The organism is Leptolyngbya sp. FACHB-541, assembly GCF_014695875.1.
In the GTDB taxonomy this organism is placed as follows: domain Bacteria; phylum Cyanobacteriota; class Cyanobacteriia; order Elainellales; family Elainellaceae; genus JAAUTN01.
In genome coordinates, this window is record NZ_JACJPC010000110.1 from 346,028 (window position 1) to 403,698 (window position 57,671).

At 50.9% G+C, this 57,671-nt stretch carries 46 protein-coding genes and 1 pseudogene (2 of these 47 running past the window's edge); 25 read left to right on the forward strand and 22 right to left on the reverse strand.

The genetic code is table 11. The features are described 5' to 3' along the window. Positions 1 to 464, reverse strand: a pseudogene (locus tag H6G00_RS36800) (NACHT domain-containing NTPase); it reaches 1,855 nt to the left of the window's first position. A gap of 428 nt (positions 465 to 892) precedes the next feature. Between H6G00_RS36800 and H6G00_RS24080 the strand changes: the two are divergent. After that, complete coding sequence (locus H6G00_RS24080; protein WP_190798668.1) at positions 893 to 1,348, forward strand: metallophosphoesterase family protein; 456 nt, start codon at positions 893 to 895, stop codon at positions 1,346 to 1,348. 25 nt (positions 1,349 to 1,373) lie between these two features. Further along, the gene (locus H6G00_RS24085) at positions 1,374 to 1,637 is read left to right on the forward strand and encodes a hypothetical protein (RefSeq protein ID WP_190798669.1); all 264 of its coding nucleotides are present in this window, start codon (positions 1,374 to 1,376) and stop codon (positions 1,635 to 1,637) included. 39 nt (positions 1,638 to 1,676) lie between these two features. On the opposite strand, the gene H6G00_RS24090 is transcribed toward H6G00_RS24085, so the two are convergent. Next, positions 1,677 to 3,773 carry a CHASE4 domain-containing protein gene (locus H6G00_RS24090; RefSeq protein WP_190798670.1) on the reverse strand — a complete coding sequence of 699 codons (2,097 nt, stop codon included), beginning with the start codon at positions 3,771 to 3,773 and terminating at the stop codon, positions 1,677 to 1,679. A 276-nt stretch (positions 3,774 to 4,049) separates the two neighbouring features. Further along, entirely contained in the window at positions 4,050 to 4,697 is a 648-nt protein-coding gene (locus tag H6G00_RS24095; RefSeq protein WP_190798671.1) for a hypothetical protein, read from the reverse strand. 106 nt (positions 4,698 to 4,803) lie between these two features. On the opposite strand from H6G00_RS24095, the gene H6G00_RS24100 reads away from it, so the two are divergent. Beyond that, the gene (locus H6G00_RS24100; RefSeq protein ID WP_190798672.1) at positions 4,804 to 6,414 is read left to right on the forward strand and encodes a WG repeat-containing protein; all 1,611 of its coding nucleotides are present in this window, start codon (positions 4,804 to 4,806) and stop codon (positions 6,412 to 6,414) included. Positions 6,415 to 6,538: 124 nt separating this feature from the next. Here the strand turns inward: H6G00_RS24100 and ilvA are convergent, their stop codons facing one another. Next, positions 6,539 to 8,047 (reverse strand): threonine ammonia-lyase, biosynthetic, encoded by a 1,509-nt coding sequence (gene ilvA / locus H6G00_RS24105; protein ID WP_190798673.1) that lies wholly within the window; start codon positions 8,045 to 8,047, stop codon positions 6,539 to 6,541. Between the two features lie 119 nt (positions 8,048 to 8,166). Here ilvA and H6G00_RS24110 point away from each other — a divergent pair, with 119 nt between their 5' ends. Both H6G00_RS24110 and H6G00_RS24115 read left to right on the forward strand, forming a co-directional pair. Further along, the gene (locus H6G00_RS24110) at positions 8,167 to 8,802 is read left to right on the forward strand and encodes a Uma2 family endonuclease (RefSeq protein ID WP_190798674.1); all 636 of its coding nucleotides are present in this window, start codon (positions 8,167 to 8,169) and stop codon (positions 8,800 to 8,802) included. A 214-nt stretch (positions 8,803 to 9,016) separates the two neighbouring features. Continuing rightward, a complete protein-coding gene (locus H6G00_RS24115; protein ID WP_190798675.1) occupies positions 9,017 to 9,946 on the forward strand; it encodes a prohibitin family protein in 930 nt (309 codons plus the stop codon). Here H6G00_RS24115 and H6G00_RS24120 read toward each other — a convergent pair. The 4 genes from H6G00_RS24120 to H6G00_RS24135 all read right to left on the reverse strand — a co-directional run bounded on the left by H6G00_RS24120 (position 9,943) and on the right by H6G00_RS24135 (position 14,549). Further along, on the reverse strand, positions 9,943 to 10,791 hold the full coding sequence (locus H6G00_RS24120; protein WP_190798676.1) for a peptidase: 849 nt from the start codon (positions 10,789 to 10,791) through the stop codon (positions 9,943 to 9,945). The two genes, H6G00_RS24115 and H6G00_RS24120, sit on opposite strands and share 4 nt — an antisense overlap. Then, positions 10,770 to 11,009 carry a preprotein translocase subunit SecG gene (gene secG / locus H6G00_RS24125; protein WP_190641501.1) on the reverse strand — a complete coding sequence of 80 codons (240 nt, stop codon included), beginning with the start codon at positions 11,007 to 11,009 and terminating at the stop codon, positions 10,770 to 10,772. The genes H6G00_RS24120 and secG overlap by 22 nt, the downstream gene beginning before the upstream one ends. Before the next feature lie 103 nt (positions 11,010 to 11,112). Continuing rightward, positions 11,113 to 12,711 carry a 2,3-bisphosphoglycerate-independent phosphoglycerate mutase gene (gene gpmI, locus H6G00_RS24130; protein ID WP_190798677.1) on the reverse strand — a complete coding sequence of 533 codons (1,599 nt, stop codon included), beginning with the start codon at positions 12,709 to 12,711 and terminating at the stop codon, positions 11,113 to 11,115. Positions 12,712 to 12,842: 131 nt separating this feature from the next. Then, positions 12,843 to 14,549: an ABC-F family ATP-binding cassette domain-containing protein gene (locus H6G00_RS24135; protein ID WP_190798678.1), complete on the reverse strand. Its 1,707-nt coding sequence runs from the start codon at positions 14,547 to 14,549 to the stop codon at positions 12,843 to 12,845. Between the two features lie 262 nt (positions 14,550 to 14,811). Here H6G00_RS24135 and H6G00_RS24140 point away from each other — a divergent pair, with 262 nt between their 5' ends. Continuing rightward, a complete protein-coding gene (locus H6G00_RS24140) occupies positions 14,812 to 17,511 on the forward strand; it encodes an EAL domain-containing protein (protein ID WP_190798679.1) in 2,700 nt (899 codons plus the stop codon). On the opposite strand, the gene H6G00_RS24145 is transcribed toward H6G00_RS24140, so the two are convergent. The 3 genes from H6G00_RS24145 to H6G00_RS24155 all read right to left on the reverse strand — a co-directional run bounded on the left by H6G00_RS24145 (position 17,508) and on the right by H6G00_RS24155 (position 19,949). After that, on the reverse strand, positions 17,508 to 18,701 hold the full coding sequence (locus H6G00_RS24145) for an ABC transporter permease (RefSeq protein ID WP_190798680.1): 1,194 nt from the start codon (positions 18,699 to 18,701) through the stop codon (positions 17,508 to 17,510). The two genes, H6G00_RS24140 and H6G00_RS24145, sit on opposite strands and share 4 nt — an antisense overlap. Before the next feature lie 37 nt (positions 18,702 to 18,738). Continuing rightward, positions 18,739 to 19,692 carry an isoaspartyl peptidase/L-asparaginase gene (locus tag H6G00_RS24150; protein WP_190798681.1) on the reverse strand — a complete coding sequence of 318 codons (954 nt, stop codon included), beginning with the start codon at positions 19,690 to 19,692 and terminating at the stop codon, positions 18,739 to 18,741. Positions 19,693 to 19,796: 104 nt separating this feature from the next. Further along, entirely contained in the window at positions 19,797 to 19,949 is a 153-nt protein-coding gene (locus tag H6G00_RS24155) for a DUF2256 domain-containing protein (RefSeq protein WP_190641495.1), read from the reverse strand. 87 nt (positions 19,950 to 20,036) lie between these two features. On the opposite strand from H6G00_RS24155, the gene H6G00_RS24160 reads away from it, so the two are divergent. Further along, positions 20,037 to 20,804: an RNA methyltransferase gene (locus tag H6G00_RS24160; RefSeq protein WP_190798682.1), complete on the forward strand. Its 768-nt coding sequence runs from the start codon at positions 20,037 to 20,039 to the stop codon at positions 20,802 to 20,804. Positions 20,805 to 20,909: 105 nt separating this feature from the next. Here H6G00_RS24160 and H6G00_RS24165 read toward each other — a convergent pair whose 3' ends face one another. Beyond that, complete coding sequence (locus tag H6G00_RS24165) at positions 20,910 to 21,863, reverse strand: NAD(P)-dependent oxidoreductase (protein WP_190798683.1); 954 nt, start codon at positions 21,861 to 21,863, stop codon at positions 20,910 to 20,912. A gap of 156 nt (positions 21,864 to 22,019) precedes the next feature. Beyond that, on the reverse strand, positions 22,020 to 23,084 hold the full coding sequence (hemE, locus tag H6G00_RS24170; RefSeq protein WP_190641491.1) for a uroporphyrinogen decarboxylase: 1,065 nt from the start codon (positions 23,082 to 23,084) through the stop codon (positions 22,020 to 22,022). Between the two features lie 308 nt (positions 23,085 to 23,392). Between hemE and H6G00_RS24175 the strand changes: the two genes are divergently transcribed. Next, positions 23,393 to 23,917, forward strand: coding sequence for a phycobiliprotein lyase (locus H6G00_RS24175; RefSeq protein WP_190641490.1), 525 nt, complete (start codon positions 23,393 to 23,395; stop codon positions 23,915 to 23,917). Between the two features lie 51 nt (positions 23,918 to 23,968). Here the strand turns inward: H6G00_RS24175 and H6G00_RS24180 are convergent, their stop codons facing one another. The 3 genes from H6G00_RS24180 to H6G00_RS24190 form a co-directional block, all read right to left on the reverse strand. Then, entirely contained in the window at positions 23,969 to 24,949 is a 981-nt protein-coding gene (locus tag H6G00_RS24180; protein ID WP_190641489.1) for a hypothetical protein, read from the reverse strand. 83 nt (positions 24,950 to 25,032) lie between these two features. Beyond that, positions 25,033 to 28,191 carry a DUF3769 domain-containing protein gene (locus tag H6G00_RS24185; protein ID WP_190798684.1) on the reverse strand — a complete coding sequence of 1,053 codons (3,159 nt, stop codon included), beginning with the start codon at positions 28,189 to 28,191 and terminating at the stop codon, positions 25,033 to 25,035. A 100-nt stretch (positions 28,192 to 28,291) separates the two neighbouring features. Next, positions 28,292 to 28,408 (reverse strand): photosystem II reaction center protein I, encoded by a 117-nt coding sequence (locus H6G00_RS24190; RefSeq protein WP_190641487.1) that lies wholly within the window; start codon positions 28,406 to 28,408, stop codon positions 28,292 to 28,294. A 281-nt stretch (positions 28,409 to 28,689) separates the two neighbouring features. Between H6G00_RS24190 and H6G00_RS24195 the strand changes: the two genes are divergently transcribed. Then, positions 28,690 to 29,472 (forward strand): Uma2 family endonuclease, encoded by a 783-nt coding sequence (locus tag H6G00_RS24195; RefSeq protein WP_190798685.1) that lies wholly within the window; start codon positions 28,690 to 28,692, stop codon positions 29,470 to 29,472. Positions 29,473 to 29,519: 47 nt separating this feature from the next. Here the strand turns inward: H6G00_RS24195 and H6G00_RS24200 are convergent, their stop codons facing one another. Further along, a complete protein-coding gene (locus H6G00_RS24200) occupies positions 29,520 to 31,196 on the reverse strand; it encodes a hypothetical protein (protein WP_190798686.1) in 1,677 nt (558 codons plus the stop codon). Positions 31,197 to 31,222: 26 nt separating this feature from the next. Between H6G00_RS24200 and H6G00_RS24205 the strand changes: the two genes are divergently transcribed. From H6G00_RS24205 to H6G00_RS24260, 12 genes are all read left to right on the forward strand, one after another. Further along, positions 31,223 to 34,570, forward strand: coding sequence for an alpha-mannosidase (locus H6G00_RS24205; protein WP_242042456.1), 3,348 nt, complete (start codon positions 31,223 to 31,225; stop codon positions 34,568 to 34,570). A 216-nt stretch (positions 34,571 to 34,786) separates the two neighbouring features. Then, positions 34,787 to 36,898, forward strand: a complete 2,112-nt coding sequence (locus H6G00_RS24210) for a serine/threonine-protein kinase (RefSeq protein WP_190798687.1) — start codon at positions 34,787 to 34,789, stop codon at positions 36,896 to 36,898. A gap of 63 nt (positions 36,899 to 36,961) precedes the next feature. Continuing rightward, a complete protein-coding gene (locus H6G00_RS24215) occupies positions 36,962 to 38,227 on the forward strand; it encodes a tetratricopeptide repeat protein (protein WP_190798688.1) in 1,266 nt (421 codons plus the stop codon). 425 nt (positions 38,228 to 38,652) lie between these two features. After that, entirely contained in the window at positions 38,653 to 39,030 is a 378-nt protein-coding gene (locus H6G00_RS24220) for a hypothetical protein (protein ID WP_190798689.1), read from the forward strand. A 188-nt stretch (positions 39,031 to 39,218) separates the two neighbouring features. Next, entirely contained in the window at positions 39,219 to 40,262 is a 1,044-nt protein-coding gene (locus H6G00_RS24225; RefSeq protein ID WP_190798690.1) for a WG repeat-containing protein, read from the forward strand. Between the two features lie 155 nt (positions 40,263 to 40,417). Further along, positions 40,418 to 40,678: a glutaredoxin 3 gene (gene grxC / locus H6G00_RS24230; RefSeq protein WP_190681909.1), complete on the forward strand. Its 261-nt coding sequence runs from the start codon at positions 40,418 to 40,420 to the stop codon at positions 40,676 to 40,678. A gap of 68 nt (positions 40,679 to 40,746) precedes the next feature. Beyond that, positions 40,747 to 41,721 (forward strand): glutathione synthase, encoded by a 975-nt coding sequence (gshB, locus tag H6G00_RS24235; protein WP_190798691.1) that lies wholly within the window; start codon positions 40,747 to 40,749, stop codon positions 41,719 to 41,721. A 124-nt stretch (positions 41,722 to 41,845) separates the two neighbouring features. After that, positions 41,846 to 42,961, forward strand: coding sequence for an ABC transporter substrate-binding protein (locus H6G00_RS24240; protein ID WP_190641478.1), 1,116 nt, complete (start codon positions 41,846 to 41,848; stop codon positions 42,959 to 42,961). A gap of 50 nt (positions 42,962 to 43,011) precedes the next feature. Further along, on the forward strand, positions 43,012 to 43,812 hold the full coding sequence (locus H6G00_RS24245) for an ABC transporter ATP-binding protein (protein ID WP_190641477.1): 801 nt from the start codon (positions 43,012 to 43,014) through the stop codon (positions 43,810 to 43,812). Between the two features lie 250 nt (positions 43,813 to 44,062). Continuing rightward, positions 44,063 to 44,872, forward strand: coding sequence for an ABC transporter permease (locus tag H6G00_RS24250; protein ID WP_190641548.1), 810 nt, complete (start codon positions 44,063 to 44,065; stop codon positions 44,870 to 44,872). A 13-nt stretch (positions 44,873 to 44,885) separates the two neighbouring features. Next, positions 44,886 to 46,274 carry a cytosine deaminase gene (locus H6G00_RS24255; RefSeq protein ID WP_190798692.1) on the forward strand — a complete coding sequence of 463 codons (1,389 nt, stop codon included), beginning with the start codon at positions 44,886 to 44,888 and terminating at the stop codon, positions 46,272 to 46,274. A 46-nt stretch (positions 46,275 to 46,320) separates the two neighbouring features. Further along, positions 46,321 to 47,682 (forward strand): FAD-binding oxidoreductase, encoded by a 1,362-nt coding sequence (locus tag H6G00_RS24260; RefSeq protein WP_190798693.1) that lies wholly within the window; start codon positions 46,321 to 46,323, stop codon positions 47,680 to 47,682. Between the two features lie 12 nt (positions 47,683 to 47,694). Here H6G00_RS24260 and H6G00_RS24265 read toward each other — a convergent pair whose 3' ends face one another. After that, complete coding sequence (locus H6G00_RS24265) at positions 47,695 to 48,282, reverse strand: YraN family protein (RefSeq protein ID WP_347278218.1); 588 nt, start codon at positions 48,280 to 48,282, stop codon at positions 47,695 to 47,697. A gap of 139 nt (positions 48,283 to 48,421) precedes the next feature. Between H6G00_RS24265 and H6G00_RS24270 the strand changes: the two genes are divergently transcribed. Beyond that, complete coding sequence (locus H6G00_RS24270; RefSeq protein WP_190681895.1) at positions 48,422 to 48,961, forward strand: pentapeptide repeat-containing protein; 540 nt, start codon at positions 48,422 to 48,424, stop codon at positions 48,959 to 48,961. A 372-nt stretch (positions 48,962 to 49,333) separates the two neighbouring features. On the opposite strand, the gene dnaG is transcribed toward H6G00_RS24270, so the two are convergent. Beyond that, on the reverse strand, positions 49,334 to 51,271 hold the full coding sequence (gene dnaG, locus H6G00_RS24275; protein WP_190798695.1) for a DNA primase: 1,938 nt from the start codon (positions 51,269 to 51,271) through the stop codon (positions 49,334 to 49,336). A gap of 182 nt (positions 51,272 to 51,453) precedes the next feature. Between dnaG and H6G00_RS24280 the strand changes: the two genes are divergently transcribed. Then, a complete protein-coding gene (locus H6G00_RS24280; RefSeq protein WP_190641471.1) occupies positions 51,454 to 52,809 on the forward strand; it encodes an N-acetylmuramoyl-L-alanine amidase in 1,356 nt (451 codons plus the stop codon). A 107-nt stretch (positions 52,810 to 52,916) separates the two neighbouring features. Here H6G00_RS24280 and H6G00_RS24285 read toward each other — a convergent pair whose 3' ends face one another. From H6G00_RS24285 to murC, 3 genes are all read right to left on the reverse strand, one after another. Next, on the reverse strand, positions 52,917 to 53,261 hold the full coding sequence (locus tag H6G00_RS24285) for a YbaB/EbfC family nucleoid-associated protein (RefSeq protein WP_190641470.1): 345 nt from the start codon (positions 53,259 to 53,261) through the stop codon (positions 52,917 to 52,919). Positions 53,262 to 53,370: 109 nt separating this feature from the next. Beyond that, the gene (gene murB, locus H6G00_RS24290; protein ID WP_190798696.1) at positions 53,371 to 54,432 is read right to left on the reverse strand and encodes a UDP-N-acetylmuramate dehydrogenase; all 1,062 of its coding nucleotides are present in this window, start codon (positions 54,430 to 54,432) and stop codon (positions 53,371 to 53,373) included. A 118-nt stretch (positions 54,433 to 54,550) separates the two neighbouring features. Next, entirely contained in the window at positions 54,551 to 56,110 is a 1,560-nt protein-coding gene (gene murC / locus H6G00_RS24295; protein ID WP_190798697.1) for a UDP-N-acetylmuramate--L-alanine ligase, read from the reverse strand. 223 nt (positions 56,111 to 56,333) lie between these two features. On the opposite strand from murC, the gene nadD reads away from it, so the two are divergent. Next, positions 56,334 to 57,053, forward strand: coding sequence for a nicotinate (nicotinamide) nucleotide adenylyltransferase (gene nadD / locus H6G00_RS24300; protein WP_347278219.1), 720 nt, complete (start codon positions 56,334 to 56,336; stop codon positions 57,051 to 57,053). A 179-nt stretch (positions 57,054 to 57,232) separates the two neighbouring features. Continuing rightward, on the forward strand, positions 57,233 to 57,671 hold the 5' portion of the coding sequence (locus H6G00_RS24305; RefSeq protein ID WP_190641466.1) for a type I glyceraldehyde-3-phosphate dehydrogenase. It continues 575 nt past the right edge of the window; 439 of the gene's 1,014 nt are visible here — the first part of the coding sequence; the start codon lies at positions 57,233 to 57,235; its stop codon lies beyond the right edge, outside the window.

Below are 57,671 nucleotides of genomic sequence, written 5' to 3' on the forward strand. Positions count from 1 at the left end.
GTGGGCTTCAAGTTTTGCAAATCAGCAATTTCAAACCACTGTTGACTGGCAATTTCCTCCAAAATATTCACATCTACATAGATGTCATCCAGGCTAACTGGATGGCTAATGTCGAGCAACTGCAAGATTCCACATTGGTTTTGAATGGTATCTCGATGTTGCGATCGCACCTGTTGCGCCAACCGATCAATATCTAGCGGAACAGTCTCACCTACCTCTCCGGGTTCTGGAAAATCCACAGGCGGATTTTCCGAAATTTCTCGCCAATCTAAGTCAAGGATCGAGCAGATGGATAGAAAAACCTGGCGATCAACAGGTTGCCCCGTAAAAAATCGCCAGATCGGTTGGCGGGTCTTTAGGTTGACCTCCCCTGCCAAATTTTCCTGAGTCCACCCTTTGAGGGCAAAGGCTCGTTTAGCCTGTTGAATGTCAGAAGGGGATACTCGGAGCGATCGCTTGACCATAAAATAAATAGCTCATATCTTAGGCTGAGAAATTTAAACTTTTATAAAAAATAGGCATTTCACGGGTTCTTTTATGTTACCTGCCTTTCAAGGTAGTGAAATAATACATATCCTAAAGACACTGCGTTAATTCTCATCCGGTTGAAATCAAATCAAACATTTCGGCTGCAAAAAATAATCCCTGTTTTTCTAGAAAACTCTCTCAAAGTTCTTTTTTGCTCCTCGCTTCAGTATTTTCGCTTGATTTGGCTTTTACATCATCAGGAGGTAGGCTAACGTCAAATTTCAATTTTGTAACGAATTAAAACATGGCGATCGCAATCTTATACCCCTAATTTTTTTGCCAAATAGATCTGAGAACTACACTAGAGAAAGGAAATCCCGATAAATCACGATCAGGAAGCAATTTTGAACACTCTGAGGAAGACATGCAGGTTGGCGTAATCTCTGACACACACGGGCTGTTGCGCCCTGAAGCAGTAGCGGCTCTGGCAAATTCTGAGCTAATTCTTCATGCGGGGGATATTGGTAACCTGGAAGTTTTGGCAGAGTTGGAAGCGATCGCCCCTGTAGTTGCAGTGCGTGGCAACAATGATACGGATGAATGGGCAAAGGCGATCAGCGATCGCCAAACTCTCAAAATTGAAGATATATCCGTTCACATTCTGCATATTGGGCGAGAATTCAATCTGTTTGGAACCACCGGTGTGCAGGTTGTGATTAGCGGACATTCCCACAAGCCGTCGATTGTAGAAAACAATGGAATTCTTTTTCTCAACCCAGGAAGTGCCGGGCCACGACGATTTAAGTTACCGATCTCAGTGGCTCACCTGCGCGTAGAGGGAAAAGCTGTCCACGCAGAAATTGTGGAACTGGCCGTATAAAGTGAGTTTTTGAGTGACTGATTCAATGTCCGACCTCTCTCCCCAAAGTGTTGCTGAGCAGCTTCTGGCTGATTTTCGCCAAGAGCAACAACTGGTGAATCTCATCATCCAAGGATGCATTGAACATCGTTGGGCAGTTGGAGAAGCAGAAAAAGAGATATCCAAAGCAATGATTTACAATGCCTTCGAAACCTATGCGGTTGAGCGAGGGATTTCCCTAGAGCAAGCAGAACAATTCTGTGAACAGCATCTAGATGAGTTGATTCAACGAGTGCAATCAGCCCTTTGATTTGTTTGGAAATTTAGGAGCGCCCCAGCAACTTAATTTTCAATTGTGCTCCTCATTCAAAACCTCCTGTTGAATTGGCAACTCGATGATAAATTCAGCTCCTTGCCCCGGTGTGGAAATACACTGTAAGTTTCCTCCATGCCTTTCGGTGATAATCCGATAGCTAATTGATAGTCCTAACCCGGTTCCCTTACCGACCGATTTAGTCGTGAAGAAGGGGTCAAACAATTGCCGTTGAGTGATTTCGGAAATACCTGACCCATTGTCTGCAATCCGAATAGCAATCCGTTGAGAATTGAGCCTCTGGGTTCTGATCCAAATTGTTGCTGATAGCTCCGGATGTAACTGAAAGTGCTGCTGATATTCCTCTAGTGCATCAATTGCATTGCTCAAAATATTCATAAAGACTTGATTAATTTGTCCAGCATCACACTCCACTAAAGGCAGCTCACCATAATCTTTGATGATAGTAATGCCAGCAAATCCTGACTTTGCTTTGAGTCGGCTTTGCAGAATTAGCAGCGTACTTTCAAGTCCCTCATGTAGGTCAGATGGTTTGAAAGTTGCGCCATCAATGCGAGAAAAATTTCGCAATGCCAGAACGATCTCTTGGATGCGATCGACTCCAACCTGCATAGAGGACAGCAGCTTGGGCAGGTCATCTATCAAGAAATCCAGGTCGATTGAGTTAGCTTCTGCCTGAATTTCGGGTGCAGGGCAGCAATAGTGTTGTTGATAGCGCTCCAGCAACCCCAGTAAATCATGAATGTAACTGTTGGCATAAGTGAGATTGCCCGCAATGAAAGTTAGGGGATTATTAATTTCATGGGCAACGCCTGCGACAAGCTGTCCAAGAGAAGACATCTTCTCGCTGTGAATGAGCTGAGTTTGAGTTTCTTTCAGTTGCCATAGAGCTTGTTCTAGCTGCTGAGCGTATGTTCGCAGATAGTTTTCTGAGCTACGCAGTTGCAGTTCCACCTGATGACGTTCTGCCATTTCTGCCAACAGTTCTTCATTGGTTTGTCTCAAGGCAATGGTGCGCTGTTCAACTCGCTGCTCTAACTCTTCTTTGGATTGACTCAATGCTTGCTGAGAGTGTTCCAATGTGACTAACAACTGATTGAGCATCCTAATCAAACGGGACAGCTCGTCGCGACCACCCTCCTGTAAGCGCAAGGATAAGTCTTCGGTATCACGAATATTGCTAACTTCCCGGCTCAGCCTGGTTAGTCTGGATAAAACGAGCTTTTCTAGTAGCACTAGGGTGACGATGCTAAACAGCAAACCAGTAGAGAATAGGACTTGAATCAAGTACCTCCAGCTTCTTAGCCCCTTGTGATAAACGTCTCGCTCACTGTCTACCCGTATCAGCAGAGCAGGATTGTTGTAGATGTCGCGGATTTGAGTATAGCCAGCAATGCGATCGCGGCTTAGGGGTTCTACATAAATGGATGAAGAGTCACCTAGAGCCATCTGTGCTGCCCGAAAGTCCTCAGGCAAGGGCTGTTGTGCAGGAAAAGCAGCGATCGATAGGTGAGTTAATGCTTCCAGCTTCTTAAATTTAGATGCATCCAGGCATCGTCCAAAAATTAAAGTGCCTCGTATGGGGCCAGAGCGATCGCTGCGTCGAATCGGTTGTGAGGCAACTAGAAAGGGGGCTTCGGGCAGCATCAGAATGCCGCTCAGTTTGCTCTCAAGTTCAGCGTGACGCGCCAAACGGGGATGATTAGTCAGGTGTTCTTGTAAGCCTGAGGGCAAAGGAGTGACTTCATGCTTTTGAAGATCAAAACCTTGAGCAAAAACAATCTTCCCAGCTTGGTTGATGTAAACAACAAGATTTAGTTTGAAATTAGCAATGGAACTGTTATCTAAATTTCCTGCAATGTATGCTGCGTTGCGATCTTCAATGAACTGATAGGTTTCATCCCAAGGCGACCAATCCCCTACCATTGCCTCTAACTCTGCCATATCATTGGCGATCGCATCTGAGACTCGTTGAACATTCTGGTAAGTCTGCTGTATTTCAACCCGTTCAAACCCGGTCAACCAAATCCGGGAGAGAACCAGCGACAGCACCAGCAGCAAACCCAGCAAAGTAGCCGCAATGATCAAGAGCGTCTTGTGGCGAAGCGTCACAGCATTAGTTCCTTACCATTACGGCAATCTCGTTCTGCTTGACTTAACCTTAAGTAGATGAAAAACCCTGCTCAATCAAGCGTTCTATCGCACCCGCTTTCATATAGAACATAACTGAGGTACTTTACCTGAACTGATACCTATATTTGCTCTTTCGCTATGAAAATAGAACCTACTGATATAACCGATATATTAGCTAACCGAAACCAAGCAAGAAGGGATCTATCAAGCTAGTTCTCTAGTAGGTCGCACACTGATCTAGTTTCTAGTTTGAATCTAGCTTGTTGCGGGTGTGAACGGGCTTTCTCCTACAGAAAGCTTCACTTGTTCGTCTAACTTGGACGCAATTTCTTGCAGAGATGTAAGCGGCGTTGGATGATTTGGGTGAATGATAAACACGGTGTTGAGCATTGCACCTCTGCGAAATAGCCCGATGTCTGCTGCACCGATCGCCTCTACTGTTCCTCTAAACCCAACTGCTGAATCACCAATACCTTTTAATTCCAGGAATTCTAAATCTGCCGGTTTTTCTTGCCCCAACAGTTGAGATAATGCATCTGGATTGCTTAACATGGCATCCAGAAATGCCTCACCAAGAGCAGAATTTGACTCACTATCCCCAAAGATATTGCTGATTGGCGATGAGGTCACACAAACCCGTTCAATGATCTCACCGTCTTGCTGCAAGGCAAAGGCATATCCCTGAGCTTCAGCCGTCTCACAGTTGGCGATCGCCCCAGAGGAGCCGTTTTGCATCTCCTCACTCGAATAGTAAGTAAACCCAGGCGGCAAGTCCTCTAGAGTGAGTAGCGGTGTAGATGCAGATGCCCAAACAGCCTGATTAGACAGTGAGAAGGTCAAAACACAGGTCAAGCAGATCAACAGAACTGCAAAAGTGAGTATTTTAGCTATCGGTTTAACCATTAATTTTTATACACTCACAGGCGAAATTTAGATCTTAACGTTTGAAGAGAGCATATTAAGTTCTGTGCTTTATGATGAACACCTTCATCCCTCTCAATTTATGGTTATGAATCTATTGAAACCGATTCTTCTGAGAAGTAAAGTTTCACTCCTGACTGTCGCTCTGTGGGGTGTGGTTAGCCCGATCGCCCTTGCTTTTTCTGATACACAAAGCCATTGGGCAAATCCTTGCATCAACCAACTATCGAGTCAGCATCTCGTCAGTGGCTATCCTGACAACAGTTTCAGACCCCAATCGACGCTCACCCGTGCAGAGTTTGCGATTCTGATGCTCAATGCCTTTCCACGGGTTGAGCCAACTCGACAAGCGCCTGCTTTCAGCGATGTGCCGACTAGCCACTGGGCGTATCGGGCAATTCGAGATGCTTATGCGCGGCAGTTTTTCTCTGGCTATCCAGATGGCAGCTTTCAACCGTCACAGCCAATTCCTCGGACTCAGGCGATCGCCATCCTCGCCAATGCCGCAAACATGAGTAGCTCTGAAGCAGCAGAAGTAACCCTACACCGATATTTTGACGATGCCCAGCAGGTACCAGCTTACGCACGACGGGCGATCGCCGCGGGAACCGTTGGACGCATTGTGGTCAACTATCCTAATGTGCGTCAGCTTCGCCCCAATCAGCCTACAACAAGAGGTGAAGTAGCAGCGCTGCTGTGTCAGACCCTTAACTTACCGCGTACCGTTCCTTTGGAATATGTGGGGGGCGATCGCAGCCTGTTTGCAATTCCACCCGAGATGGGTGGTGTGTCTCACTTTTCAGCAGGCTTAGCAACTGTTTACGTAAATGGCAAGCTAGGCTACATGGATACGCAAGGAACCATTGTGATTCAACCGCAGTTTGATGAAGCGTTGCCCTTCTCAGAAGAACTGGCGGCTGTTCGGGTAGGAGAGCGTTGGGGCTTCATTGATCGAACTGGGCAACTCGTCATTCAGCCGCAGTTCAACTATGTTCCAGAAGGCTTCTCAGACGGACTGGCGAGAGTTTTTACCAATAATGGTGAAGTTGGCTTTATCGATAAGACAGGGCAGTTTGTGATTCAGCCCCGACTGTATAGCACAACTGCTTTTTCGGAAGGGTTGGCTAGTTTTAGCGTCAATGGCAATTGGGGCTACATGGATAAGACAGGGGCGATCGCCATTGAACCTCAATTTAGGGACGCGAAAACTTTTGCTGACGGATTAGCCCCTGTGCAGATAACCAGCGGCTATTGGGGTTACATCAATCGCAGCGGTGAAATGGTGGTTGAGCCCCAATTTGCTAATGCTGAACCTTTTTCTGAAGGCTTAGCCGCCGTTGAAATGAATGTAGCTGATGCGCCCAACCGCTGGGGCTACATCGATCGCAACGGCAATACCGTGATTCCAGCCCAGTTCTATCTTCCCAATTACGAATTCCGAGGCAGTGTATTGACTGCTTTCTCGGGTGGCATCGCGATGGCTCGTATTGGCGATCAAGTTGGTTTTGTCGATCGCTCCGGTCGATGGACCGTAATACCTAATGCAGTGGCTCTGCATAGCGTTTCGGCAGGTTTAGCAAAGGTGAACGTCGGCGGCACCTGGGTTAGAGAACAAACGGGTTGCACTCACAGTGACGGCTGTTTTTACAGCATCAATTTGCAGGGAGGCAAGTGGGGGTACATTCGAGTGCCTCGATAAAATTAGCGAATGTCCCTGTAAGGGCTTAGCGTTCGGGCAAAGAATCTCGGTCTATTCCGGAGCTATCCGCCGAATGCCGAGCCCTTACATATCTTGGGTTACGATTCAGCTTTTCAAACATCGTCTACCCCAAAAACAGCTTATAAGCCGGATTTTGACTCTCATCCCAATAGCGATAACCCAGGGCATCCAGGAAGGTTTGCCACTCCTCCATTTCGTGGGGTGGCACCTGCATTCCCACGACAATTCGCCCGTAGTCTGCACCGTTGTTGCGGTAGTGGAACATGCTGATATTCCAGTTGGGGTGCATGGAGCCGACAAACTTCATCAGGGCACCAGGACGTTCAGGAAACTCGAAGCGGTAAAGCAACTCGTGGTGAGCTAAGGGCGATCGCCCACCTACCATGTGCCGCAGATGCAGTTTGGTTAACTCATCATCGGTCAGGTCAAGGGTTTTGAAGCCTTTTTCCTCAAAGATTTCAGCCATCCGAACGGCATCGGCTCGGTTCTCAATTTGTACACCCACAAAGATGTGGGCTTCTTGCTCATCGGCAATCCGATAGTTAAATTCGGTGAGATTGCGTTTGCCAATACATTCACAGAAGTTACGCAGGCTGCCCCGCTCTTCAGGAATCGTGACGGCAAAGATAGCTTCGCGGCGTTCGCCCAGTTCTGCCCGTTCTGCCACAAACCGCAGGCGATCGAAGTTCATATTTGCGCCACAGGCGATCGCGATCAGGGTTTGCTCTGTAATTTGCTCTCGCTCAACGTAGGCTTTGGCAGCGGCGATCGCCAGTGCTCCAGCAGGTTCTACGATCGATCGCGTGTCTTCAAACACATCTTTGATTGCAGCGCAAATATCATCGGTTTCTACCAGGATGATGTCATCTACATATTGCTGGCATAGGCGAAAGGTTTCTTCACCCACCTCCCGCACCGCAACTCCATCGGCAAACAAGCCAACCTGAGGCAATCGCACCCGATGTCCGGCTTTGAGCGATTGATACATTGCGTCTGCATCAACGGGTTCAACCCCAATAATTTTAATTTCAGGACGCAAGCGTTTTACGTAGGCGGCAATTCCAGAGATCAAACCGCCACCGCCAATCGCCACAAAGATTGCATGAATGGGTTTCTGACACTGTCGCAACAGCTCCATTCCAATCGTGCCCTGTCCTGCAATCACATCCGGGTCATTAAACGGGTGAATAAAAATCAGTCCTTTTTCTGCTTCTAGCTGACGGGCATGGGCATAGGCTTCGTCAAAAGTATCGCCGTACAGCACCACTTCTCCGCCTCTGGCTCTGACTGCATCGACCTTGACCTGAGGAGTGGTGACGGGCATGACGATAATCGCTCGTGTACCCAAGTGTTGAGCGGCAAGGGCAACTCCCTGAGCATGGTTTCCCGCAGAAGCGGCGATCGCTCCCTGCGCCAGCACGTCTGGCGGCAGTTGCGCCATTTTGTTATAGGCACCCCGCAGTTTAAACGAAAACACCGACTGCATATCTTCCCGCTTCAGCAACAGCCGATTGTTCAACCGAGCAGACAGATTTGGCGCATAGTCGAGCGGCGTTTCCTGAGCCACATCATACACACGAGCAGTCAGGATACGTTCCAGGTAGTCAGGCATGAGGAGATGAGGTTTGCAAATGCTTAATATAGGCAATTCTACTCTATAGAAGGGGTGCCTTATCCAAAGGTAAACTGCTTTAGACTGAAGCAAGAAATATCAGTCGCTAAAGTGCCGTGATGAGTCAGCTACAGGCAAAGATGCCAACCGACACTTGGGTGAATGCGTCCTGGGAGGAGTACCTTCAGGTCATTGATGATCCTGCCCATGCGGAAACCAAAGGCTATTACTACAACGGACGCATGAGGCTCGAAATGTCTCCTCTTGGTAATCCCCATTCACGCGATCATTTCATTGTGATTAGTGCGATCGCCCTGTTCGCGAGTGTCCGAGGAATTGACTTAGACGGACATGACAACTGCACCTATCGCAAAATGGGCTGTGAAGAGGCTCAACCCGACGTTTCTTTTTACCTGGGTGCGAATGCAGAAGCAGTACCCTGGGAAGCAACAATTATCGACCTGGATGTCTACCCGCCGCCTGATCTAGTGGTTGAAGTCGCTTATTCTTCTTTAGCAGATGACAAAGGTGAGAAACGGCTGTTGTACGAGGCGCTAGGGGTGCGAGAGTACTGGATCATCGACGTGCAGAATGTGCAGATTATCGCCTTTGAGGTGCAAAACGGAGGTAGTCGTAGAATTGCCCAATCCCAAGTTTTTTCAGGGTTAGACATAGGACTACTGGAGGAAGCACTGCGTCGCAGCCGCCATATGAATCATGGCAAAGTGAGTGCCTGGCTCTTATCTCAGCTTTAAGTTATCTCATACTAATTCTCTTTAAGGCTGCATATTTTGGAGCGTGCTCCGCGTACGCAGAGCACGCTCCAAAATATGCAGCCTCAATGTAGAAACGGTATTAGCTTTATAAATTTGTGGTTAAACCGAAATTTATTCAGGAGCGATTGTTGTATCTAGTGTGGGTTGTGGGAAGAGTTTGGCTAGACCTTTCATCTTTACTTAGAAGAGGTTTATGGCTTTTGTTGTTTCTCTCTTGACGACTCTAGTTGCGCTACTGGTTTATTTCTCTAGCAAAAAGATGACGAGTTCTCGCAATCGTTCTGGCGTGCAGGCGATCGCCGCTCTCATCGGGTTAGTTTCAATCCTGGTTTGTTTCTCACGCACGTTAAGAATCATTTCGGCTGGCAATGTTGGAGTAGTAGAGTCCTTTGGCAAGGTTGCGGAGCGTCCTCTCACTCCGGGAATTCATGCGGTTAATCCATTCTCTGATTTAGAAGTTTTCTCAACTCGCCTCAGAGACGTGACCGAAGAGATTGAGGTGACTTCCCAGGAAGGGTTGACCTTCAATCTGCATGTTAGTTTGCAATATCGCTTGGAACCCCAGCAGGTCGTTAATTTCTACCAGTCGATTGGGGATGATGAAACAGAAATTGTTCGCTCTCGGTTTCGCTCTATCGTTCGAGAAATCACGGCAAGTTATCCAGTCGAATCGGTTTACTCTAGCCGACGGCAGGAAGTATCGGAGCAAATGCAAGAACGACTGAGTGAACAACTTGAACCGTTAGGATTTAGCGTAGAAGGCGCTTACCTGCGAGAGGTGATTTTGCCTGAAACACTGCAAGCTGCAATTCAAGAAAAGCTAAGCGCGGAACAGGAAAGTCAGCAAATGGCGTTTACCCTGGAGCGCGAACGCCAAGAGGCAGAACGCAAACGAGTTGAGGCGCAAGGCGTAGCAGATGCTCAGGCAATTGTGGCTGAAAGTTTGACGGCTGAAGCCTTGCAGTTGAGGGCGATCGAGGCAACTGAAAGTTTAGCTACGTCTGACAATGCCAAAGTAGTTGTGATTGGTGGTGGCGAAGGCGGAGCGCCCCTAGTGTTTCAGCTGAATTCAGACTTGGCGGGACAATCTTCAGCCCCACAAGTTTCGACTGCCCCAAACTAGTCCAATGCCCAACCTAGTCGAGTTGGCTGTTCATAAATCCGTTTGAGTGTGTTGACATCCCTGACTGATATTTGAGGAGGGTTACGAACTTGCGAAAAATAAAGCGCATCGGTTTCTGACAAGCTGTGTCCCCAGATGCCCAGGGCATGACCTAGCTCATGTCTTGCCGCTGCGCGAATGTAGTGGTCGGTTTGGCTGGGGCGCAGCAGAATGTTGAAGCGTTGGGTGAGATAGGCGGGCGCGTTGACTGGACGTACCCGATAAATTTGATAACGGGTTTCCGCAGAGCGGGCACGAAGATTCCCTTCCTGCCAGCCCTCGATAGGCGGAGTCGATCGCCAAATAGAAATATCAGCCGCTTCAAAGGAATCAATCTGCTCTAGCGGCAAATAGGCACTCCACTCCTGAATCGCCTGCGTGACTGCCTCAAACCAGGCTTGAGAGCGGTTGCCTCCCACCAAGGCTTCCGTAGGCGGCTGCACATAAACTTTCACTGGAAGCCTTGACCACACCAGATAGCCCAGCTCAGTGGGAGTGATTTCTGAAAAGTAATCGCCTTGATTACTGGAATCCTGCCATTCTGCCAACGTCGGCGGGAGTGGATGCACCTGGGGCGCAGGCAAACTTAGCGGCGATGAGGGTTGCGGCTCTACCTGAGCCAGAGCAGGAATGGGAAATTGAAAATGTAGAAAGATCGATAGGAGAACGGCGATCGCCACTCCACTCCAGAACAGGCTCACCTGCGGCAAAAATCGCCACCTGCAACTCAGATGGCGATTTAAAGAAGCTGAAGGGCGATCGCCTTTCATTCTTGAGAAATATCCTACTGGGGAGGGTTTAGCCAACCCGCACTCAGTACAATGGTCAACCCCATAAAGATGATAGTGAGCGTCCAGGTGATGCGGTTGAGGGTTGTCTCAGCGCTCTTGGTGCTGGTAAAGAGCTGCGCCTGTCCGCCCAGTCCGCCTAGACCGTCACCTTTAGGACTATGCAGCAGCACAAGAACAATCAAACCAACAGCGGACAACAACCACAAGATTTCTATTGCACTGGTCAACGTCATAACGGATACCTGGATAGCTGACTCTATTCTACAGACAACAGGGATGAGTTAGTTTTTTTGGGTGCAGAAGCGTCGCTCTTGCACCAAAAACCTGGTGAAGCCCCTATAGAGAAACTCGCACGGGTGTGCGGTTTGCTTTGACTTCAAATCCAACTGGCTCCAGAATGGAGAGCCCAGTCATCTCTGGAGGCTGTGGCAGCTTCAAGATTTCCAGGATCGTCGGAGCAATGTCTGCCAAGCGTCCATCTGAGCGCAAGCTAACCTCTGTGCCGTGTCCGGGAATTTTACGTCCCTCTCCCTCAACCAGGATGAAGGGTACCAGATTGGTCGTGTGAGCAGTCCAGGGATTGCCCTGCTCATCGTACATGTACTCAGCGTTACCGTGATCAGCAATGATAATGGTTGTGCCGCCAGCCCGAACAATGCTTTCCAACAGCCGACCGACGCAGCGATCAACCGTCTCGATCGCCTTCACAGTTGCTTCCATCTGGCCAGTGTGACCGACCATATCGGGGTTAGCGTAGTTGATCACGATGAGCGAATAAATCTGCTTTTCGACAGCAGCGATCGCCACATCTGTCACCTGCTTAGCCGACATTGCAGGAGCGCGATCATACGTTGCCACCATCGGGCTTTGCACCAGTTCCCGGTCTTCTCCTTCAAACGGTTCTTCAATACCGCCATTGAAGAAGTAGGTAACGTGGGCATATTTTTCCGTTTCTGCGGTGCGAAACTGACGCAAACTATGCTGGGCAATCACCTGTCCCAGAATGTTATCGAGATTTTGCGGCTCGAACGCAACCAATACTGGCAAATTGGAGTCGTACTGGGTGAAGGTGGCAAAGGTTAGCGGCGTAACTCTTTCTCGCTCAAACCCTTTGAAATTGGGGTCAACAAAAGCCTGGGTTAACTGACGGGCGCGGTCAGGGCGGAAGTTGAAGAAAATCACCCCATCTCCGGGCTGTACCGCTCCGGGTGCAATGCGAGTGGGAATGACAAATTCATCGGTGACTTCTTCCGCATAAGAGGCTTTCAGCACCTCTAATGCAGTGCGACCATCGCCTTCGCCATCTTGAGTCATCACCTCATAAACGCGCTGAATTCGATCCCAACGGTGGTCTCGATCCATGCTGTAGTAGCGACCACTCAGGGTCACGATGCGCCCCAAGCCAATTTGAGCAATGTAGTCTTGAATGCGTTGAACCGCGGCTACACCATCGGTCGGTTTTGTGTCCCGCCCATCTGTGGTCAGATGAACGCAGACTTCAGAAATATTTTGAGCCTTTGCTAGGTCTAACAGTCCCAGCAAATGACTGAGGTGAGAATGGACTCCACCGTATGAGCAAAGCCCAACTAGGTGCAGTTTGCCACCGCTTTGCTTAATTTCTTGACAGGCTTTAAGCAGGGCTGGATTGCTTAACAACGACCCGTCTTCGACTGCATCTGAGATGCGAACTAGCTCTTGAGGAACGACTCGACCTGCGCCGATGTTCAAATGCCCCACTTCGGAGTTCCCCATTTGCCCATCGGGAAGCCCCACGTTTTTGCCAGAGGTGTGAATCAGAGTTCGGGGATAAGCAGCCCAAAGGCTATCCATGATTGGAGTACTAGCAGCGGCGATCGCATTGCCATTGGAGTCTTCCCGATGACCCCAACCGTCTAAAATGACTAGCACCACAGGAGAAACCGGCGCTTGTGTCATGCAGATAGCCCTTTTGTTGAATAATTTCTCAGCAATAATATCATTCGAGTTCCTAAGTCTGACTAAGTCAATCTGGGGAAATTGATATTTGTCTGTACTTCCTGTATTTCTGTCTGTGGTTAGAGCTGCACCTAAACCTTTTTGACCTTGGCTTTTTGTTTTTGTTTCTCGCGCTTAGCAGCAGCTTTTGCATCCTTTTCAGCAGCGATCGCTTCTAGTCTAGCTTTCTCTTTTTCCTCGGCTATTTTGTCCAGGTAATAATGATAATCACCCCGATAAAGCCGTAGCTCTCCGTCCCGAATTTCAACGATTTTATTGGCGACCTGAGAGATAAAGTAGCGATCGTGAGAAACAACGATTACAGTACCATCATAATTTTGAATGGACTCTTCTAGCATTTCTTTTGCAGGAATATCTAGATGGTTTGTTGGCTCATCCAAAATTAATAAGTTAGCAGGACGTAGCAGCATTTTTGCCAGTGCCAGCCGCGCTTTTTCGCCTCCACTTAAAGCCGAAACTTTCTTAAAAACGGTATCACTACTGAACAAAAATCGACCCAATAGTGTACGAACTTCTTCGTTTTTCCAGTCGGGCACTTCATCATGAATTGTTTCCATGACGGTTTTATCTAAGTCCAGCGCTTCTGCCTGGTTCTGCTCAAAGTAGCCAGGAATTACGTTATGATCCCCTAACTCAACGGCACCTTCTGTGGGTTGCTCCATGCCCATCATCAGGTGCAGCAGGGTAGACTTACCTGCTCCATTTGGACCAACAAAGGCAACGCGATCGCCCCGTTCAATCAGCAAATCCGCTCCCAAAAATAGAATCTTTTCATCATAGGTATGCACCAGATCTTTGATGATCACCACCTCGCGGCCGCTACGGGGCGCAGGCGGAAAGCGGAAGTGAAGGGTTCTGACGCTGCCAGTGGGAGCTTCGATTCGCTCAATTTTTTCTAACTGTTTCTCACGGCTTTTTGCTTGAGTACTGCGAGTCGCGCTAGCCCGAAACCGATCGACAAAGGTCTGCTGTTTCTCCAGTTCTTTTTGCTGCCGTTCAAAGGCGCTGAGTTGCGCCAGTTGTGCCTCTTCTTTTTGCTGGAGGTAGGCGGTGTAATTGCCAAGATAGGTGGAGGAAACGCCTCGTTCAGTCTCAACGATTTGGGTGCAGAGGCGATCGAGAAATTCGCGGTCGTGGGAGACAATCACCATCGGTGTAGTCAGCCCTCTCAGGTAAGTCTCTAGCCATTCAATCGTTTCCAGGTCGAGGTGGTTCGTCGGCTCGTCCAGCAGCAGTAGGTCGGGTGCCTGGAGCAAAATTTTGCCCAAACTCATCCGCATCTGCCAGCCGCCGCTGAAAGCACTCACCAGGCGATCGCCATCTTCTGGGTCAAACCCCATCTCTGGCAAAATCTTCTCAATTCGCGCCTCCAAGCCATAACCATCCAGCCCTTCAAACTGCCGCTGTGCTCGGTCTAGTTTATGAATCAGCTTATCCAATTCTTCCATGCTGGCGGTTTCCATCTGCCGCTGAACCAGGGCGATCGCCTGTTGCGCTGCATTGGCTTCAGTAAACACCGTCCAAAATTCTTCCCGCACGGTGCGGCCGGGATCAACCTCAAACTCTTGGGTCAGGTAGGCAATGTGCAGGCTGTTGGGGCGAATGATTTGACCAGAAGTGGGCTCCATCTCACCCGCAATGATCTTGAGCTGCGTTGATTTGCCTGCGCCATTTACCCCGACTAAACCAATGCGATCGCCGGGTTTAACTTCCCAGTTGATATCCTTGAGAACTTCACCCGTCGGATAAATTTTGCTGACATGTTCCAGGCGCAACATCGTAGAGTCTCCAGACTGTGAAGGATAAAAGGAAAAGGCGATCGGTCAATTTAGCAGCCGCAAGAACTTAGTCTGCTCAGGTCAGGCATTGCACAAGTTCCGCTTCATAAATATTAACTGCATTAACATTCTTTCATGGGTTGGCTCTCAATCTTTGCCAGAAGTTTACTCTACTGCCTATAAGTCGCCGTCTATCCTGGAGCTATGGGTACCCTAGGCATCTGCCGGATTTTTTAATCACCGCTTCGGAGATTGCTTTCTCATGGTTACAGTAGATGCTGCAGAAATACAGGATAGTTTGGCACCACAGCCTTTTAATGGCGAAACGTCTAATAGCCCAACGTCCAGTTCAGCATCTAGACGGTTAGAAACCGAGGCAATTCAGCCAAGAGTATCTGCATCGGAAGCAGTGCAAGAAGCAGCCATCCAGAAATCAAGCATTCAGGAATCAGGCATCCGGGAAACGACCGTAGAAAAAGCGCTAAGGGAACGAGAGGCAAATCTTCTAGCTCTGATCGAAAATACGCAAGATGCGGTCTGGTCGGTCGATCGCCAGTATCAGATTGTCACGCTCAACTCCACCTTTAAGCAGCAGTTTCAGATCGTTTATGGGGTCGAGTTAGCGCTGGGTATGAATATTATCAGTTGTCTACCCGACACCGCAAAAGCCATCTGGATAGACTACTATGACCGGGCACTGAGGGGCGATCGCTTTGCTATTGAGCTACATGTTGATTTGCCCGACAGCCCTGCATATATTGAAGTCTCGTTTAACCCCATTATCACGGATACTGAGGAAATTACAGGCGTAGCCGTTTTTGGCAGAAACATCACTGATCGCAAGCGAGCTGAGGCAGACCTGCAACAGGCAAAAGATCAGCTTCAGGCGGTACTGGATGCTGTCCCTGGCTGCGTTTCCTGGTTTAGCTCAGACTGCAAATACTTAGGGATCAATCGTTACCTGGCGGCCACTTTTAATGTTCGCCCAGAAGATTTTGTCGGCAGAGAATTGGGTTTTATGGAATCCAGCCCCGGATTTGCCGAGTTTGTGCAGAAGTTTATCGCCAGTTCAGTGAAGGAAAGCTCGGTAGAAATTGCATCCCGAGTTGGCGACTCGATCCGCAATTACATCGTCGTTGCCCAAAAATATTTTCAGGATCAGGCAGCCGTCTTCGTTGGGCTGGACATTACTGACCGAATGAAGGTTGAAGAAGCGCTGCGGGAAAGCCAGGAACGTTACGCTCTGGCAGTGCGCGGTGCCAACGACGGGCTGTGGGATTGGAATCTGAGAACCAACGAAATTTACTTTTCTCCCCGTTGGCGGGAAATGCTGGGCTACGAGGAGGGAAAGATTGGCAACACTCTAGATGAATGGTTCAGCCGAGTTCACTCGGAAGACCTATATCGCGTTAAAACTCAACTCAATGCTCATCTAGATGGGTCAACGGTTCACTTTGAGAGCGAGTACCGAATGCGGCATCGAGACGGCTCCTACCGCTGGTTGCTGAACCGAGGACTGGCAGTGCGAGATGAGAATGGCAAAGCCTGCCGCATGGCGGGATCGCAGACTGACATCACCAAACGCCGCCAAGCCGAAGAGCAGCTTTTGCACGATGCCCTGCATGACGTGCTCACAGGACTACCCAATCGCGCTTTGTTTATCGATCGCCTCTCTCAAGCAATTGAGCGAACTAGACGCCCCCAGAGCTACCGATTTGCGGTGCTGTTTCTAGATGTCGATCGGTTTAAGGTGATCAATGACAGCCTCGGTCATGTAGTTGGGGATCAGCTTTTGGTGGCGATCGCCCAACGTCTGCAAACTTGCCTTCGCATCGGCGATACAATCGCTCGGCTAGGAGGAGACGAGTTCACAATTTTGATGGAAGACATCAGGAGCCACACCGACAGCACTCAACTGGCAGAGCGAATCCATCAAGAATTCTTGCTGCCATTCAATTTGAATGGGCAAGAGGTCTTTACTACCGTCAGCATTGGCATTGCTCTAAGTGAATCGGGGGGCGATCGCCCTGAAGACTTGCTGCGAAATGCAGACACCGCTATGTACCGCGCCAAAGTTTTAGGGCGGGCTCGCCACGAGATATTTGATGCAGCAATGCACGCCCGCGCTGTTGCTCTATTGCAGCTAGAGACTGACCTGAGACGGGCCGTTTCAACCCTGCAAGTAGGTTTGACCAGTCAAGAATTTCAACTGCGCTATCAGCCCATCGTCTCGCTAGAAACTTCCGAAATCATTGGGTTTGAGGCGTTGGTTCGCTGGCAGCACCCAGAGCGTGGCTGGATTTCTCCCGGTGATTTTATCCCGGTTGCCGAAGATACGGGTTTGGTGATCCCGCTAGGACAGTGGATTTTGGCGGAGGCGTGTCGTCAACTTCGGGAATGGCAGCTTCAGTTTCCTCACAGCAGAGCGTTATCCGTTAGCGTGAATCTTTCGACTAAGCAGTTTGCCCAACCCCAACTGATTCAGCAAATCAGCCAGTTACTTCAGCAATATCAGATAGAACCTCACTGCCTGAAAATTGAGATTACCGAAAGCGCCATTATGGAAAATACTGAGTCCGCAACGGCTCTACTGGAGCAGCTTAAGGCGCTGGGGCTGCAACTGATGATTGACGACTTTGGCACAGGCTATTCGTCCCTAAGCTATTTGCATCAGTTCCCGATTGATACGGTCAAAATTGACCAGTCCTTTGTCGGCAGAATGGGAGCCGATGACATAGAAGACGAGGGATCTGAAATTGTGCGAGCGATCGTCACGCTGGCTCACACCCTAAACATGAATGTGGTTGCTGAAGGAATTGAAACCGCTGAACAAGTTTCACAACTTAAAACCCTGAAAGCCGAATATGGGCAAGGCTATTTTTTTGCGAAACCTTTGAGTAGTGAAGAAGCTGGCATTCTGATCAAGACTGATCCCCAACGCTTAAACGAGGACGTCGCCTAGCTATCTCCGGGAGCTGAAGCAAGTTCTCCAGAGGCAGTACTGCTGATATTTGATGTGCCGTGTAAGTTTCGGGGATCAAGCGCGTCTCGCAAACCATCCCCTAGCAGGTTAAACGCCAGCACGGTCAATACAATTAAAATTGCAGGCGACCAGACCAGCCACGGTTGCAGCACCAAAATTGAGGCATTGGTAGCTAGAGACAACATATTTCCCCATGACGGATCAGGCTGCTGAATGCCCAGACCAATCAAGCTAAGAACGGCCTCCGCCACAATGAAACTGGGAATTGCCAGCGTTGCAGAAATGATGATGTAGGTCGCAGTTTGCGGTAGGACGTGCCGAATGATGATGTAGAGCGGTCGCCCGCCCATTGCCTTAGCCGCCTGGACAAATTCTCGCTCCTTAATAGAAAGCACCTGACCGCGAACCACCCGTGCCAACCCTGACCAACTGACAAACGAGGTAATCAGCACAATCAGCAAGAATCGCTGGGAACTGGTCAGTCCAGCAGGCAATACAGCAGCTAAGGCAACCAGCAAATAGATCGACGGGATCGTCATCAACACTTCTACGAAACGCATCAGTATGCCGTCAGTGGCTCCGCCAAAGTAGCCAGAAATACCGCCGACCAACATCCCCAAAGGAAAAGAGATAACGATGCCAACCAAACCAATGCTGAGGCTAATGCGACCGCCATGCACCAAGCGACTGAACTGATCTCGCGCCTGTTCATCGGTGCCTAGCAGGTTGATGGTGCCGTCCCCGGCTGCACCAAAGAGGTGCAGATTCCCAGGGATACCAGGAAAAAGTTGAACTTCCTCAAATCCAGGATCAGTTAAAGAGAAGCGAGTTGGCAGTGGTAGCCGCAATTGCAGCATCCGATATTCTGAACCACGTACAAACAGGCGCAGGGGAGAAGGACGCTCAAAGTCTACAAATAGCTGGCGATCGCCCGTCTCCAGATCTACTGGTCCCTGCGTTGTGGGGTAAACGTGTGGACCAATAAATTGTCCTTCTTGAGTACGCCAGTAAACTTGAGTCGGTGGCAGGAGAGAGCCGTCAACCTGCGAAGCATAAGGGTCGTAGGGTGCAACAAATTCTGCCGCTATCACGACTACATAAAAAATCAGCAGCACAATCGCGCCGAATTGGGCTAGTGAGTTTTTCCTGAGTTTTTGCAACCAGTTCATACGCTGCCTTCCCGCCACAGTTGATGTTGATTATAGGTTAGACGCAGCCAGTTAGAGAGCCGTCGTCCCATTCCAGGGTGTCACCGATCTCGGTGCCATTGTGGTAAGCCGCTAGCAAAACTTCGCTAGTTTTGCCCCAAGCGATCGCCCCACTCTGGTCGATACCAATCGCGCCTAAATCTCGCTGATTTTGCTGAGCCTCTGTAAAGGAGCGATCAAACGCGGCTGGCAGCGTTAGCCCATCGGTGACACGCACTACAATTCGGGCAGCTAAGCATTCATCAATGATGTCTTCGCCAATGCCCGTACAGCTCACCGCTGCATGGGAAGTTCCATAATTGCCCGCAGGCATGGCAGAGTCGCTAACTCGCCCAATTCGCTCGAACCCCTTGCCGCCTGTGGAAGTGCCAACTGCAAGCTGCCCCTGCTGATCTAACACAACCACGCCAATAGTGCCCCGTCCTGCACTGCTTTCAGTCACTAATTCACGTTCGGCAACAACTCCAGCCATTTCTTTATTAAAGTCGCCCCGTCGTTCCTGAATCCATTCCAGCAGACGCAGTTCAGTGAGGGGATCGTGGTCAGGGACCTGAAGCTCTCGCAGTAGATTTGCCGCACCGTTGTCAGATAGAACGCGATCGGGCGAGCTCTGCAGTGCTAAAGCTAGCTCGATTGGATTTTTGACCCGTGAGACGTTGATTACGCCACTAAACCGCTGGTTGAAGCCATCCATCAGGGCAGCACTCATGCGAATCTGCCCGTCAGATTGCAGCACAGAGCCTGTTCCTGCATTGAAGCGAGGATTGTCTTCTAGCAACTGACAACCCCGCACAACCGCACATGGAGCACTCATGCCCTCCAGTAACAGTCGATAAATTTCTTCAACAATTTTGTGGAGCGACTGGCGCACCGACTCAACGCCTCCCTTGCTTTTGAGAGAGCTTCCGGCTCCACCGTGAATGATGATTTTGGGCTGCACTGCGATTGACATAAAATTCCTTTAGAAGTTTTGAGTTCTGAGTTCTAAGTTTTAAGTTCTGAGCTTTGAGTTGGAACTTGAACTCACAATTCAACTCCCAAAATTCAAAACTTAATTTAGTTCTCTTTGGCGGTTGAGCGGCGACGACGGCAGCGCTCGGAGCAATATTTCACTTCATCCCAGCAATCTTCCCATTTTTTGCGCCAAGTGAAGGGGCGATCGCAAACTGGGCAAATTTTGGTGGGCAGGTCTGATTTGGAGCGGGGCATAGAAGGGGCTAGAGGCTAGGGACGGGGGGCTAGGGTGTAGGGTGAGAGTAGCGACGTGACTTTGGAAATCTAACTTTTATATCCTAGATGGTTGAGCAAGTATTAGCAGGGGTGAGGATTGTGCTGGTGGAGCCAGCCGGGCCGCTGAATGTGGGGGGAATTGCCCGGGTGATGAAGAATATGGGGCTTAGCCAAATGGTTCTGGTAAATCCTCACTGCGACTGGTTGGGGGAAGAAGCACGACTAATGGCAGTCCATGCGGCGAACTTGTTGGAAACGGCGCAGCGAGTGGATAACATACCGGATGCATTGAAAGGATGTCAGCGGGCGATCGCCACTACTTCACGCGATCGCAGCCCTGAAGCCTCCCTCGTCTCACCCAAAGTAGGCTTACCCTGGCTGCTAGAAGCCAACCATCCTAACGCAACCTCAATGGAATCGGCGCTAATTTTTGGCCCCGAAGATCGAGGCTTAAGCAACGCCGAATTAAGTTATGCCCAACGCTTCGTCCGCATTCCCTCCAGTCCGACCTACCCCTCACTTAACTTGGCTCAAGCCGTCGCTATCTGCTGCTACGAACTTCATCAAACCGCCCTCACCTTCTCCGAACATCCAGCCCCTAGCCCCCAGCCCTCAGCCCCTACCCCCCCTTCCCTCGACCTGCTCGAAGGCTACTACCAACAGCTCGAAACCCTGCTGCTCAAAATCGGCTACCTCTACCCACACACAGCCCCCAGCCGCATGGAAAAATTCCGCCGCCTGTTTAACCGAGCCGAGCTTTCAACCGAGGAAGTGACTATGCTCAGAGGAATTCTCAGACAAATGGAATGGGCACTGGGGCAAAAAGATTTGTAGGTTGGGTGAAGCAAAGCGAAACCCAACACAGCCTTGGTTGGCACGCAGATCTGGGACTTCTTGGAGAAATCGCAGATTCGAACACCCTTACGATTAGCGATCGCCCTACCTGGAGATACCGCTAACCTTCAACAAATCAGCAATGGTTGGACAGTAAGTCGGTAAACCGTAGCTAGCAGGACTAACCGGATTCTCGTAAGTAAAGTGGCGATAGCTGAGGCAAAACCGATCCCAAGCTTCCATCTGAATCCGAAACAGGACGATAAACAGATCAGCTAACCGAGCTGAGAGCGGAACTCGCAGGAGGATGGGTTTGTTGAGATAGCGACAGACTTGCTCCACAGCCTGATTGACCGTGATCGCAGGATTGCCCAAAACTAGTTGACGCGATTCTCCTGGTGCTGGCGGGTGTTCGATCAGGTGTAGCACGACCTGAGCAATATCTTCCCCATGCAAGAAGTGAAAGCTGCCGTCCGCTTTGAAGAAGCGGATCAGATTGATCCACTTTGCCACTTCAGGTAAGCCGGAGGTGAGGTGAGAATAGGGCTTTTGACCATCTCCACCAAAGACAAGCGTAGGGAAAATGGTGGTGATACGATGGGCGATCGCCAGCCTTGACAACTGCTGAAAACAATTGTGCTTGGACTTGATGTAGTCTGTGCCTAACTGTCCCGCTTCCTTCAAAAGCTGATTGTGGCGACCCAGAATGCTAGCGGTAGAAAAGTAAATCACCTGCTGGCACACATCCGGGTCAAGCAAATTCATCAGCCGCAGCGTTTTCAAAACGTTGATGTCATACACCTCCTGAGCGCCACCCCAGGCAGTCGCGGTCAGTATTGCGGTATCGATGGTTTTGAGCAAATCGGCAAACTGCTCAATTTCTCGCAGGTCAGCCTGAAGGATAGTGACTCCTGGACGAGCATTGTAGTCAAACTTCAGCTTTTGCGGATTTCTCACCAGCAGAAACAGATCATGAGACGTTTCTCGAATGAGGCGATCGCAAATGTAATGACCAATGCAGCCGCTAGCACCCGTTACCAAAATTCGCTTCGCAGTCATAATCAAGCAACCATCTTGTATCAGCGCACCGCTAATAGGGTGCATTCAATTGAGTAAGGGCGTGGCATTCGGCAACGGTCCTGTAGTTTTGCCCAGGATCTATTCCCGAATGCCGCGCCCTTACAGGGTTGGCATCATTTTAGCGGTGTAGTGCCATTAGGCATGAACCGCCAACAGTTGGTCTGCCTGTTTCGCAGTTTCAAAGAAGAAAGCTGCATTTTCCTCTGGCGTGTCGGGCAAAATGCCGTGTCCCAGATTGAGAATGTGCCCCTGGTTGCCTGCCTTGCGAATCGTGTCGAGAACGCGATCGCGAATGAACTCGCGTGAGCCAAACAGCACACCAGGATCAAGGTTGCCCTGCACCTTCATCTGCCGTCCCAACCGCTGACGAGCCTCTGCCATATCAACCGTCCAATCAAGACTGATGATATCGGCTCCAGAACGCCCCATCCGCTCCAAAACGCCCGCGCTGCCACTCACCAAAAGAATCAACGGCGTATCGGGGTGCGTTTCCTTTACCTGCCGGAAAACGCGCTGCTGATAGGGCAGGGCAAACGTTTCATAATCTTGAGGGCTGAGTTGACCTGCCCAGGAATCGAACATTTGCACGACCTGTGCGCCACTATCGATCTGGTAACGAGCGTAGACGGCGATCGCATCTGCCAATTTAGCCAAAAGCTGATGCAAAATTGCCGAGTCAGAGAAGGCCATTCCCTTAATGACCGAGTAGGTTTTTGAGCCTTTGCCTTCTACCGCATAAGCTGCCAACGTCCAAGGCGCGCCCACAAACCCCAACACGGTTGAACGATTGCCCACTTCCTGCCGCAGTGCCTGCAAAATTTCTTGAATAAACGGCATCGACTCAGCCGGATCAAGCGGTCGCAGCGCATCTACCTGTTCCTGAGTACGAATGGGGCGCTCGATAATCGGGCCTTTCCCTTCTGCAATGTCCATCTCAATTCCCAGACCGGGCAGGGGAGTGACGATGTCAGAGAACAGAATTACTCCGTCTGGTTGGAATGCCCGCCAGGGTTGCAATGAAACCTCGATCGCCACTTCTGGAATCTCAGAACGCTGTCGAAACGACGGATATTTTTCTCGCAAATCCCGATAGGCTTTCATGTAGCGCCCTGCCTGTCGCATCATCCACACAGGAGGACGGTCTAACGTTTCACCACGAGCAGCCCGCAGCAGATAAGGAACCTGGGTCAGTCCAGCCATCTAAAGTTTCTCTCTTAAAGTTACAGACTTCACAGCAAGGGTTTGGCGATCGCTAACTTCTATAAATCTTTGTGTTCAGACGCTGACAGTTTAGACACAAAAATGCGCTTAGATTCAGCAATTCCAGGATTAAGATTATATAGCGATTCTGCGTGTCAAAGGGTCATTGGTCATGGGCTGTTTGCCGCAATAGCGGTTTACAAATGACAAAGGACAAAAGGCGAGTCACAAATGACTAACGCCAACTCAGCTTAAACTAGTGAGTATTAGAGTGAACGTTAAGAACTGTTAGCAACTGCATCGACTTCATGGATATTACAGAATTTTTTCAGCAAAGTGCTGGCAAATGGTTTTCACAGCGCACCAGTCATCATCTCGCTTTCAAGCAGTCTGAGAGCGGCAAATCTGACATTCGCATTGAAATGCTGCCCCAGGATGCACCTGAAGTAATTGAGCTGTGCCAGCAAAATGAGGTCGAGCCGACTCTGGCGCTCTGCGGTGCGCGAGTCACCTGGGACGGCACGATGGAATGGGACAAGGAAAAGCACGAAGGATCTACCGTTCTAGTTCCTGTTGCCGATCCAGATAAGCCCAACGAAGGGAAATTGCTGAGAGATACAGGTTACGCAGAGAAAGCACCTGTTGCCGGACGGTATGTCATGGGTGACGACGGTTCCCTAACGCTGATTACTGAATACGAATCAATGTACTCTGAAGAGCGCCTCTGGTTCGCCAGCCCTAATCTACGTCTGAGAACCAGCATCCTAAAGCGTTTCGGCGGCTTTAGCATGGCTACATTTTGCTCTGAAATCCGGATGGGCGGGCAGGGCTAAGAATGAAAGATGAGGGACAAGGAGACAAGTTTCGTCCTTAATCCCTCATCCCTACTCCCGCTCCCGCTGTTCCTGCAGGGAAATACTATCTCCAGCTAGAGCAAGGTCGGTGAAGTAGTCATCTCTGCTTTGCACAACAGCTTTGAGCTTGGTGTAAAAGTTGGAAACGCCTGTAGAGGGGACAAACTGGTGAATGGGGTGTTTGCTAACGCGATCGCCTGCCCATTGCACCAATTCTGTTGCGTCTAACCCAGCGTTGACGGGTCTAAACGTTGGAATGGGAGACTCTGTGACTTCTGAGCCAGGTAATTGAGTGGGGGTAGAAGTGGAATGTTCACGGTTGGCTTCTACAGATTCATGGGTTGCAGAAGTTGCTGAGGGTTCAGGGGTAGCTGAGGGCATTTCGACAGTGCCGTCTTCAGGAAGGGAAGTTCGTGATGGCTCTAGGGGGGATTTAGCAGCAGGAAGGAGGGCACGGACGGGGCGATCGCTGGTGTCTGGTCGCAGTATTTCTTGCGCGGGTGGTTGCTTAGATGGCGTGTCGTCTACCCTTGCATCCGATGATTCTTTTTCTACATCAGTAACACTAGCTTCACTCGTTTCACCTACTGCGATCGCATCTTCAAAAAGCTGGAGTTCTGAAACCTCAGCGCTTCTCGGCAAGATTGCGGCAGAATGGCGATCGTTACTCAAGCTCGAAGTTTGGGGGGAGGGGCGAGTTGGAGCAGGCAGTTCAGATGAGGTGATCGAAGATTTTGGAAATCTCCCACAAACCATGCGCTCAAACTCATGGTTGAAGTGATAGAGCGGCTGTCCTCGCCTCTTCCAGAGCGTCAAGATTTGGGTTACAGACACCGCTTTGTAGCGTCCCTGATAAAGCGCTTCTACTAGCGCAGACCGCAACCAGTTGGCCGGATATTCTCTCAGCCAATAGTCAATTAGACGCTCAATTGTGAAGCCACCCAGGTCAAAACTGTAATGGGCCAACAACTCAGCAGCATCTATAGCAGCATCTCTCGCCAGTTCTGTCATCGCTAGGGTAGAGTCAAATCAAAACTTTAACAAAATTCTGATCATTCCGCCGAGCCTAAACGTTAGTCTGTTTTTCCACAAACTTAATCGTTCCTGCGGCGTACACCTCCGTCTACTGTGCCTGATTCGTCCCCACCAAAGGGTTCAGGATCAATATTCCAGTTAAAGTCGCTGATGCGCAAGCCGAGAGAGGCTTGTTCTCGTCGTGGGTTTACTCGTAGCGTAATCGCATAGGTTCTTCTGCTGTATTCCAAAATGTATTCCGTCTGGATTTCGCGATCGCGATCTAAACTGAGCGAAGTTTGAAATCCAACCCTGAAGGGCCCATAAAGCTGCTGAATAATGCCGCCCGAAATTACCCGGTCATCCACAACCCGGTCAAATCGGAAGGGCGATTCTCCATCTCGAATATTTTGAGAATAGGTCAGGTTGAACCCGGTGTAGTCAAAGAATGGGCGAGAGAAATGCCCAAATTGTCCACGCACTCCAAGGCTAGCGGTGTAAACCTGCTGAGTATCGCCATTGCTGTAGGCGCTAAACACCCCCCTCAAACCAGCCACCAAGCTCACGTAGGGAACAACGGGGTTGGGGGTATATCTTAACCCCTCTGTTGCGGTGGGGGGAAGCGGCTCGCCTTGCCACAGCAAAAAGCCTCGCCGCAGGGCAACGCCAGCCTGATAGCGAGTTAGCTCAATTGGGTTGCCGCCATCTGAGGCAAGGATCAAGTTACGGCGATCGGTGTTAGCGCTAATGAGTTGTACACCAGTTTGATAGCTCAGATTAATGCCAGTGTTGCCCAACTCATAAGTAGGTGAAGTAAGCACTAAGCCCAAACTGCGCTGCACAGTCTGGAAACCTAGAGAGCCATTGAAGAGGCGATCGCGATAGCTATATTCTGCGGTCAGGGTATGGTTAAATAGCCGCTGCTGTAGCCGTAAGCTGCCGCGAAACTGAGTCTCCAATTCGTCCAGATCGAGACTGGTAAAAACGGCATTTCCTCGCAAAACCGTAGTTGGGCTGAACTGGACATTTAACTCGCCGATTAACCCGTAGTTTGCGGGGTCAGTCAGGTTGAAGCCGTTATCGTAGGCTCGCTGAAGCAAAATTTGCGGTCTGAGCGAAAGCTCCACCTGAGGACTAAGGGCATACTCAAAATTGCTTTCAACAAAGAAGCCACCCCGGTCTTCTTCGTCAAAGCCGAACTGAACTAGTCCAGGACGACGTTCTCGGTCATCTAAAATGACTCGATTTTGGAAATAAGGAATCGATAGCCCCTGATCAAACACAATCCGAGGTCGCCTTGCTCGAATTTCACTGCGAGTTGGCGATAGCCGCGTAAAGGTAGCGGTGTCTGCCCTTAGCTCTAGCTCTGGTGGTGAGAATGGGTCGTTGGTGATGCGAACGTTGGTTGCAACCCAACCATCAGGCGTAAACTCCACCTCATCTGCCTCAAATCGAATCCGCCGAACTTCACCGCCTGTGCCACCTCGCCTAGCATTTCCTGAACCCAAAGTTACGGATAGCCCACCTGGACTGCTAACAGGCGCATCAGAATCTTCATCGGCTTCAGAGTTAATTGCATCTGAGGCATCGGTTGGAATTTCGTCTTCGTCCTCGTCTTCTACAGTGGGTGTGCTATCCAGATCGGGCTGAGTGTCAACGTCAGGTAGCGCACCAGAATCATCCACGCCCGTGACAGCACCTGTTTCATCAGGTTGAACTTCGGGCTGTTCAGCGCTGATCAAGTCGCCTCTGAGTGGCTCTTGCGCTCCAGCACTGGCGTCAGTAGGCAACGTTGCCGAAAAGTCGTCACCCGCTGAGGGCAGAAATATTTCACCGCTGGCATTGAGGATGTCGCCGCGCTCCTGAACAAAGTTGTAGACGAAACGTTCGCCCCTGAACTCCTGCTGTCCGCTAACCAGGGTGACATTTCCTTCGGCGACTGCAATGCGATTGAGCAAATTCACCCGTAGTCGATCTGAGGTTAAAACGGCTCTGCGAAAGCGCATTTCAACGCTGCCTTCGGCGACAAATACCTGCTGAATTTGGTCAAACCGCTGGCGATCGGCAGAAAGTTCGATTACTTCTCCGGTGCCCGATGGGTCGAGCAGAAACGGCTCGCCATCCGTAGGGATTTGATCAGGAGAGACCCCATCTACAGGGGGTTCTTGCTCTTCTCCATTCATTTGAGGTGAATCAGACGGCTCACCTTCTTCGAGTTCCACTTCTTCTGATGGCGATTCTGGAAGGGGAGGCAGTTCATCGGGAATGACTAAAGTTTCCCCTGATGGCTGGGTGCTATCTGAGTCAGGCAAGCGATCGGGTAGTGATTCAGGGTCGATGGGTTCACCCGATTCATCGGGTGGCAATGGAGCTGAATCAAGCGGAGGCAAAGGTTGAGGTTCTAGCTCAGGTAGTTGAGCCAATTCTGATTCCGCTTCTTGAGCAAAGATATTTAGCCGTAGCGACTCGAGAATGGGAGAACGAGTTCTTTGAGGCGATCGCCCTGCCAATTCAGACAAGTAACGGAATGAAATCTGCCGCTGGAAGAGGGACAGAGGAGACTCGGCGGCTGTTGCTCCCGCCACGACCGAATTGCTAATGCTTTCATCCCCAACTGTTTCACTAGCTACTTCCCCGACACCTGCCTGTGAAGCGATCGCAGGCAAAGCGGAAGAGGCTCCATTCGCAACTGCTTCTCTCTCGCTTGCTATAGATGGGAGAACGGTTGCAGGCAAGGCAGAAGGTGCAGCCCTTTCTGCCGCTTCGCGCTCGGTTACTAAGGTTGGCGAAGCGATCGCTGGGGATGAGGACGGGGATACGGCACTCGCAGCCGCTTCTCTTCTAGTTGCAGTCGATGGAGCGATCGCCGCAGGTGAAGCAGACGGCGAAGCTGTAGAAAATAAGTCTTCGGAAGTAACGCCGTAGGTGATCGCAGCCTCTTGCTGACTTGAGAGGGTTGACTGCGGTGGGTTGAGTTCAACGGGAGCACCTAACAGAGCCGCATCAGATGCTCCAGTATTGGCAGCATCTGAGACGGTTGACCACTCGACTGAAGCGGGCGAGCGCTCTGGCGCAAAGCGTTCGGGTGGGGTAGGAACCGGAGCAACACCGCTGCCCGAAGTGAGTTGGGCAGGCTCCGCAGGCAAAACAGCCGTTGAAGAAGGTAAAGGATGGCTAATTTCCTCTGGTTGCGACAGATCGATAACCGGAGAAGTAGGCGGCAGAACCGGGTAGGGCATACTTTGGCACGACAAATTTATGCGGACAGCCCGGATACATCGCTTTAGCCGTCCTCAGCGCAGACTGATTGCCTGGGGGAGCAAGGAGTGTTTTGGCTGTCTATTCTAAATCCCGACGATTAGGGTTACGAGCGGGATCATTTGACAAAAATCCAAACACAAAAAGCGCAATAAAGAAGCTAACAACGATGTAAACGGCGATTTTAAGAGTCAGCATGTGAAGCATCTCCAGCAATAGGCTTTCTTATAATATCGAAACAGTGTCCTTTTTCTTACACAGCATTTGGATTGCTGTCGGATGACTGAAGATTTTGACCTAAATGCTTGATGAGAGATAATTCGCTGAAGCATCACTGAGGGGCACAGCGATCGCCATTTAAGGCAGCAACAATACACTCTACCTTAAGTCAGATGGGTTCTGGTAATTGGATGTTCCCCAAGATGACGGTCTAGGGAGATAAGGTAGGATCAGGACACTTCGATCGACAGGATGTTCCGATGACGATCGCCTCATCTCAGCCGGCCCTTACCCTTCCGGACCATACGCAACTGCCGGAAACCGACGGTACATTTGTGAAAAATTTCCAGGAGCATCCGCAGAGTTTGCTGCTGACTGATTCTATCCGCCCAATTCTTGATGCCCTTCACCCAACAGGACAGTACACTATTGGTCAAGACTGCGGCATCTACTGGCGGCTGACCGAGCCACCAGAGCGGGGTGCTGAGGCTCCTGACTGGTTTTACGTACCAAACGTACCACCGCTGCTTGATGGAAAAAGGCGACGCTCCTACGTGATGTGGAAGGAAATTGTTGCTCCCCTGATTGTGATTGAGTTTGTTTCGGGTGATGGCTCCGAGGAAAGAGACACGACCTCGCCCTTCACAGACGATGCCACGAAGGCTGGGAAATTCTGGGTGTATGAGCAGGCAATTCGAGTGCCGTTTTACGCCATTTATGAAGTAGACAAAGCCTCAGTTGAAGTTTACGAATTAATTGCCAATCACTATCAACGCTGTGATCCCAACGAGCGAGGGCATTTCCCCATTGCACCGATGGGTGTGGAATTGGGAATTTGGCAGGGGCAGTACATTAATCAGACCTTTCCCTGGTTGCGCTGGTGGGATAGCAACGGCAATTTGCTGTTGAACGGCGACGAGCGAGCCGAACAGGAAAAACAACGCGCTGAACAAGAAAAACAACGCGCTGAACAAGAAAAACAGCGCGCTGACCGCTTAGCGAATAGGTTAAGGGAGCTGGGGTTTGACCCAGATGAAATATAAGTCCAGCAAGACGTGATAGTCGGAGGACTCATGCAAACCAATAATCCTTAGCTGCGCCGACCGTGCCGGAGCCAGTTCCAAACTTTAGCAAGGGTTTCTTCTATCCAGACCATGCCTGAATCGATCCATTCCAGGAATTGCTCTAAAGGATGTTTGACGTAGCCGACAAGAGTAGCTTCCGTTTCAATCCAGGTGGTTTGCAGGTCAGATGAGCTTTGAGGATTGGGTTGATCTAGCTGTCCGGCTGCGTCTGGTTGGGAGGGTTGTAGAGCCGAGCCAGTTTCAGGGGAGGGAGGCATTGGGGCGATCGCTACTGTCTTTCCTGAGTCTTCAACCTGGGCTAATCTCTTCTCTGACCAGACCGTTCTCAAGCTTGGCAAGATTCTGCTGAAGCGATTTGCCTGAGGATTGGCTTGAGAATTTGCCTGAGGAGAATCTTGCCGCTTACCCGCAAACGGAAACACACCGCTAAAGCGAGAACTTTTTAGCAGGCGCATAGGTGTTGCGGCTGAGGGATTCAAAGTTGCTCGCTGCCGTCGTTCCCAAGGATTGACCATTGCCGCTGAAAACTCCGTCATCTCAATAAAGCCGCTAGTGTCGTCATCCTCAGTCCAGGGATCGTCAGCCCCAAGCTCAGTAAAGTTAGCAAGGTGGGTGTAGGCGATCGCTTGATCAGCTTGCAGTCTTGCGACCAAAACAGATTCGTGGAATAAGTTGGTGGCGATCGCCACCGAGCCGGTCTGCATCCACGCCATTAGCCGCCGAAACAGTCGCACGGGAGGCAGTGCATTTTGGTGAACTTCGGGTAGCGGCAGGGGAAACGGGACCGGCTGCTGCTCCGCCCACAAGGCTCGTCGGGTTCGCCAGTACTGAGCCACTTCCCAGACAATGCGTCGGTGTAACTGAACCTGCTGCTCAGTCGTCAAAATGTCTAGAATCTGACTCTGATTGGTAACTAGCACCAAGGAACGGCTGGTCAACGAAGATGCAATACCAATGATTTTGCTGGAGGGGGAAAGTGATCGCGCGGTTCCATTTGCACTGATAGTCCCATTCCCATTAACAGCCCCATTCCCATTAACAGCACTGCTTCCACTGATAGTGCCGTTCTGACTGACAGCAATTCCTGCTTCGGTTGTCTTTCCAAACGCCCTGTGTTCAATCGCACCGTGTTCAGTCGCACTATATTTAGCTGCATCGTGACGGACTGTTAGTCCATCAATCTGAATCGCTTGCACAGTCAGTTCAGCCTGATCCTGAAGCTGAGACAGATCGGATGAGGCGGCTAGCTCCAGCGCCGTTTTCACCGTTGGCAGCAGCGCGAACGCTTCTACCGTCTGCAACACTTTATAGATTGGCGTATCAGAACTGAGGGTAGGTTCGGGCCGGGGAGGCGCGTTGACGTGCTTCACTTTCTCAATTGCCTTCTCGACTGCCTTGAGCCGAAGTGAAGTCGTTTGCACCGCCTGGCGAAGCTGCTGCGCCGTCACTCGTCCCGTCTGAAACGCCACATAGGCTGGATATAGCAAAATTTGCACGCCCCAGGTAGCGGTCGTTTTAACTGAACGAACAGTGCGTCTGATCTGTTCACTCAATTGCAGCGATCGCCGATTGAGAAAGTTAAATACGCTGCTCTGATAGCGACCGGGGGAAGGCATGGGTCGAGGGGGAATGCAATGCTGAGGGGGAGTGAGGGATTCTGTTGTACAGTCGGGGGAAGCCATACGAATGCCCTGATCTTAGTCGAAAGATGACCGATGTTACCTCAGTTGCCCAAAATCAAATGCCGCAAAATGCTGTCTTAACTGTCATGGAGCAGATCGATCAGGCGATCGCCCATTTGCGTCAACTGACCCAGCTCGATATTCAGGCAAACTGGCATTACTGCCTTGAGGATTTATCGATTGCGGACGCAACCCAACCTGAACGGTGGAAAGAGTGGGCGACCGCTTCCCTCAACTCACGGCATCACGTCGCCTGGGCAAAAGGACAGCAAGTGCTGTGGCTGGGACAAACTCTGACCATTCCGCCAGCTTTGGAAGGATATTTCCTGGAAGGGCTGGCTTTGCGGCTGGCTATGGTCTGGTGGGCAGAGGACGCGCAAATTTTTGTGAATGGGGAGCTGGTGCAGGAAGGCGATATTTTTGACGCTTCCACCCGAATTTTGCTTAGCCCATCTGCCAAACCGGGAGAGCAAATTCACGTTGCGCTGCGGCTGGTCAGTCCCGGTCATGACGATGGTGCGCTGGTCAAGTCGCTCTGCCTCTACGAAAATTCGTTTCCCAATTCGCCTACTCCTGAACCGGGATTTGTGGCAGATGAGTTGGCTGTTTTGCAGCGATATCTCACCGCCTTTGCACCCGAAAAGCTGGAAACGCTAGCGACTGCCGTTGCTCAACTCGATTGGGCAGCACTGCGGGATCAATCTATAGCGGCTCGTCTTCGCTTTGACCAATCGCTGCAAGCCCTGCGACAAGAACTTCAGCCGTTGGGTGACTGGCTAAAACAGCGGCAAGTTCAGCTTGTGGGACATGCCCACCTGGATCTGGCGTGGCTGTGGACGGTAAGTGACACCTGGGAAGCAGCAGAGCGCACCTTTAAGTCGGTTCTCTCGCTTCAGCAAGATTTTCCTGAATTGACCTTCTGCCACTCGTCACCTGCACTGTTTGCCTGGATCGAACAGCACCGACCGGAGCTGTTTGCAGCAATTCAAGCCCAGGTTGCAGCGGGTACCTGGGAAATCGCAGCGGGGCTTTGGGTGGAGCCAGAGCTAAATTTGGTCAACGGTGAGTCGATTGTGCGGCAGGTGCTTTATGGTCAGCGCTATGTGCAGGAAAAGTTTGGCAAACTGAGCGCGATCGCCTGGTTGCCCGACAGTTTTGGGTTTTGCTGGCAGCTTCCGCAAATTCTCAAGCAAGGGGGCATTGAGTACTTCGTCACCCAAAAACTGCGCTGGAACGACACGACAGAATTTCCCCATGAACTGTTTTGGTGGCGATCGCCCGACGGCACTCAAATCCTCAGCTTCATGTCGCCCCGCATCGGTGAAGGTATCGATCCGCTAAAAATCTCTGAATATGCTTCTACCTGGGAAGCCAAAACCACCATTCAGCAATCTCTTTGGCTTCCTGGCGTAGGTGATCACGGTGGCGGACCCACTCGCGACATGCTAGAAGTCGGTCACCGCTGGCAGCACTCCCCTTTCTTCCCCCAACTCACCTTTAGCACCGTCCTGGACTACCTGCGATCGCTGCCTCAGATGGGCAATGCCTACCCCCCTTCCCTAGTCCCTAGTCCCCACCAGCCCCCAACCCCTTCCCTCCCCACTCTAAACTCCGAACTCTACCTCGAATTCCATCGTGGCTGCTACACATCTCACGCCGACCAGAAATGGTGGAATCGTCGCTGTGAAAGGCTCCTGTATCAGGCTGAATTGTTCAGCTCTGTGGCAACTCTGGTTACAGGTGGAAATTATCCTAAAGCGGAAATCGAAAGTGCCTGGAAACAGGTGCTTTTCAACCAGTTTCACGACATTTTGCCGGGTTCTTCAATCGCAGAAGTCTTTGACGATGCCAATCAAGCCTGGATAGAGGCAGAGCAAACCGGAGAACAGCTTTTGGTGAAGGCACTGGAGGCGATCGCCACTCAAATTCATCTTCCTGCTCCACCACAGCCTGATTGTCAGCCCATTGTGGTCTTCAATTCACTGAACTGGGCGCGATCGGAAGTCGTCGCAGTTCCCGTTTCTGAAGCAAATTTAGAATGGCGAGTTTTCGACCTGGAGGGATGTGAACTTTCCTGCCAGATGCAGCGGGATCATGATGCTCATTTGCTGTTTCACGCGAAAAGTATTCCTGGATTGGGCTATCAAGTGTACTGGTTGAAGGGCGATCGCCTCACAGGGGAAACTGCTTCGCACTCTTCTCAAATTTTGGCTGAATCATCTGCCCCTTCAGAGGCTTGGGTACTGGAAAACGAAACTCTGCGGGTCAGCATCGATCCCGAAACGGGAAACCTGAGCAGCGTGTTTGACAAAGTGCAGCAGCGGCAGGTGTTGAGCGATGCGGGCAATCAGCTTCAGTTTTTCAAGGATAGCGGTCAGTATTGGGATGCCTGGAATATTGACCCTGACTACGCCAAACATGCTTTGCCAGCAGCAAAGCTGAAGCAAATTTGCTGGCTAGAGCGGGGTGAAATTCAGCAGAGGCTCAGAGTAGTACGCCAGTTTGGGCAATCGGAATTTCAGCAAGATTACATTTTGCAGCGGGGATTGCCCGTTCTCAAAATCGCCACTGTCGTCAACTGGCAAGAAAGCCAGGTGTTGGTGAAAGCAGCTTTTCCGCTCAATTTGAAAGCCGACTTCGCGACTTATGAAATTCCCTGTGGGGCGATCGCTCGTCCCACGCTTCCTCCCAATGACCAAACCAATGACCAAGCCGATACTGCCTCACTCCCCGATGCGGTTCGAGCTAAGTGGGAGGTTCCAGCCTTACAGTGGGCTGACCTGAGCCAGTCTGACGAGGGCATTCACTATGGCGTGAGTTTGCTGAACGACTGCAAGCATGGATACGATAGCCAGCCGTCTCAGTTGCGGTTGACACTGCTACGTAGTTCAGAATGGCCCCATGCCGCAGCCGATCGCGGCATTCACCGATTTTGCTATGCGCTTTATCCTCATAGTGGCGACTGGCAATCAGCCGAGACGGTGCATCGCGGCTATGAGCTAAATCAACCGTTGCTGGTGGTCAGCCCCAAGCAGGAAGGCAACCGCAAATTGTTGCCACCAACCGGACAATTCCTTCAGCTAGAATCACAAAACCTGGTTCTTACTGCCTTTAAGCAATCAGAACAGGGCGATCGGTGGGTTTTGAGAGTTTATGAATGTGAGGGGCGATCGGCAGAGCTAAGGCTGACGGATCTAGGAGATCTTCTGTCTAAATATTTCGATCGTGAAACTGCCCAAATCACAACTCTGCTGGAGGAGTCAGATGGTTCTTCTTTAGAGCAAGAGACAGGAGCTTTTCACATTTCTCCCTGGCAGATCGCAACGTTCACATTTAAACAACAGCGCGATCAACAGCCCGATCGCCTTAAATAAAGGCAATTTTCAGGAATCAGGCGGTCTCAGATCGTAGATCAAAGGGCAGCTTTTGAGGGTGAGTGGGTGCCCATGTCAAGAGCATTAAAGATTTCCAATTTCAAAATTGGCAACCAACAGCCAACACTTGTGCGATCGCCCGCATAATCTTGAAGTAAGCCTGGTGCTGAAAACCTTTCCTCGTCCTATCGCTAAGTTTGGTGTGACCTGAGTTCCATGTCATCAATTTACTGTAGTCAAAGTCATGAGAACCCACCAGGCAGTCGATTTTGCCGATTGTGTGGCGAGAAGCTTGTGGTCAATAGCCAGGTATACCCAGGCTCAATTGCTCAAGGGATAGACACGACGATTGGTCTGCGCTATCGAATCAAGCGGCAGTTAGGTCATGGTGGCTTTGGTCGCACTTACCTGGCAGAAGATTTAAATCGGTTTAACGAACCGTGCGTGCTGAAAGAGTTTGCCCCCCAGGTCCACGGAACCTACGCCCTACAGAAAGCAGAGGAATTGTTTGAGCGGGAAGCAGGCGTACTGTACAAGCTTCAACACCCCCAAATTCCCCGCTTTCGAGAATTGTTTCGGGCAGATTTTGAGAAGCAGGCGCATCTATTTCTAGTTCAGGATTATGTTGAGGGACAAACCTATCGGCAGCTTTTAGATGCGCGTAAGCTTCAGGGAATGAGCTTTACTGAGTCGGAAGTGATGCAGCTTCTGATTCAGCTTTTGCCTGTGTTGCAGTACATCCATAGCGTTGGAGTAATCCACCGAGACATTTCGCCCGACAACTTGATTTTGCGCTACAGCGATCAGCTACCTGTGTTGATTGATTTTGGTGGCGTCAAGCAAGTGGCAGCGGCAGTTTCGCAATATGTGCAGGGAACGATGCAGGCACAGCCGATGTCTGCGCCAGAGACTCGACTCGGCAAGGTTGGCTATGCTCCCGAAGAGCAAATGCAGCTTGGCAGGGCTTATCCTCACAGCGATTTGTATGCATTAGCGATGACGGTGTTGGTGCTGTTGACGGGCAAAGAGCCGCAGGAGTTTTTGGGCAGCTTGCCGCGCCGCAACTGGAGTCAGGAACTAAACCTCAGTCCAGGGCTGAGTGCCATATTGGAACAGATGCGATCGCCCCGCCCCAATGATCGCTACCAATCCGCTGCGGAAGTCTTGCAAGCACTGGGAATTACCCCCGTCGATCTTGGCTACGTTCAAACCCAGCCGCCCCCCAGCTACATTCCCCCTGCGCCGCCTAACTCTGAGATTCAGGGAACTGTGGCGATCGCCCCCCCTGTCACACCTCACAGCCCTACACCCTACGCCCCTACACCCCACACCCCCTCTCGCCATGGTTTTGGCTTTGGTAAACTTCTGGTAGTGCTAGCTCTAATTTCGGGTTCCGCCGGGGCGGGCTGGTGGGCAACCACAAACTGGATCTTGCCAGAACGGACACCCGACCCACCTACAGAAGAAGCTGTTGAGCCAGGTTCCGATGAGTCTCCCCGCTTCTCAGAGGCAGAGCAAGCCCGCAAAGCAGAACTTCAAACACAGCGAGAGGAATTAGGCATTCCCTACGAGTTTTACGTCAACCTGGCAAATGCGACGTTTTACGAACGCTATCCTGACCAGCGAGGACGCACCCTCACTGATGGTCCGGAGGATGAAGAATGGCGATCGCACTGGGACGAGATCGCCGCTGAGTGGCTGGATACTCTAGAAACTAGCCTCAGCCCAGAAGCGCGCGGACAGTTGGGCAGCTATGACGAAGGCGATCGCGAACAGTGGAAACAGCAAGCCAATCAGCTTTATGTTGGCAGTCGATCGCTCTATGACCTGGCAGATGCTCAATTCTTTCATCTGTTTCCTGAGCAGCGAGGCAAAGATTTTCTCGACCAGCCACTGGGACAGGTGTGGCAAGGAATCGTGTTTGACCGCTTGAGAACCTTGCAAGATGGCTCAATGCTGGAACAGATAAAGTTTGACGCTGACTCCTACAGCGAACAGTTAGAGGAAAGTCTAGAGCCAGGAGAAGGTCGAGTCTACACGGCTAACCTCTCAGAAGGGCAAATTCTGCGCCTGGATTTAGATGCTCCCTCTGACGCTACTCAACTTTCGGTGTATCTACCTCGCCCCACGTCTAACCTGCCCGTTTTGCTGGAAGACTCTACAGACACCCGCTGGTCGAGCAAGCTGCCCCAGTCGGGCTTCTATGAAGTGGTAGTGGTCTCAACTGCCTCGGAGCCAATCGACTATCAGCTTGACCTCACCGTTGATAACGTCACCTCATCGCCTGTGGAGCCGGAAGAACCGGAAGCCCCAGAAGCCAAAAACTAGTGTCTGCATCCCTCACAGCTACTTCCCCATAGCAACCCCACAAGCTACCCATGTCTCTAACCCATGTCTTTACTAGAGCATTCGCTGGAAAATTATGAAGATAGGTTGTTTGAATTAGAAACGGCTGATCCGCTGCCGTCGGTCGAGCAAGTTTTAGATGTGTTGACGGCGCGAGATGTGGTTCATGCATTGTTGTGCGATCGCACCAGAGATGTCATCCGTCGCCCTGCCGTCCTCACGTACCTCGATCGCCGTCTGCGAAAGCAGTCTGACAGAATCACCCGGGTAGCTGACCTAGAAGATCTGCGAACCAGCTTTCACCCTAAAGCTGAAGCTTGGTGGTGGTTCTTTGAAGCTCCCGTCCCAGTTTACTGGTGGGATCGGTTCGATCGCCTGTGGAATGCGCTGGCGATTTTCCTATCGCTGCTCAGTCTGTTTGCGCTGTACAGCATTTCTACCCGGTTTTTGAGTGGCGATCGCGACACTCTGGGCTCAGTTGTGGTTGCCTTACAAACAGCACTCACAGGTTTAGTAATTGGCGGAGTCGTAACCAAAGATGGTCATATGACGATCGATCGCGTTTTGACCACGCTCAAAGTCCCCATTCACTTTAAGCAAGAAGGGCGGCTGATTCTGGTGACGCTGCTGCTGGCATCTCTAATTGGTTTTCGGCTATCTTTTCCGCTAATTGCTAATGCCTACACCTTCAATGGCGCAAAGGATTATGAAGCGGGGCGGCTGGTCGAAGCTCAGTTGAACTATCAGCGGGCAATCAACCTCAACCCAGACAACCTGGAGGCTCGATTTAAGCTGGCACTGGCGCTAGAAGATTTGGGCGAATTGGAAGATGCCAGCCGCGAATATCGCATCGTCAGCAGCAGCCGCAAAACTAACCCAAATGCGCTGAATCTAGAAGGATTGAACAACCTGGCGCGTTTATACATTTTGGCTGAAGACTATGACGAGGCGATTCCTTTACTCCTGCAAGCAAAGGATCAGGTCAAACCTGAAGCAGAATATCTGCGGTATTCCATTCTTAAAAACCTGGGTTGGGCCAGGTTGGGCCAGGAGCGCTATGACGAAGCGGAGGTATATCTACAGGAAGCCATTAAAGTCAACAATGCTATGGCACCCGCACACTGCTTGCTGGCACAGGTGTTGGAGGAATTGGATCAGCCACAAGACGCGATCGCCGTATGGGAACGCTGCCTCTCGTCTGCGAAGGTGACCGACCCAGATGAGGATAAGTGGTATGGAATGGCGAGAGAAAGATTAGGAGAAATGGTGCCTCAGACGGTCTTTCAAAGTGAAGATGCCCCAACTGAATAGACTATATTTCTTGCGAAAGGGGCATCTCGCCCCTTAAGTGGACAAGCTATTCGCTCTACGGATTATTTAATTTACAGTTTAAATTCAAGGTTAAAGAGGTTCTTAAGAGATTCAAAGGAATGGAACTTGATAGTTTGCTGCAGCATCTACACAACATGAAGGATGCATTCAGTATGAGAATTGCGCTTTTATATACTCAGGGTCTAATTCTTAAATTAGTTAGTTTAATTGGGTGCTTGAGCGATCGCCTTTAACGCCGCAACGGGAAGCGTTGCCGCAATAAGAACTGTCAGCGATCGCATCGAATCAGGGGTTGCACAGTCTAAATTGGAAGGATATCGATCCCGTACTACACGAGGGTCATTTTTGCATTTTGAAGCAAGTAGCAGTCACCAAGCTAAATTGGAAACTAGGTAAAACAGGTCATGCGGCGTGAAAGTTTCACTTTTGTTGTTTTGGGCTTAGCACTGGCGGGGTTAGGCTACGTAATTGCTTATGATCTGGCTACTGCACAGCAATCCACCTCAATCTTCCGATCGTCCGAGCGTTCAGAGGCGATCGCCCGCATCGTTGATATTAACAACGGTCGAGTGGCCCGCAAAAGAGTTAATGCTCAGGATTACCAACTCGTTGATGTCAACACAGACCTCTTTGCAGGCGACCTGATTTTGCCCGAGGGCAATGCTGTTGTTCTGGTTCAGTGCAACGAGTCTGGAACGGTCTGGCGAGTCCCAACAGGCAGCCCCTCCGGAGTAAGCAGCGGTTGTGCGTCTCCCGATCGCTTCAACTTCGGTCCCAGATAACTCTAAAATAAATTTTTCTTTAGAATAATTTTTCTCAATAGCTCTCCCTTACTAGCCTTTGATGCCCAACCCCTAGTCGCACCTCCTCCTATCTGACCAAATAGGGCGATGAGGAAATCGCTCTAAAGAGTTAGACTCTTGGGTTAGAGGATTCACCTGCCAGAACAGAGCAACACGGGAGATGAGCGATGCAGCAAACGGCTCTGCTTTGCCTGATTTTTGTTAGCCTGATCGTTACTGGATGTAGAGGGACACTACCGCCGATCGCCAGTCCAACCTGCTACGAAACCACCAACCTAGCGGATGAGAGTGGGCTCTATCCCGTTCGCCAAAACAACCAGGTCGGTTTTATTAATCGCAGCGGGTACACCGTCATTGAGCCTCAGTTTGACGAAGCCTGTGGGTTTTCTGAAGGATTATCTCTGGCTGCTGTAAATGGCAAATGGGGCTACATTGACCGCACCGGGGAATTCGTTATCCAGCCTCAATACGATTACGCAGAGCATTTTGTTGGCGGCATCGCGTTTGTTGAAAAAGATGGTCAGTTTACCTACATTGATGCATCAGGACAGCTAGTGGCTGAGGTTGCCGGACAGGTTTCTTACGAGGATGGCAGCCGCAACGCCACCTGGAAAGTACCCAGCACCTTTGTCGATCGCCGTTCTGGTAGAGAAGTTCGCAATCCGCAGCGAGAAGCAGAAGCGCGCGAAAGAGATTTTGTCCCCGCACCGCAGGTTGAGATTGACCAATATGAGGGGTACAGCTACGCCTCTGAAGGGTTTATGGCAGTGCAGGTGAATGGTAAGTGGGGCTATATCGACCAGAGCGGAAAATTTATCATCGAGCCACAGTTCAGCAACTTTAGACCTTTTTCTGAGGGGCTGGTGGCCGTGCAGGTCGGCGACAAATGGGGATACATGAATCAGCAGGGAGAATTTGTGATTCAGCCTCAGTTTTCCGGTGTCAAAGATTTTTCTGAAGGGTTAGCAGCGGTGAGCTTGGATCCTAAACAGTCTGAGTGGGGATATATCAACCGTTCAGGAGACTTTGCGATCGCCCCCCAGTTTGACGGCTTTGCAGAAAACTTTGATGGCGGGCTAGCCCTAGTAAACCATGACAGCGTCGATTACTATATCGATCCTCATGGGCGCATCGTTTGGCAATCGACCAAAAGCTGGCTCGTGACCGCAATCCATTTTGTTCAAGATTTTTGGGCAATTCGGGCAGGGTAAGCAGGTGAAGGATAGATGGAATTCCAGGAATCTTTGAAAATTAACCTCCATTTCTCACTCCCAACCCTCAATTTCCACTCTCCAAACCTTAATCTCTAATCCTCAATTCCTAATACACCATTAAGATTGGAGTATGTGTGATTTAAATGTGAATTATGACTGCCAACGTTGAAATTTACACTTGGGCTTCTTGTCCTTTCTGCATTCGAGCTAAAGCACTGCTGAATAAGAAGGGAATTGAGTTTACCGAATACCCCATTGATGGTGATGAACAGGCGCGAGCAGTAATGGCTGAACGGGCTCACGGTAGACGTTCCTTGCCCCAAATCTTTATCAACGATCAGCACATTGGCGGCTGCGATGACCTGTATGCACTCAACTCTCGTGGCAAGCTAGATGATCTGCTAGCCGCATAAGAACTTGGACATAGCTGCTTTGCGGTTTAATGTAGAGTTGCCCAAGTGCATCGCTGGAGAGTGGCTGCGTGAAATTTACGTTTATTATTGACCCGATTCAAAAGCTTGATCCTGGTCACGACACCAGCGTGGCGCTCATGGAGGCAGCACAAATGCTGGGTCATGAGGTTTGGGTGACGGAGGCAAGATTGCTCAGCGTGACGGGTGGCAAGGCCTGGGCTGAGCTACAGCAAGTGCAGATCACTCCGGCGCAGTTGGTCGATGGACACTGGGTAGTGGAGTCAAACTGGTATCAGCTTGGCGATCGCACCCTCCTCTGCCTGGAGGAAATGGACGCCGTGTTCATGCGAACTGACCCGCCCGTGAATGTGCCCTACCTCTACGCCACCTACATTCTGGACTATGTGAATCCGGCAAAAACGCTGGTGGTTAATTCGCCTGCTGGACTGCGCCTGGCGAATGAAAAAATGTATGCGCTTCAGTTTGCTGATGTGATCCCCAAGACGATCGTGAGTCAAGATAAGCGGGTGATCCGGCAGTTTATTGAGCAACAGGGTGCGGCGGTAATTAAACCGCTGGGTGGTAAAGGCGGCGAGGGAATTTTGCTAATCGAACCAGGCGATCGCAACTTCAATTCTCTGGTCGAAATCAGCACCCAAAACCAGTACCCGATCATGGTGCAAACGTTTTTGCCAGAAGCTAAAGACGGTGACAAACGGGTAATTCTGCTAAACGGTGAGCCCATTGGTGCCGTGAATCGGATTCCGACGGGCAGTGAGTTTCGCGGCAACATGGCAGTGGGCGGACGGGTGGCTGCGGCAGAGGTTACTGAGCGCGATCGCCAAATTTGTAGCCTCTTAGCCCCTACGTTGCGGCGAGATGGCTTAATCTTTGTAGGAATTGATGTGATTGGGGGCTACCTAACTGAAGTAAATGTCACCAGCCCAACCGGAATCCGCGAAGTGGATCGGCTCAATAATGTGCGACTGGGTGAACAGGTGATTCGTTGGGTGGAACAGCAACCCGCAATCCGTTCGGTCTGAGAAGCGTTTGGGGCGATCGCCCGTATCTGAAAGACCCGTATCTAAAAATACAGTTTCCCTCTGGTCTGTTTGTTTTAGTAGCTTCAGAGCGAGGGATCTCATTTCCAACTCAAAGGAGACTTGCATGAGCCGACTGCGCTATCCAAAGCCTGGAATTTATGGGATCAACCAGGGGATCAACCGGCGTAAATTTATTCAATATGGAGCAATGGCAGTGGGGGCAGGCGTGGTTGCTTCCTGTACTGGCAATCAGCCCGCCGCTGAAGAGGAGGAAGCAGCAGAATCTTCCGCCGCTGCCAGCCCTTCTCCTAGCGGTGAATTGACGTCCGTCACCTACGGCACCAACTGGTATGCTCAGGCAGAGCACGGCGGCTTCTATCAGGCGGTTGCTGCGGGCATTTATGAGGAGCATGGTCTGGATGTGACCATTCAAATGGGCGGTCCCCAAGTCAACGGCACGCAGCTATTGATGGGCGGTGCAGTCGATTTCTTCATGGGCTATACGGCAGATGCGATCAAGGCGATCGAGGAAGACATCCCCAAGGTCACGGTAGCGGCGATGTTCCAAAAAGACCCGCAAATCCTGATTGCTCACCCCGACACGGGAGCCGAATCGCTAGAAGATTTAAAGGGCAGACCTGTCTTTGTTTCGGCAGCAGCAAACACCACCTACTGGCCGTTCCTGGTTGCACGCTACGGCTTCACCGAAGACCAAAAGCGTCCCTATAACTTCAACCCCGGTCCATTCTTAGCAGACAAGCAAGCGGCTCAGCAGGGTTACCTCAGTTCTGAACCGCTGGCGATCTCAAAGGAGGGCGGCTTTGAGCCAGTCGTATTCCTACTAGCAGATTACGGCTACGATCCTTATTCCACCACGATCGAAACGCGGCGAGAATTGGTTGAATCTGACCCAGATCTAGTGCAGCGATTTGTTGATGCGTCGATCAAGGGCTGGTATAGCTACTTTGAAGATCCGGCTCCGGGAAATGAGCTAATCAAGCAAGCTAACCCTGAAATGACCGACGAACAAATTGCCTACGGCATCGAAAAAATGCAGGAATACGGCATTGCCATTTCTGGTGAGGCAGAAACGCAAGGCATTGGCGCAATGACCGATGGGCGCTGGAAGTCTTTCTTTGACACGATGGCAGAGGCAGGCGTGTTTGACCCTAATACGGATTACAAGCAGGCTTACACACTGGACTTTGTCAACAAAGGCGCAGAAGCTTATCAGGCTTAAGGCTATTTGGGTTGGTACACGCACACTGCACTTTATTTGCATAAACGCTAATGACTCATCCTGCCATTACGCTCAGCGACATCACCAAGGTCTATTCCAATGGCACGGTGGCGCTACAGCACCTCAATTTGGCGATTGAGGAAGGACAGTTTATCAGCCTGGTTGGACCGTCTGGCTGCGGTAAAAGTACTGTACTGCGAATGATTGCAGGTTTAGGCAAGATGAGTTCGGGACAGATCGAATGGAGTAGTGGTCATTCCCAGCGCCAGCTTGCGTTTGTGTTTCAGGAAGCTGCTCTAATGCCCTGGGCAACGGTGCAAGACAATGTGCGATTGCCCTTGAAACTGGCGGGGGTTTCCTATTCTGCATCTAGGACGGCTGTAGCTGAAGCGCTGGAACTGGTTGACCTAACTGGCTTTGAGAAGTGTTACCCGCGTGAACTGTCAGGTGGGATGAAGATGCGGGTATCGATCGCCCGTGCCCTGGTGACAAAGCCAGAAGTATTGCTGATGGATGAGCCGTTTGGGGCGCTGGATGAGATGACTCGCAGCAGGCTCAACAGTGACTTGCTCGCTCTGTGGAGCCAAAAGCAATGGACGGTGATATTTGTCACCCACAACATTTATGAGGCAGTTTACCTGTCGAATCGGGTAATCGTGATGGCAGCACGTCCAGGGCGAGTTGTGGCAGATGTGCCGATCGCCGCTCCCTATCCCCGCACCGAAGAGTTTCGCCTCTCCCCCCTCTACGGTGAATACTGCCGCCAGATTTCTTCTGCCCTTTCCCAGGCTGCGAGTGGGCAAGATGTGGCGATCGCCAACCCTGACCGACGAGCTGCAGAATATGTCTAGTGGTAGGTAGTAGACCGCAAGCAGGAAGACTGTCTTAACCCCTTACCTGCTAACTATCCTTCATCCTTCTTCCGTCCCCCTTTCTCCTTCCTCCATGCTGCTGCGCCAACTGACTGCCCTAATTCTGGAACTGCAAAATTTGTTGATGGGCCGCATCAACTTCACGGCAGGGAGCGATCGCCCCAATGGATCGATCCCTGCCCTTGCGGCTAAACCGATTGGCAAACTGGGAACTGCGGGGTTGTCAGGGATGCGGCAATTGCTTTCGCCCGATTTGCTGGCTCCGGTAGGGGTGGGCTTTTTGGTGCTGGCATTCTGGGAAATTGCGGTGCGAATGAGTGGCGTTCAGCCTTACCTGCTCCCAGGTCCGCTGTTGGTGCTGCAAACGCTAATTAGCGAATGGGGAACGCTGTTTCCGTCGTTGGTGATCACGTTTCAAATTACCCTGGCTGCTTTCGTTGTAGCGGTGATTTCTGGACTGTTGGTGTCGGTTCTGTTTACCCAGAGCAAGTGGATTGAGCGCAGCTTTTTTCCCTACGCGGTGATCTTGCAAACGACCCCGGTGGTGGCGATCGCCCCACTGATCATTATTTGGGTCAGGCAGGTTGTACCGGGAGACAACAGCACCTTTGTGGCACTGGTAATTTGCGCTTGGATTGTGGCGCTGTTCCCCATCATCGCCAATACGACCCTGGGGTTGAATAGCGCTGACCACAACTTGATCAACCTGTTCCAGCTTTACAAAGCTTCCCGCTGGCAGACGTTGCTGCATCTGCGCTTGCCCAGCGCTATGCCCTACTTTTTGGGTGGATTGCGAATCAGCGGCGGGCTGGCTCTGATCGGCGCAGTGGTGGCAGAATTCGTTGCCGGAACGGGCGGTACCAAATCGGGGATCGCCTACCAAATCCTGATTTCCAGCTACAATCTACAGATTCCCCGGATGTTTGCTGCCCTACTGATGACTACTGGGTTGGGCGTGCTCATCTTTGTGCTGCTGACGCTGCTTTCTGACTTTTTGCTTGGCAAGTGGCACGAAAGCGCTGTTCGACGAGAAAATTGAGCATCTACCTGCGATGAAGATCCCTGGAGCGTCCCATTACTGGCTGAAGAATGCCCATGTCCCATCTACCCTGATTCAGCTAGCCGATGGGGAAACGCTTGGCGAATCGGAATTACTGAATCCAATTGAGCCGCTGCTGCTGCTAGATATTGAGATTCGGGACGGAATAATTCATTCGTTACAACAATCTGCAACCGTTCCAGGTGAAATTCCCTCAGTCGATTTGCAGCGAGGAATGGTCTGGCCCTGCTTTGTGGATTTGCACACGCATTTGGATAAAGGCCATACCTGGGGGCGATCGCCCAACCTGGCAGGCACGTTTGATAGCGCCTTAGCTCTAGTAAGTAGCGATCGCGAGAAACACTGGGATGCCGAGGATGTCTATCGCCGTATGGAGTTTGGGCTAAAGTGCAGCTATGCTCACGGCACTCGTGCCCTGCGGACTCACATCGACTCTGCTAATGGACAGGCGAAAATCAGTCTGGAGGTCTTCAAAGCACTAAAAGCGGAATGGCAAGGTCGGCTAGAACTTCAGGCTGTTTCCCTGGTGCCGTTGGACTATTTCATGGGCGCAGAGGGAGAAGTATTGGCTGACCAGATCGCTGAAGCGGGAGGCTGTTTGGGCGGTTTGCCGCTGATGAACGAAGATTTAGAGCGGCAGATCGATCGGGTTTTTGAGTTGGCAGGCGATCGCCAGCTCAACCTCGACTTTCACACCGATGAAAGCGGCAACCCCGCCGACATTACCCTGCGCCACATTGCAGCGGCAACCCTGCGCCACGAATTCACCGGGCAGGTAGTTTGTGGTCACTGTTGTAGCCTCTCGGTGCAACCTGCCGAGGAAGTTCAGAAAACGATTGATCTAGTCAAGCAGGCGCGAATCGGAATCGTTAGCTTGCCGATGTGTAACCTTTACCTGCAAGACCGCAACCAGCAAACTTCTCAGCATTTCCTGTATGCCCCGCTAGAGCAGCAGCTTGCATTTAACTCCAAGTTTCCCAGTCGTACTCCACGCTGGCGAGGGGTAACGCTACTGCATGAGCTAAAGCACTCTGGCGTACCCACAGCGGTTGCCAGTGATAACTGCCGCGACCCATTTCACGCTTTTGGGGATCACGATGTGCTGGAGGTGTTTACCCAGTCTGCCAAGATTGCTCATTTTAATGCAGCCTATGGAGACTGGTGTACAGCGGTAACGACCACACCCGCAGACCTAATGGGTTTTCCAACCATTGGGCGGATCGGAACTGGGTTGCCCGCCGATTTGATTTTCTTTAGAGGGCGTTACTTTAGTGAATTGCTGTCGCGATCGCAGCATGATCGAGTCGTGTTACGACAGGGAAAGGCGATCGATACCGCTCTTCCTGACTACGCCGAACTGGATGACTTGCTGGTGAAATGACGGGACACTTAATTTAACTTGACTTTGTATACAGGAGGCTAGCGAGATGACTGCAACGGCTGCAACAGGGCGATCGCTTGATTGGGATGCATTAACCAGTGCCCTCAGCGGCATTGAAATAATTCGAGAACCGACTCAAGTAGCCAAACTCTCGCAAGACTACTACAGCTTTAGCCCGGTGTTGCAGGCACAGTTGACGGGTAAAGTTGCCGACCTAGTGGTTCGCCCTGTTAACGAAGCCGAAGTGCTGCGCGTGGCGGAGGTTTGCGTGAAATTCAAACTACCGTTGACGGTTCGTGGAGCAGGCACCGGAAACTATGGGCAGTGCGTCCCCTTAGAAGGCGGCGTAATTCTTGATCTAAGCCGAATGCAGGCGGTTCGCTGGCTAAAACCTGGACTCGCCTGCGTTGAACCTGGCGTAAAACTAGCCGCACTTGACAAACAGGCACGGGAAACCGGCTGGGAAATTCGTATGACCCCTTCCACTTATCGGACTGCGACGATCGGGGGCTTCATTGGTGGTGGTAGTGGTGGCATCGGCTCGATTACTTATGGGCAACTGCGCGATCGCGGCAACCTGCACGCCGTTCGGGTCGTAACAATGGAAGACCAGCCTCGTGTGATCGAGCTACGCGGCGACGATGTACAGAAAGTGAACCATGCCTATGGCACCAACGGCATTATTACCGAGCTAGAAATTCCCCTTGGACCGGCTTACCCCTGGGCAGAATACATCGTCAGTTTCTCCGATTTTATGAGCGCGGCACGGTTTGGTCAGGCGCTAGGCGACTCAGACGGCGTCATTAAAAAATTAATCTGCATTTGTGCTGCCCCAATTCCTAACTACTTTGCGGCACTGCGTAGCCATATTCCCGAAAATAGCCACTGTGCCCTGCTAGTCGTCTCAGAATCCTGCCGGGAACCCCTGACTGGACTAGTGCGGGAGTATGGCGGTGCATTCTGTTATGAGAAAGCCGCCAAGGATGCCAGCAAAGGGGTGACGCTGGTGGAATACTCCTGGAATCACACCACCCTCCACGCTCGTAGCGTTGACCCGTCTCTCACCTATTTGCAAACGCTGTTTCCGCCAGATAAGCAGCTCAAACTGGTAGAGCAGATGTATCACCACTTTGGCGACGAAGCAATGATGCATCTAGAATTTATCCGGGTGAATGGCTCCGTGCTTCCGGCAGCACTGCAAATTATTCGCTATTCCACCGCTGAACGGCTTCAAGAGATTATTCAACATCACGAGGATCAGGGTGCGTTTATTGCCAATCCGCATACCTACGTTTTGGAGGATGGTGGACGGAAAACCATTGATTCAGTGCAGCTTAAGTTTAAGGAAATGGTCGATCCCTACGGTTTGCTGAATCCGGGCAAAATGCGGGCGTGGTTGGAGCGGTAGGGGTTGTTGGTTTTAACCAAAGGCAGATTGAATATATTGCTGAAGAACAAGCCGGTAGCCTGCTACGACTAGGGGTTGTCCCAATTTGACAGGTCTGGAGATGATTGGACTGGTCTGCTGCGGAATTGTAATGGTTGAATCTTCAGCAGCAGTCGAGTTAGCTTGCTTGAAAATGGGAATGGGCGATCGCCCATAGCTCACCAGTGCCACATCAAATCGACAGGGCAACTCTGCCAACTCAGGTTGTTCTGCCAGAAATAGCTGGGCAGTTTGCCATAGTTTTGCCTGCTTTTTGGGCGTGATTGCTAACAACCCATTCGCATCCCAATTTCCCCGACTGCGAGCCTTAACTTCAACGAAGGCAAGCACCGGCTGAGATTGGAGAGGAGCGTTCTTAGATGTGGTTTTAGGAATTGGGGCGATCGCCCCTCTCGCCACTAGATCTAACTCACCCCAGCGGCAGTGCCAGCGACGCTGCAAAATTTCCCAGCCTTGTCCAATCAGCCATTGCGCCACCAAGTCTTCTGCCAAAAAACCAATGGTTTGTGTAACTTTGCCGGGTTTGGCAGGTTGGGAAGCAGGATTGAGTGAAGAATTCACAAGGCAATTCAAAGAATGTAACGGTGACTGAAGTTTGCCCACTTCTACAACCCTGATCTGCAAATGGCACGACACATTCGGGTAGGATTGGGTTGAAACAAATCGACTTGAATTGTTATTCCCGTTACCTTCAATTCGCATGATCAGGCTTTGTGATTTCTCCTGGACGCGATGCTGCCGATTTGCAGCGCGATGGTTTCCCAGTTTAGTAGGGTGGTGGGTACTGGTGGGGGCGATCGCCACCCTAAACCTTATATTTATTCCTCAAGCCCTAGCAGACAACTACAACAAAGAAAGCCTCATCGACGTTGACTTTTCTGGACGAGTCCTGACCGATTCCAGTTTTACCAAAGCCAACCTCCGCAGCAGCAACCTGAGCCACGCCGACCTGCGCGGCGTGAGCTTCTTTGGTGCAAATCTAGAAGACGTGAATCTGGAAGGAGCCAACCTGAGCTTTGCCACCCTCGACTCCGCCCGCCTAGTCGGCGCAAATTTAACAAACGCCATCTTAGAAGGCGCATTTGCCTTCAACGCCAAATTTGAGGGCGCAACCCTGGATGGAGCCGACTTTACCGACGTACTTTTGCGTCAAGACACCCAAGATAAACTCTGTGAAATGGCCACAGGCACTAACCCTGTAACCGGGCGAAATACCCGCGAGACACTGGATTGTTTCTAGGGGACAGGGGCTAGGGGCTGAGGCACAGGCAAGGAGTGCAACAACCCCTTGCTAACCACCGATGCGAAGCGCGTTATACCACTCATTCCCAATTCCTTGCAGAGGGGGTCTGGGGGACGTGCTTCGCCCCCCAGTGGGGGTTTGGGGGCAAAGCCCCCAAGAAGGTCTTGGCTAAAAACCGAAGACCTCGTGCATTGAAAGACATGGTTATAACAAAGGAATTTGGGAGAATCCGAGCCTTGGGGGTTTCCCCCAAACCCCCATTGGGGGACGCCCGCTTCCCCCAAACCCCCTCCGATTAGATTGGGATAGGCGGCATAACGCGCTTCGCATCGGTGGTTAGCAAAGGGTTTGTTTGCTTGTGGTGCAAATTTAATTTGCGGCAGATTCCAGGGATTGGTAGAACTCTCCGACCCAGGGCACCTGGGCTAGATCTGCAAAGGTGGTTTGGCGTTCTTGCTGGTCAAGTTCTTCGATGCGCTGCTTTTCGGCGTAGATTTGCTGCTGGTAATACTGGCTGAGTTCACTTGCAACGGCACAGTCAGTTTTTTCCCATAGGCTGAGAAAATGGCGGCAGCGCTTTTCACACATAACCCTCTCCATGCAGGCGGTTGCGGCTCGAACGACTAAAGGCGCACGTACAATGTCTCGCTGAGTTTTTTCATCCAAATGAAACAGCGGGTTGACCTGAGCTAGGCGATCGGGAAATTCGGTGAGGCGATCGCGCAATTGCCTAATCAAATCATCCTTTGTAATGTCAGACTGCAGTTCCAAAATTTGCTGCCACAGAAACCGATGATGGGAAATGCTGAAATCAATATCGCGTTCTTCCAGGGCATCAATGATTAGAGTCCGGTAGTCGGGCAGATTCAGGTATAGCCGCAATAACTGCGCTTCTGATTCTTCTAAGAGAGTGCGATCGCCTGGAGTTTGCCACTTTTGCGATCGCCCATGCCACCGCTGCCCCCGCACCTGTGTTCGCAAATCTTCCTCTAGCCGCAAAGTGAGCCGCGCTTCTCCTCGACTCAGTAGTTCTGCGCAGCGATGAATGTAATGGGTCCGCAGAGTCGCATTCGGCAAATTTCCTAGCAGCTTTACGATCGCCTGAGTGCTTTGCTGAAACTGGTCTGCCTTACTTAAATCAGCATCCGCCAAGAGCTGTTGAATCTGCCAATCCAGCCATAGGGGCGACTCTGCCAACAGTACTCGATAGTCATCGGCAGAATGACTCTGAAGAAATTCGTCTGGATCTTTACCCTGAGGAGTGTTCAACACTCGCAGTTGCACTTCCCCCTTATAGGCTAGGTCTGCAACTTCTCCGATCGCCCGCTCAGCCGCCTTCGCCCCCGCTGCATCTGCATCAAAGTTCAGCACCACCTGCTTTGACTCGGTGTAGCGCAACAGTAGCCGCACCTGCACCAAACTCAAGGCTGTTCCCAGAGAGGCCACCACATTGCTGATCCCCGCCGCGTGGAGGGCAATCACATCGAAATAGCCCTCCACCACCACAGCACAATCCTGCTTGGCGATCGCCCCTCGTGCCTTATCCAGCCCAAATAGCGTTTTGCCTTTGTCAAATAGCTCCGTTTCAGGAGAATTTAAGTATTTGGGCTGCTCATCGCTCAGCGTCCTGCCGCCAAATCCAATCACCCGTCCCTGAAGATCGTGAATCGGAATCATCAGGCGATCGCGAAACCGATCATAATATCCGCCCCCACCCTGCCGGGGAACGATCAACCCCGCCTGTTCTACTAACTCCACCGGATAGTGCTTCTGCTCCACCAAATAGCCGTATAGCGTCTGCCAACCCGCCGGAGCGTAGCCAAGCTGAAACTGTTGAATTGTTTCCTCGCTCAGCCGTCGTGCCTCCCGCAAATAGATCAAGGCTGCTTCACCCTGAGCCTGATGCAGTGCATGTTCATAAAATCGGGCTGTCAGTGCCAAAATCTCGTAAAGCTGATCTCGCAGTGAAAGCTGCCGCTGTAGCTCCTGTCGTTGAGCAGGCTCCAGCGTTTGCACTGATACCTGATAGCGCCGCGCCAGATCCAGCACCACATCACTAAACGAGCGCTTCCCAAACTCCATCAAAAACTTAATCGCATTTCCCCCCGCCCCACAGCTAAAGCAGTAATAAAACTGTTTGCCAGGGCTGACGCTAAAGCTGGGTGACTTATCATCATGAAACGGACATAGTCCCGTAAAGTCCTTCCCCCGCTTTCGTAGCACCACATGCTCTGAGACAACATCAACAATGTCAACTCGTTGCTTGACCTGCTCAACCGTGTCGGGATGTAAACGGGGAACGTCCATTAGCACCAGAGTAAAAATGATTCCCTACATTGTCAGACCTAAAAGCCAAAGGGTAAAGAGTAAAATCAAACTCCTCACCCAACCCTCAATCCCCGGCTCCTAATCCCCAATCCCCAGTTTTAACTGGTATCTTGAGCCATTAAGCGCTTAAATAGGCACAGTCAAAGGACACTACTTAGCACATGGGACGAATTTTCATTTCAGCCGCTCACGGTGGGCTAGAAAATGGCTCGACCGACCCCGGCACCGTTGCAGGTGGCACCACAGAAGCCAGAGAAATGATCTTGACTCGCGACCTGATTGCCACTGAGTTGCGATCGCGCAATTTTGAAGTGTTGACCGTTCCTGACAACCTCAGTGCCACAGAAACAATCGCCTGGATCAATGCGCGAGGGCGAAGAGACGATGTCGCCTTAGAAATTGGCATGGACGGTTCTCCAAATCCCTCCTTGCGTGGAGCCAGTGCCTATCACATCGCCAACAACGACCAGCGCAAAGCCCATGCCGAACTGCTGCTGTTAGCGCTATTGCGGCGTGTCCCTCAATTGCCTAGTCGAGGAGCCCGACCCGACACCGCTACAGGATTGGGCAATCTACCCTTCTGTCGCCAGCTTGTTCCGCCTTCGCTGCTGCTAGAAGTCGGCTTCCTCACCAATCCAGACGATCGCCTGCTATTGCAAAACCGCCGTCGTGACTTCGCCATCGGCATTGCAGACGGTCTTGCCGCCTGGAGTCGTGCAGTGGCAGGTACCTCTCCATCCCCGTCTCCCTCCCCAACCTACACCTCCACCGATATCAACATCAATGGAGGCATTTATGATGAGCAAGGAGTCATCGTCAGCGGCAATGCCTACATCCCCATTGATCTAGTCGATCGGTTGAATATAGACCTGTCAAACTCACCAGGTATTAACCGTATCAGTTACCGTAATGTCGTCTACATTAAGGCAATTGATCTCCGCGAATTTAATATCTCTGTAAGTTGGGATAGTGCCTCTCGCACGGTCATCCTGCGGTCGTCAGCATCGGTTTGCCCAGGACTCGTCGATCGCATCATGGGACGTGGCTCCACCTCTGAAGTGCAGCTCATGATGTTTCTCAAGACCAACAACGAGAATGCTTTAACCCAGTTTCCCGACTTACCCAAGCTTTATCGTGAAGAAGCCAGCATTGAAGGCGTTAACTACGATGTAGCCTTCTCACAGATGTGTATTGAAACAGGATTTTTACAGTTTGGTGGCGCTCTAAAACCGTCCCAAAACAACTTCGGTGGCTTAGGCAGTGCAATCGTGGAAGAGGAAACAGCCTCCTTTCCTAGCGCCAGAATTGGAGTTAGGGCGCACATCCAACACCTCAAAGCCTATGCCAGCACAGAACCACTCGTGCAAGAACTAGTTGACCCAAGGTTTCGTTTTGTTAGGCGCGGCATTGCGCCCCTCGTCAATCAACTCAGCGGGCGCTGGTCAGCGGATGCTCAATATGGGGAAAAGATTGTGGCGATCGTCCGACGGCTATACGAGTCAGCAGGTCTACTCTAAAGGCGTCTAGTCTAATTCAGCATCGACAAGGCTATTTCATGGGAAGGGGTGCGGAGCAAGTCCACACCCCTTCCCATGAAAAATAATGTTTTAGACAAAGCAATCAATTACATTCCGGGCAAGTTTAAGCCACCCGTTAGTTCTTCCATACGTTCGCGCATGGTTGCCGTAGATTTGTCGTAAGCATCTTTCATAGCCGCTGCTACGAGGTCAGAGAGCAAATCTGCACCTTCTTCTAGAGCTTGGGGTGAAATTTCGACCCGACGAGGCTCTTGGTTTCCGCTCAGCACAACTTTAACCAGTCCATTGCCAGAAGTGCCTTCAATTTCCATCTCTTCAAGTTCTTCTTGCAGCTTTCTTGCGCCTTCTTGAACTTGCTGAGCCTTCTTAAACGCTTCGGTTAGCTCTTTCATCTTGCCTAAACCGAAGCCAAATCCTTGACCTTTAGACATAACTTTCTAAATCTTGCTGTTGATGAACTCAGTGTAACCCTAACACCTAACCTTAACATTGGTGTTTACAGATGAAGCGTTCCAATTTGATTTTTAAGCCACTGCAGCCCTAAAACTCACCTAACATCTTCACCTCGGGCTCTAACCAGAGTGACCATTGATCCGCAACTTGCTGCTGAACGTAGCGAATCAACCGGAAAACGTCATTTGCCGTTGCGCCACCACAGTTAAGAATGAAATTGGCATGACGTTGAGCGACTTGGGCACCTCCAATTTGATGTCCTTTGAGCCCGGTTTGCTCGATCAGCCAACCAGCAGTGTGTGGCCCAGGGTTACGGAAAACGCTGCCACAGTTAGGGAGGTGATAGGGCTGGGTTGTATGTCGTTGCTTCATGTGAGCGGTGGTGTCTGCAAGCACCTGTTTGGGGTCGGCTCCAGGCTGAAGCTGAAAGGTTGTTCGCGTAACCAGGCGCGTGTCTCCCTGCAGCGAGGAGGTGCGATAACGATAGTCGAGATCTGCAGGGGTAAGAATGTTAACGCGGCCATCCCTCGATAGAACCTGCGTATCCACCAAAATGTCAGCAGTACAGGCGGCATGAGCGCCCGCGTTCATTACGACAGCTCCACCTACGGTGCCCGGAATGCCGACTGCCCACTCTAGCCCCTGCCAGCCTCGCTCAGCAACTTTCCAGGCAAGACGGGCGATTGGCTCACCTGCTCCGGCAGTGACTTGTCCCGTGTTGGAGTCAAATTCTGTATGGCGCAGGTGGCGAGTGCAGATGACTAAGCCTGGTAAGCCGCGATCGCTCACGAGTAAATTGGTCCCTGCCCCTAATAGAGTGACGGGTAAACCTTCTGCTTCTGCCCAAGCAAAGCTAATTTGCAGGTCTTCCAAGGTTTGGGGCGCAATGTAGAGTTCTGCGGGGCCACCCACCCGAAAGGAGGTCAAACTAGACAATGGCACTTGAGGTTTGATCAAACAACTTGTTCCAGGTAAGTGAAGCGCTGTTGTAGAACGCGATTTAGCAAGCGAATTTGGACTAGCCGCGGCAGTCGAAACAGATTTAAACTCTTTGTTGAATGTTTCTTCGCTGGCAGGGTAATCGGATTTAGCACTTGCGATCCCTGAAGCGGGTTCACGGGCGCTGGGGGAGTCACAGGAGAGAGTCATAGCTTTTTGGGTTTTGAAGAAGCTTGAGGCTAAAGGGGCGCTCCAAGTTTTGAAAGATGAAGCAAGGTTGGGATGAACTGCGATCGTTGAGGAAACGACGGGCCAACCCGGGATTCGCTTAATGACACTGAGGCTGAACCTTAGGGTCAACCTGCTGATAGTATGCATTGAGCTGAGGAATCACCTGATTTAGGTTCCCTGCTCCCAGAAATAGAACAAGGTCGCCAGGAGCCAGCGTCTCAACCAAATAAGCGTAGACATCTGGCAGGGTTGGCTGATAGACCACCTTAGGATGGTGCATGGCGATCGCCTCTGCCAACTGCTGTCCGCTAACCTGCTCCAACTTTGGTTCACCCGCGCTATAAATTTCCGTGGTGATGACCAAGTCAGCGTTCCCAAAAGAACGGGCAAACTCTGGCAAGAAGGTTAATGTGCGGCTATAGCGATGGGGTTGAAATACGGCTACAACCCTTCGCGGTAGAGGGTTAGAGGCTGCTGCCTGGAGCCGAGCAGCCATTAGCGTCGCTTGGATTTCGCTGGGGTGGTGAGCATAGTCATCAACCAGCAAAATATTATTGAACTCACCCCGTAGCTCAAAGCGTCGGCGTGCACCCGTAAAAGTTGCCAGGATGGAGGCAATTACCTCAAACTTTAATCCTAACAAACGCCCAATGGCTACAGCAGCTAAGGCATTACTGAGATTGTGCTGACCTAACAACTTCAAACTCAACGTGCCTAACAGTTCGCCGCGCTCCCAAACCTTTGCCTCTGTAATACTTGGATGGTAAACAATATCAGTCGCTGTATAATCTGCCTCAAGTTCGGGTTGTAGACTATAGCTGACGGCAGGTTTTAACTGATGCCGTACAGTCTCACAATCTAAACTTCCTACTAGGATTTGACAGTTTTGAGCAAACGTTTGGAACGTTTCAATTACCTCATCCAAACTGTTGTAGTGATCAGGATGGTCAAGCTCAATATTCGTAATTACGCCAATGTAAGCAGAAAACTTTACCAAAGAACCATCTGATTCATCGGATTCTGCAACTAAGTAAGGACCTTTCCCCAACCGAGCGTTTCCTTCCCAAGCAGCTACTTCACCACCCACAATAATGGTCGGATCTAAGCCTGCTTGCAGCAGCAAATAGCTAATCATGCTGCTGGTGGTTGTCTTGCCGTGAGTCCCAGCAACGGCAATGCTTTGATAATCACGCATTAACGCTGCTAATAAGTCAGAGCGGTGAAAAATTGGGCAGCCTGATTCCAGCGCTGCTCGATATTCAGAATTATTTTTAGGATCAATCGCTGTCGAACAGATTACTTGAGGAAGGACAGCTTGTAAGTCATTTGAATCCAACGAATTCAACTCTTGTTGCTTTAAGGTGCCATTCGCGCCGTTTCCGTTACCATTACCATTTCTGCCAGCTTCCTGGGGTGATGATTCTGACGAGATCAACCTTTGGCTGGGTTGAAAAAATCTCAAATTCGCAGCGTCTTGACTCCAAAAAATATGGACGTTTTGCTCCTGCAAACGCTGCGTAATGTGGTTGAGACAAATATCTGACCCTGAAACTGGGAGTCCACGCTTAGCTAAAATATAGGCGAGAGCCGACATTCCAATCCCACCGATGCCGATGAAATGGAATGGTCTCCCGCTGAAATCGACAGAATTCAGCATTCTAGCTCCTCAAACACCACACCACACCAATAACACGCGATATCATAGCAAGAATTGCTTTTTCGCGATATAACCTCCTGAAGGATTAGGCTGTCTGCTCTCAGTTAACTTTATTAATTTTTGGCTAGTGCTTACTCAAGCTTTAAACAATTCGTAGGAGCAATGGCTTCACGATTCGCATTTCTGCTTTCTGAATAAGCGTCTTAATTAAAAGCTGTTTTGAGTGCGATCGCGTCCTTTTCAAGAGATTTTGCTCGAAAACCAATGTTTAATCCTACTCGTTGGAGCTGTTGCTAATCCGGAAGTTTCTCAGGGCGATCGCCATTCTTTTGCCATGCCAAAGTTAGCCATTCTGGGTGGCAGTTTTAATCCGATTCATCAAGGGCATTTACTAATGGCAGAGATGGCTCTCAAACAAGTAAATCTGGATCAAGTCATTTGGGTGCCTGCTCAATGCCCTCCTCACAAGCAATCAATTGAGCTAGCAGACTTTCAGCACCGAGTTGAGATGGTCAAGCGGGCGATCGCCTCCTATCCTGTCTTTTGCCTATCTACCGTTGACCAAAACCGTACTGGGACTTCTTACGCCATCAATACCTTGCTTGACCTGCAAACTTGCTATCCAAACAGCCAGTGGTATTGGATCGTCGGTTTAGATGCCTTTGCCTCCCTGCCCCGGTGGTATCGTCGCCAAGAATTGGCAGCCAACTGCAGTTGGCTGGTTGCGCCTCGGGCGGGACAGCCCGCAGAGGTCATCGGTCATCAGGTTGTGCAACAACTGGCAGCACAGTCAATCAAAATCGATTGGCAAATTTTACAGATGCCTTTATTCGAAATTTCGTCTAGCCTGGTTCGGCAATATTGTCGTGATCGCCGCTCCCTCGGAGACCTCGTGCCTGAATCGGTAGAAAACTACATTCTTGCTCACAGTTTATACCGATAACGAAGCATAGCTACAAAAAGCACTGGCTTGAGCTGTCTACCAGACCCAAGTGACCAGATCACAATTTGCTAACAATTAGTGCAAAACCCTTCATCGGTGGCTATTGAGAGGGGCACGGCTAACGTGTATGATCTGGTTCATTACTAGCAAGTATTTTAGTAGACAGAGGGCAAGACGCAGTGATTAGAGTAGCGATCAACGGGTTTGGGCGCATCGGGCGCAACTTTATGCGGTGCTGGCTGACTCGACAAGACAGCCAAATGGAAGTCGTTGCCATCAACGACACTTCTGACCCTAGAACCAACGCCCACCTGTTAACATACGACTCAATGTTGGGCAGGTTCAACGCTGACATCAGCGCTGACGACAACACCATCACCGCCAATGGCAAAACCATCAAATGCACCTCTGACCGCAACCCCCTTAACTTGCCCTGGGGAGACTGGGACATTGACCTGATCATCGAATCGACTGGCGTTTTCACTAGCAAAGAAGGGGCTTCTAAGCACCTCAGCGCAGGCGCTAAGAAAGTGCTGATTACAGCTCCTGGCAAAGGCGACGATGGCACTTTTGTCGTAGGGGTAAATGATCAAGACTATGACCATAACCAGCACACCG

Bases quoted from the DNA above. Each gene is read 5' to 3' on its own strand.
- H6G00_RS24255 (WP_190798692.1), top strand. From the start codon at position 44,886: ATGAAGATCCCTGGAGCGTCCCATTACTGGCTGAAGAATGCCCATGTC.
- H6G00_RS24270 (WP_190681895.1), top strand. From the start codon at position 48,422: ATGATCAGGCTTTGTGATTTCTCCTGGACGCGATGCTGCCGATTTGCA.
- H6G00_RS24150 (WP_190798681.1), bottom strand. From the start codon at position 19,692: ATGTCAATCGCAGTGCAGCCCAAAATCATCATTCACGGTGGAGCCGGA.
- H6G00_RS24200 (WP_190798686.1), bottom strand. From the start codon at position 31,196: ATGGCTTCCCCCGACTGTACAACAGAATCCCTCACTCCCCCTCAGCAT.
- H6G00_RS24165 (WP_190798683.1), bottom strand. From the start codon at position 21,863: ATGACTGCGAAGCGAATTTTGGTAACGGGTGCTAGCGGCTGCATTGGT.
- hemE (WP_190641491.1), bottom strand. From the start codon at position 23,084: ATGGCTGGACTGACCCAGGTTCCTTATCTGCTGCGGGCTGCTCGTGGT.
- grxC (WP_190681909.1), top strand. From the start codon at position 40,418: ATGACTGCCAACGTTGAAATTTACACTTGGGCTTCTTGTCCTTTCTGC.
- H6G00_RS24240 (WP_190641478.1), top strand. From the start codon at position 41,846: ATGAGCCGACTGCGCTATCCAAAGCCTGGAATTTATGGGATCAACCAG.
- H6G00_RS24080 (WP_190798668.1), top strand. From the start codon at position 893: ATGCAGGTTGGCGTAATCTCTGACACACACGGGCTGTTGCGCCCTGAA.
- H6G00_RS24225 (WP_190798690.1), top strand. From the start codon at position 39,219: ATGCAGCAAACGGCTCTGCTTTGCCTGATTTTTGTTAGCCTGATCGTT.
- H6G00_RS24175 (WP_190641490.1), top strand. From the start codon at position 23,393: ATGGATATTACAGAATTTTTTCAGCAAAGTGCTGGCAAATGGTTTTCA.
- gpmI (WP_190798677.1), bottom strand. From the start codon at position 12,711: ATGACACAAGCGCCGGTTTCTCCTGTGGTGCTAGTCATTTTAGACGGT.
- murC (WP_190798697.1), bottom strand. From the start codon at position 56,110: ATGCTGAATTCTGTCGATTTCAGCGGGAGACCATTCCATTTCATCGGC.
- H6G00_RS24135 (WP_190798678.1), bottom strand. From the start codon at position 14,549: ATGTTGCGCCTGGAACATGTCAGCAAAATTTATCCGACGGGTGAAGTT.
- H6G00_RS24155 (WP_190641495.1), bottom strand. From the start codon at position 19,949: ATGCCCCGCTCCAAATCAGACCTGCCCACCAAAATTTGCCCAGTTTGC.
- H6G00_RS24250 (WP_190641548.1), top strand. From the start codon at position 44,063: ATGCGGCAATTGCTTTCGCCCGATTTGCTGGCTCCGGTAGGGGTGGGC.
- ilvA (WP_190798673.1), bottom strand. From the start codon at position 8,047: ATGCCTGACTACCTGGAACGTATCCTGACTGCTCGTGTGTATGATGTG.
- H6G00_RS24145 (WP_190798680.1), bottom strand. From the start codon at position 18,701: ATGAACTGGTTGCAAAAACTCAGGAAAAACTCACTAGCCCAATTCGGC.
- H6G00_RS24285 (WP_190641470.1), bottom strand. From the start codon at position 53,261: ATGTCTAAAGGTCAAGGATTTGGCTTCGGTTTAGGCAAGATGAAAGAG.
- H6G00_RS24260 (WP_190798693.1), top strand. From the start codon at position 46,321: ATGACTGCAACGGCTGCAACAGGGCGATCGCTTGATTGGGATGCATTA.
- secG (WP_190641501.1), bottom strand. From the start codon at position 11,009: ATGACGTTGACCAGTGCAATAGAAATCTTGTGGTTGTTGTCCGCTGTT.
- H6G00_RS24095 (WP_190798671.1), bottom strand. From the start codon at position 4,697: ATGGTTAAACCGATAGCTAAAATACTCACTTTTGCAGTTCTGTTGATC.
- H6G00_RS24185 (WP_190798684.1), bottom strand. From the start codon at position 28,191: ATGCCCTACCCGGTTCTGCCGCCTACTTCTCCGGTTATCGATCTGTCG.
- H6G00_RS24085 (WP_190798669.1), top strand. From the start codon at position 1,374: ATGTCCGACCTCTCTCCCCAAAGTGTTGCTGAGCAGCTTCTGGCTGAT.
- H6G00_RS24180 (WP_190641489.1), bottom strand. From the start codon at position 24,949: ATGACAGAACTGGCGAGAGATGCTGCTATAGATGCTGCTGAGTTGTTG.
- H6G00_RS24220 (WP_190798689.1), top strand. From the start codon at position 38,653: ATGCGGCGTGAAAGTTTCACTTTTGTTGTTTTGGGCTTAGCACTGGCG.
- H6G00_RS24215 (WP_190798688.1), top strand. From the start codon at position 36,962: ATGTCTTTACTAGAGCATTCGCTGGAAAATTATGAAGATAGGTTGTTT.
- H6G00_RS24190 (WP_190641487.1), bottom strand. From the start codon at position 28,408: ATGCTGACTCTTAAAATCGCCGTTTACATCGTTGTTAGCTTCTTTATT.
- H6G00_RS24100 (WP_190798672.1), top strand. From the start codon at position 4,804: ATGAATCTATTGAAACCGATTCTTCTGAGAAGTAAAGTTTCACTCCTG.
- H6G00_RS24210 (WP_190798687.1), top strand. From the start codon at position 34,787: ATGTCATCAATTTACTGTAGTCAAAGTCATGAGAACCCACCAGGCAGT.
- H6G00_RS24245 (WP_190641477.1), top strand. From the start codon at position 43,012: ATGACTCATCCTGCCATTACGCTCAGCGACATCACCAAGGTCTATTCC.
- H6G00_RS24140 (WP_190798679.1), top strand. From the start codon at position 14,812: ATGGTTACAGTAGATGCTGCAGAAATACAGGATAGTTTGGCACCACAG.
- H6G00_RS24160 (WP_190798682.1), top strand. From the start codon at position 20,037: ATGGTTGAGCAAGTATTAGCAGGGGTGAGGATTGTGCTGGTGGAGCCA.
- H6G00_RS24205 (WP_242042456.1), top strand. From the start codon at position 31,223: ATGACCGATGTTACCTCAGTTGCCCAAAATCAAATGCCGCAAAATGCT.
- H6G00_RS24115 (WP_190798675.1), top strand. From the start codon at position 9,017: ATGGCTTTTGTTGTTTCTCTCTTGACGACTCTAGTTGCGCTACTGGTT.
- dnaG (WP_190798695.1), bottom strand. From the start codon at position 51,271: ATGGACGTTCCCCGTTTACATCCCGACACGGTTGAGCAGGTCAAGCAA.
- H6G00_RS24195 (WP_190798685.1), top strand. From the start codon at position 28,690: ATGACGATCGCCTCATCTCAGCCGGCCCTTACCCTTCCGGACCATACG.
- H6G00_RS24280 (WP_190641471.1), top strand. From the start codon at position 51,454: ATGGGACGAATTTTCATTTCAGCCGCTCACGGTGGGCTAGAAAATGGC.
- H6G00_RS24110 (WP_190798674.1), top strand. From the start codon at position 8,167: ATGAGTCAGCTACAGGCAAAGATGCCAACCGACACTTGGGTGAATGCG.
- murB (WP_190798696.1), bottom strand. From the start codon at position 54,432: ATGACTCTCTCCTGTGACTCCCCCAGCGCCCGTGAACCCGCTTCAGGG.